53 protein-coding genes (2 of these 53 cut by a window edge) are annotated in these 55,702 nt (G+C 68.5%); 32 read left to right on the top strand and 21 right to left on the bottom strand.

Annotation, left to right across the window (positions count from 1 at the left end; genetic code table 11):
* Positions 1–812, top strand: partial view of an AraC family transcriptional regulator gene (locus PLC66_RS00505; protein WP_324536810.1) — the 3' portion only. 256 nt of this gene lie to the left of the window's left edge; 812 of the gene's 1,068 nt are visible here — the last part of the coding sequence; the start codon falls outside the window, past its left edge; it ends in the stop codon at positions 810–812.
* Positions 813–823: 11 nt separating this feature from the next.
* Here the strand turns inward: PLC66_RS00505 and PLC66_RS00500 are convergent, their stop codons facing one another.
* Entirely contained in the window at positions 824–1,894 is a 1,071-nt protein-coding gene (locus PLC66_RS00500; RefSeq protein ID WP_324536808.1) for a toll/interleukin-1 receptor domain-containing protein, read from the bottom strand.
* A gap of 152 nt (positions 1,895–2,046) precedes the next feature.
* Between PLC66_RS00500 and PLC66_RS00495 the strand changes: the two genes are divergently transcribed.
* Both PLC66_RS00495 and PLC66_RS00490 read left to right on the top strand, forming a co-directional pair.
* Positions 2,047–3,015: a hypothetical protein gene (locus tag PLC66_RS00495; RefSeq protein ID WP_324536807.1), complete on the top strand. Its 969-nt coding sequence runs from the start codon at positions 2,047–2,049 to the stop codon at positions 3,013–3,015.
* Positions 3,016–3,077: 62 nt separating this feature from the next.
* Complete coding sequence (locus PLC66_RS00490; RefSeq protein ID WP_324536805.1) at positions 3,078–3,560, top strand: acyl-CoA thioesterase; 483 nt, start codon at positions 3,078–3,080, stop codon at positions 3,558–3,560.
* A 67-nt stretch (positions 3,561–3,627) separates the two neighbouring features.
* Here the strand turns inward: PLC66_RS00490 and PLC66_RS00485 are convergent, their stop codons facing one another.
* A complete protein-coding gene (locus PLC66_RS00485; RefSeq protein WP_324536803.1) occupies positions 3,628–4,848 on the bottom strand; it encodes an MFS transporter in 1,221 nt (406 codons plus the stop codon).
* Between the two features lie 108 nt (positions 4,849–4,956).
* On the opposite strand from PLC66_RS00485, the gene PLC66_RS00480 reads away from it, so the two are divergent.
* From PLC66_RS00480 to PLC66_RS00470, 3 genes are all read left to right on the top strand, one after another.
* Positions 4,957–5,748, top strand: a complete 792-nt coding sequence (locus PLC66_RS00480) for an AraC family transcriptional regulator (protein WP_324536801.1) — start codon at positions 4,957–4,959, stop codon at positions 5,746–5,748.
* A gap of 88 nt (positions 5,749–5,836) precedes the next feature.
* Positions 5,837–7,480 carry a choice-of-anchor I family protein gene (locus PLC66_RS00475; RefSeq protein ID WP_324536799.1) on the top strand — a complete coding sequence of 548 codons (1,644 nt, stop codon included), beginning with the start codon at positions 5,837–5,839 and terminating at the stop codon, positions 7,478–7,480.
* Positions 7,481–7,640: 160 nt separating this feature from the next.
* On the top strand, positions 7,641–8,192 hold the full coding sequence (locus PLC66_RS00470) for a bactofilin family protein (protein WP_324536797.1): 552 nt from the start codon (positions 7,641–7,643) through the stop codon (positions 8,190–8,192).
* A gap of 37 nt (positions 8,193–8,229) precedes the next feature.
* On the opposite strand, the gene PLC66_RS00465 is transcribed toward PLC66_RS00470, so the two are convergent.
* The 12 genes from PLC66_RS00465 to PLC66_RS00410 form a co-directional block, all read right to left on the bottom strand.
* Complete coding sequence (locus PLC66_RS00465; RefSeq protein ID WP_324536795.1) at positions 8,230–9,165, bottom strand: sulfurtransferase; 936 nt, start codon at positions 9,163–9,165, stop codon at positions 8,230–8,232.
* Positions 9,166–9,367: 202 nt separating this feature from the next.
* Positions 9,368–9,886 carry a TlpA disulfide reductase family protein gene (locus tag PLC66_RS00460; RefSeq protein ID WP_324536793.1) on the bottom strand — a complete coding sequence of 173 codons (519 nt, stop codon included), beginning with the start codon at positions 9,884–9,886 and terminating at the stop codon, positions 9,368–9,370.
* Complete coding sequence (locus PLC66_RS00455; RefSeq protein WP_324536791.1) at positions 9,883–11,223, bottom strand: cytochrome-c peroxidase; 1,341 nt, start codon at positions 11,221–11,223, stop codon at positions 9,883–9,885. Before PLC66_RS00455 ends, PLC66_RS00460 begins: the two co-directional genes overlap by 4 nt.
* 11 nt (positions 11,224–11,234) lie before the next feature.
* Positions 11,235–13,112 carry a cytochrome c peroxidase gene (locus PLC66_RS00450; RefSeq protein ID WP_324536789.1) on the bottom strand — a complete coding sequence of 626 codons (1,878 nt, stop codon included), beginning with the start codon at positions 13,110–13,112 and terminating at the stop codon, positions 11,235–11,237.
* An 81-nt stretch (positions 13,113–13,193) separates the two neighbouring features.
* On the bottom strand, positions 13,194–14,606 hold the full coding sequence (gene mtoX, locus PLC66_RS00445) for a methanethiol oxidase (RefSeq protein ID WP_324536787.1): 1,413 nt from the start codon (positions 14,604–14,606) through the stop codon (positions 13,194–13,196).
* Between the two features lie 231 nt (positions 14,607–14,837).
* A complete protein-coding gene (locus tag PLC66_RS00440) occupies positions 14,838–16,013 on the bottom strand; it encodes a Fic family protein (protein WP_324536785.1) in 1,176 nt (391 codons plus the stop codon).
* 119 nt (positions 16,014–16,132) lie between these two features.
* Entirely contained in the window at positions 16,133–16,363 is a 231-nt protein-coding gene (locus PLC66_RS00435) for a hypothetical protein (protein WP_324536784.1), read from the bottom strand.
* Positions 16,364–16,526: 163 nt separating this feature from the next.
* On the bottom strand, positions 16,527–17,660 hold the full coding sequence (locus PLC66_RS00430; RefSeq protein ID WP_324536782.1) for an acyl-CoA dehydrogenase: 1,134 nt from the start codon (positions 17,658–17,660) through the stop codon (positions 16,527–16,529).
* A gap of 81 nt (positions 17,661–17,741) precedes the next feature.
* Positions 17,742–18,950: an acetyl-CoA C-acetyltransferase gene (locus tag PLC66_RS00425; protein WP_324536780.1), complete on the bottom strand. Its 1,209-nt coding sequence runs from the start codon at positions 18,948–18,950 to the stop codon at positions 17,742–17,744.
* A gap of 36 nt (positions 18,951–18,986) precedes the next feature.
* A complete protein-coding gene (can, locus tag PLC66_RS00420) occupies positions 18,987–20,129 on the bottom strand; it encodes a carbonate dehydratase (protein ID WP_324536778.1) in 1,143 nt (380 codons plus the stop codon).
* A 72-nt stretch (positions 20,130–20,201) separates the two neighbouring features.
* Positions 20,202–20,669, bottom strand: coding sequence for a PaaI family thioesterase (locus PLC66_RS00415; protein ID WP_324536776.1), 468 nt, complete (start codon positions 20,667–20,669; stop codon positions 20,202–20,204).
* 83 nt (positions 20,670–20,752) lie between these two features.
* Complete coding sequence (locus PLC66_RS00410) at positions 20,753–21,196, bottom strand: MerR family transcriptional regulator (protein WP_324536774.1); 444 nt, start codon at positions 21,194–21,196, stop codon at positions 20,753–20,755.
* A gap of 207 nt (positions 21,197–21,403) precedes the next feature.
* Between PLC66_RS00410 and PLC66_RS00405 the strand changes: the two genes are divergently transcribed.
* From PLC66_RS00405 to PLC66_RS00395, 3 genes are all read left to right on the top strand, one after another.
* Positions 21,404–22,444, top strand: a complete 1,041-nt coding sequence (locus tag PLC66_RS00405) for an MBL fold metallo-hydrolase (RefSeq protein ID WP_324536772.1) — start codon at positions 21,404–21,406, stop codon at positions 22,442–22,444.
* Positions 22,445–22,478: 34 nt separating this feature from the next.
* Positions 22,479–24,302, top strand: coding sequence for a class I poly(R)-hydroxyalkanoic acid synthase (phaC, locus tag PLC66_RS00400; RefSeq protein ID WP_324536770.1), 1,824 nt, complete (start codon positions 22,479–22,481; stop codon positions 24,300–24,302).
* 63 nt (positions 24,303–24,365) lie between these two features.
* Positions 24,366–24,839 carry a PIN domain-containing protein gene (locus tag PLC66_RS00395; RefSeq protein WP_324536768.1) on the top strand — a complete coding sequence of 158 codons (474 nt, stop codon included), beginning with the start codon at positions 24,366–24,368 and terminating at the stop codon, positions 24,837–24,839.
* On the opposite strand, the gene PLC66_RS00390 is transcribed toward PLC66_RS00395, so the two are convergent.
* Positions 24,817–25,671: a helical backbone metal receptor gene (locus PLC66_RS00390; RefSeq protein WP_324536766.1), complete on the bottom strand. Its 855-nt coding sequence runs from the start codon at positions 25,669–25,671 to the stop codon at positions 24,817–24,819. The two genes, PLC66_RS00395 and PLC66_RS00390, sit on opposite strands and share 23 nt — an antisense overlap.
* Before the next feature lie 225 nt (positions 25,672–25,896).
* Between PLC66_RS00390 and PLC66_RS00385 the strand changes: the two genes are divergently transcribed.
* Both PLC66_RS00385 and PLC66_RS00380 read left to right on the top strand, forming a co-directional pair.
* On the top strand, positions 25,897–26,865 hold the full coding sequence (locus PLC66_RS00385) for a TAXI family TRAP transporter solute-binding subunit (protein ID WP_324536764.1): 969 nt from the start codon (positions 25,897–25,899) through the stop codon (positions 26,863–26,865).
* 114 nt (positions 26,866–26,979) lie between these two features.
* Complete coding sequence (locus PLC66_RS00380; protein WP_324536762.1) at positions 26,980–29,592, top strand: TRAP transporter permease; 2,613 nt, start codon at positions 26,980–26,982, stop codon at positions 29,590–29,592.
* Positions 29,593–29,661: 69 nt separating this feature from the next.
* Here the strand turns inward: PLC66_RS00380 and PLC66_RS00375 are convergent, their stop codons facing one another.
* From PLC66_RS00375 to argS, 4 genes are all read right to left on the bottom strand, one after another.
* The gene (locus tag PLC66_RS00375; RefSeq protein WP_324536760.1) at positions 29,662–30,120 is read right to left on the bottom strand and encodes a PilZ domain-containing protein; all 459 of its coding nucleotides are present in this window, start codon (positions 30,118–30,120) and stop codon (positions 29,662–29,664) included.
* On the bottom strand, positions 30,117–30,749 hold the full coding sequence (locus PLC66_RS00370; protein WP_324536757.1) for a thiol:disulfide interchange protein DsbA/DsbL: 633 nt from the start codon (positions 30,747–30,749) through the stop codon (positions 30,117–30,119). The genes PLC66_RS00375 and PLC66_RS00370 overlap by 4 nt, the downstream gene beginning before the upstream one ends.
* A gap of 74 nt (positions 30,750–30,823) precedes the next feature.
* A complete protein-coding gene (locus PLC66_RS00365; protein WP_324536755.1) occupies positions 30,824–31,432 on the bottom strand; it encodes an SPOR domain-containing protein in 609 nt (202 codons plus the stop codon).
* 16 nt (positions 31,433–31,448) lie between these two features.
* Entirely contained in the window at positions 31,449–33,212 is a 1,764-nt protein-coding gene (argS, locus tag PLC66_RS00360; protein ID WP_324536753.1) for an arginine--tRNA ligase, read from the bottom strand.
* A 204-nt stretch (positions 33,213–33,416) separates the two neighbouring features.
* Between argS and ubiB the strand changes: the two genes are divergently transcribed.
* From ubiB to PLC66_RS00315, 9 genes are all read left to right on the top strand, one after another.
* Entirely contained in the window at positions 33,417–34,946 is a 1,530-nt protein-coding gene (gene ubiB / locus PLC66_RS00355) for a ubiquinone biosynthesis regulatory protein kinase UbiB (RefSeq protein WP_324536751.1), read from the top strand.
* Between the two features lie 87 nt (positions 34,947–35,033).
* Positions 35,034–37,226, top strand: coding sequence for an ornithine--oxo-acid transaminase (gene rocD, locus PLC66_RS00350; RefSeq protein ID WP_324536749.1), 2,193 nt, complete (start codon positions 35,034–35,036; stop codon positions 37,224–37,226).
* 120 nt (positions 37,227–37,346) lie between these two features.
* Positions 37,347–38,807, top strand: coding sequence for a high affinity choline transporter 1 (locus tag PLC66_RS00345; protein WP_324537081.1), 1,461 nt, complete (start codon positions 37,347–37,349; stop codon positions 38,805–38,807).
* A 148-nt stretch (positions 38,808–38,955) separates the two neighbouring features.
* Positions 38,956–39,972: a ubiquinone anaerobic biosynthesis protein UbiU gene (ubiU, locus tag PLC66_RS00340; RefSeq protein ID WP_324536747.1), complete on the top strand. Its 1,017-nt coding sequence runs from the start codon at positions 38,956–38,958 to the stop codon at positions 39,970–39,972.
* 168 nt (positions 39,973–40,140) lie between these two features.
* On the top strand, positions 40,141–41,052 hold the full coding sequence (locus tag PLC66_RS00335) for a U32 family peptidase (protein WP_324536745.1): 912 nt from the start codon (positions 40,141–40,143) through the stop codon (positions 41,050–41,052).
* 117 nt (positions 41,053–41,169) lie between these two features.
* Positions 41,170–41,703, top strand: a complete 534-nt coding sequence (gene ubiT, locus PLC66_RS00330; protein ID WP_324536743.1) for a ubiquinone anaerobic biosynthesis accessory factor UbiT — start codon at positions 41,170–41,172, stop codon at positions 41,701–41,703.
* A gap of 135 nt (positions 41,704–41,838) precedes the next feature.
* Positions 41,839–42,846: a thiamine-phosphate kinase gene (gene thiL, locus PLC66_RS00325; protein WP_324536741.1), complete on the top strand. Its 1,008-nt coding sequence runs from the start codon at positions 41,839–41,841 to the stop codon at positions 42,844–42,846.
* 46 nt (positions 42,847–42,892) lie between these two features.
* The gene (locus tag PLC66_RS00320) at positions 42,893–43,375 is read left to right on the top strand and encodes a phosphatidylglycerophosphatase A family protein (RefSeq protein WP_324536739.1); all 483 of its coding nucleotides are present in this window, start codon (positions 42,893–42,895) and stop codon (positions 43,373–43,375) included.
* Positions 43,376–43,379: 4 nt separating this feature from the next.
* On the top strand, positions 43,380–43,874 hold the full coding sequence (locus PLC66_RS00315) for a CinA family protein (RefSeq protein WP_324536737.1): 495 nt from the start codon (positions 43,380–43,382) through the stop codon (positions 43,872–43,874).
* A 52-nt stretch (positions 43,875–43,926) separates the two neighbouring features.
* Here the strand turns inward: PLC66_RS00315 and PLC66_RS22855 are convergent, their stop codons facing one another.
* A complete protein-coding gene (locus PLC66_RS22855; RefSeq protein ID WP_503012162.1) occupies positions 43,927–44,049 on the bottom strand; it encodes a hypothetical protein in 123 nt (40 codons plus the stop codon).
* On the opposite strand from PLC66_RS22855, the gene recA reads away from it, so the two are divergent.
* The 8 genes from recA to ilvA all read left to right on the top strand — a co-directional run bounded on the left by recA (position 44,005) and on the right by ilvA (position 51,329).
* On the top strand, positions 44,005–45,039 hold the full coding sequence (gene recA / locus PLC66_RS00310; RefSeq protein WP_324536735.1) for a recombinase RecA: 1,035 nt from the start codon (positions 44,005–44,007) through the stop codon (positions 45,037–45,039). The genes PLC66_RS22855 and recA overlap by 45 nt on opposite strands.
* 19 nt (positions 45,040–45,058) lie before the next feature.
* Entirely contained in the window at positions 45,059–45,508 is a 450-nt protein-coding gene (recX, locus tag PLC66_RS00305; protein ID WP_324536733.1) for a recombination regulator RecX, read from the top strand.
* A complete protein-coding gene (gene lptB / locus PLC66_RS00300) occupies positions 45,495–46,217 on the top strand; it encodes an LPS export ABC transporter ATP-binding protein (RefSeq protein WP_324536731.1) in 723 nt (240 codons plus the stop codon). Before recX ends, lptB begins: the two co-directional genes overlap by 14 nt.
* Before the next feature lie 22 nt (positions 46,218–46,239).
* A complete protein-coding gene (locus tag PLC66_RS00295) occupies positions 46,240–47,721 on the top strand; it encodes an RNA polymerase factor sigma-54 (protein ID WP_324536729.1) in 1,482 nt (493 codons plus the stop codon).
* Between the two features lie 17 nt (positions 47,722–47,738).
* Positions 47,739–48,062 carry a ribosome hibernation-promoting factor, HPF/YfiA family gene (gene hpf, locus PLC66_RS00290; protein ID WP_324536727.1) on the top strand — a complete coding sequence of 108 codons (324 nt, stop codon included), beginning with the start codon at positions 47,739–47,741 and terminating at the stop codon, positions 48,060–48,062.
* 136 nt (positions 48,063–48,198) lie between these two features.
* Entirely contained in the window at positions 48,199–48,684 is a 486-nt protein-coding gene (ptsN, locus tag PLC66_RS00285) for a PTS IIA-like nitrogen regulatory protein PtsN (RefSeq protein ID WP_324536725.1), read from the top strand.
* Positions 48,653–49,612 carry an HPr(Ser) kinase/phosphatase gene (gene hprK / locus PLC66_RS00280; protein ID WP_324536723.1) on the top strand — a complete coding sequence of 320 codons (960 nt, stop codon included), beginning with the start codon at positions 48,653–48,655 and terminating at the stop codon, positions 49,610–49,612. Before ptsN ends, hprK begins: the two co-directional genes overlap by 32 nt.
* Before the next feature lie 91 nt (positions 49,613–49,703).
* On the top strand, positions 49,704–51,329 hold the full coding sequence (gene ilvA / locus PLC66_RS00275; protein WP_324537079.1) for a threonine ammonia-lyase, biosynthetic: 1,626 nt from the start codon (positions 49,704–49,706) through the stop codon (positions 51,327–51,329).
* 11 nt (positions 51,330–51,340) lie between these two features.
* On the opposite strand, the gene PLC66_RS00270 is transcribed toward ilvA, so the two are convergent.
* Positions 51,341–51,946, bottom strand: coding sequence for a 5-formyltetrahydrofolate cyclo-ligase (locus PLC66_RS00270; RefSeq protein ID WP_324536721.1), 606 nt, complete (start codon positions 51,944–51,946; stop codon positions 51,341–51,343).
* 42 nt (positions 51,947–51,988) lie between these two features.
* On the opposite strand from PLC66_RS00270, the gene PLC66_RS00265 reads away from it, so the two are divergent.
* The 4 genes in view from PLC66_RS00265 to PLC66_RS00250 are tightly spaced (at most 55 nt apart) and all read left to right on the top strand, a layout consistent with a single transcriptional unit that may run on beyond the window.
* Entirely contained in the window at positions 51,989–53,941 is a 1,953-nt protein-coding gene (locus tag PLC66_RS00265; RefSeq protein WP_324536719.1) for a lytic transglycosylase domain-containing protein, read from the top strand.
* 55 nt (positions 53,942–53,996) lie between these two features.
* A complete protein-coding gene (locus PLC66_RS00260; protein WP_324536717.1) occupies positions 53,997–54,953 on the top strand; it encodes a complex I NDUFA9 subunit family protein in 957 nt (318 codons plus the stop codon).
* Positions 54,954–54,995: 42 nt separating this feature from the next.
* Positions 54,996–55,640: a glutathione S-transferase family protein gene (locus PLC66_RS00255; protein ID WP_324536715.1), complete on the top strand. Its 645-nt coding sequence runs from the start codon at positions 54,996–54,998 to the stop codon at positions 55,638–55,640.
* On the top strand, positions 55,640–55,702 hold the beginning of the coding sequence (locus PLC66_RS00250) for a multifunctional CCA addition/repair protein (protein ID WP_324536713.1). Its footprint extends 1,167 nt past the window's final position; only the first 63 of its 1,230 coding nucleotides appear in the window; the start codon lies at positions 55,640–55,642; its stop codon lies off the right edge, out of view. Before PLC66_RS00255 ends, PLC66_RS00250 begins: the two co-directional genes overlap by 1 nt.

Raw genomic sequence — 55,702 nt, 5'->3', positions numbered from 1 at the left:
TCCCCTGGGGCAGCTACGGCATGCTGTGCCGGGCATCGCTCACTGCGCCGACGCTGGAGGTGGCACTCAAGCGCTGGTGCCGCCACCACCGCCTGCTCACCGAAGACATCGTCCTCGCGTTCACCCAGCAGCGCGGCACCGCCACCATCCGCATCGCCGAGCACACGCCGCTGGGTGAGCTGCGCGAGTTCTGCCTCGTCTCCACCCTGCGCTACCTGCTCGGCTACCTCTGCTGGCTGGTGGACTCGCGCATCGCGCTGTCCGAGACCACCCTGCCCTTCGCCGCGCCGCCCCACGCCGACGCCTACCGCTACCTGTTCCCCGGCCCGGTCCGCTTCGAGGCCGATGCCGCCGCCCTCGCCTTCGATGCGCGCTACCTCGAGCTGCCGGTGCGCCGAGACGAGAAGGCCCTGCAGACGATGCTGCAGCGGGCACTGCCGCTCACCGTACTGCAATACCGCCGCGACCGCCTGCTGGTGCACAGCGTCGCCCAGATCCTCGCCGCCGACCCGGCCGCGACCCACACCGCCGAGGACATTGCCGCCCAGCTCAACACCTCGGTGCGCACGCTGCACCGGCAATTGAAGGAAGAGGGCGTCTCGCTGCAGCGGCTGAAGAACGAGGCGCGGCGCGAGCGGGCGATCAGGCTGCTGCTGCAGACACGCCGACCGGTGAAACAGATCGCGGCTGCGGTGGGCTTCGACAGCGAGAAGAGCTTTGCGCGGGCGTTCCGGGAGTGGACGGGGGTGGCACCGAGCGCCTACCGGACGGACGCTCTGGCGGAAACGCTGCAGCCTTTGCCGCCGCGCTGATTGCGCCAGGATCAACCCACCGAGCGCCTCAACACCGCTTCGATCGCCCCCACCACAGCCGCGCTCACCGCCTGCCAGTTGGCGTTGTCGATGCGCGGGGTCTGGTAGCGCAGCAAGGGCCTGAGTGGCTGGGGCAAGGCGTCTTCCGGGGGCAGTTGGGCATCGTCCACCAGCAAGGGCATGATCCGCTTCTGCCCTGCAAGCAGGGACTCGAGTTCAAACCGCAACACATCGCCCTCGTCCCACAGTCGCGGCCGGCCCTGCGCGTCACCCGCCATGAAGCCGCGCCCGATCAGCACTACGCCGACCTTGCTGGCTGCGATCGCTGCACCGATCGTCTCGCGCCAGTCCGCGCTCGGGTCGATGCCGTGCAGGTCCATGAACACGCGGCGCGCGCCGAAATGCTCGATGAGGTCGTCGCGCAGGCGACCGGCGGCCATGCCGGCGTCCGCACGACGATAGGAGATGAAGATGTCGGCCTGCCCGGCGAGCGTGCCCAGCAGCAGCCGCGCAAGCGGCCCGGTGCTGTTGATCCAGGGCACGGCCAGGCTCAGGAACTGCGTCTGGCTCAGCCCCGGCACGGGCGCCTCGCCCCAGGTCCGCAGGATCTCGTGGAACACCTCGCGCGACTCGCCGCCCGCGAAGGGAATCGGCAGCACCGGTTTGCCGGCGTCGATGAAGCGTCGCGCAATGACAAGGGAGCCACTCCGCCCGCCGATCATCACTGCGGCGCCGGCACGCCCGATCGCCTGCTCGATCCACTCGTCGTAGTCCGCCAGACGCAAGGTGCACTCGGCCGGCGCGGCAAAGCCCTCGCCCGGCAGGAAATAGCCGCGCTGGAAGTGCGGCAGCCACAGCTGCAGGTAGCCCGTCGCCGGCGCCAGGCCGCGGCGCAGGCATTCCGCCCAGAAGGCACGCGCCGCGACCCTGTCCACCCCCGGCGTGTTGCCGGTGATCAGCCCGAATCCGCTGCGCGCCAGTTCGCGCCCCACCATGTCGGCAAGGCGTCGGAACGGCCGATACCAAGGAAGCGGAACACTGAAGGTGGTGCCAACGACGAGGATGTACGGGTAGGCAGGCATGGAGGGATCACCTTGGTGACGCTCGTGGTATTCAAGCTAAGCATAGACAAGGGCGCGCATCCGGCACCCGCTGTCTCGAGCCGCCTGCCGATCCTGATTGACCCGGCGGCCGTTCCGACTATGTTGAATACGTTGCCAAACGGGAGCCGCACATGACGAGAACTTCAATCGGGGCGGCGATGCTGGCGCTCATTGCCGCCGCGCTGACCTGCGATCCCGCCGCAGCGGCATCCGTGCCGGGCACAGGGGTCGAACTCCAGCCGCCGGAAGGATTCACCCCGTCGCAGCGGTTTCCTGGATTCGAGCACCCGGCGCAGGGCGCTTCGATCGTGGTCAGCGAAATGCCGGCCGGGTACGCCGAGCTGCGCGCCGCATTCAGCCGCGAAGGGCTGGCATCGCGCGGAATGGAGCTGCTCGACGCAAAAGACGTCAGGGCGGCGGGTGCGCAGGCCTACCTCGCACACGTCAGCCAGCATGCAGCAGGGATCGAGTTTCGCAAATGGATGCTGCTTGCGCCGCGCGCGGGCGAAAGCGTGCTGGTCGTCGGCACGTTTCCACGCACGGCGCCCGCGGCATTCGGCGAGGCGGTGCGCGTGGCGGTGCTGAGCACCGCGCTGACGAGGACCGGGCGGGCGGCCCCGACGGCCGACCTGCCCTTCCATGTCGAGGCGGGTTCACGGCTCAAGGTCGCCGGGCGCATGGGGCACATGCTGCTGTTGAACCGCAACGGGTCGATGACGCGCACCTCGGCGGATGAGCCCTTGTATGTCGTCGGTCCGTCCCTGGGCAGGGACGCGATCGACGATCTGCCGCGCTTCGCCGAACAGCGCGCGCACCAGACCGCGGAGATCTCAGGCCTGCGCGGCATCCAGGGCCGCAGCCTGAGAGTGGATGGGCTGGCGGCGTACGGGATCGTCGCCGATGCCAAGGACCAGCGCAGCGGGCTGCCGCTGCGCTTCTACCAGGTCATCGCACCCGACAGCGATGGCTACTTCATCTTCCAGGGGCTGGTTGGCAGCAACCTCGCCACGGAGTACCTCGCGGAGTTCCGCCGCCTCACCGACACCTTCCGCCGCCAGCCAACGCCACCAGCGCCGCGCGGCCCTACGGTGGCAAACTAGCGACGCGCCGGCCGCCATGATCCGCACGCCCCGGCCCCCCTTCATCACCACGAGACCCCGCAATGGACCTGCCCGCCCACCAGCTCACCATGACCGTCCTGATGACGCCCGACACCGCGAACTTCTCGGGCAAGGTTCACGGCGGCGCCATCCTCAAGCTGCTCGACCAGGTGGCCTACGCCTGTGCCAGCCGCTACGCCGGCCACTACGTGGTCACGCTCAGCGTCGACCAGGTGATGTTCCGCCAGCCGATCCAGGTCGGCGAACTGGTCACCTTCCTCGCCTCGGTCAACCACACCGGCAACTCGTCCATGGAAGTGGGCATCAAGGTCGTCGCGGAGGACATCCGCGCCAAGGTCGTGCGCCACGTCAATAGCTGCTTCTTCACCATGATCGCGGTCGATGACGACGGCCGGCCGACCAAGGTGGCGCCGCTCACGCCCCACACTGCGGACGAACGCCGCCGCTTCGCCGAAGCCGAGCTGCGCCGGGCGATGCGGCGTGAGATGGAGCGCAAGTTCGCCGAGGTGCACGGCGGGCAGTGAGCGTCGATGTGCAGGGGCGGCTTGCGCCGCACCCGCCAGCGGAAATCGCGTTGGACCGCCTGTCCGTTCAAGCTGACTGGGCGGCGCGCGCGCAGTCGACCTCATGGATGCGCCGGTCGCGCCCGGCCAGCATGCCGAACACCGCCATCGCCAGCGACAAGGCCACGCACAGCGTCAGGGCCAGACTCCAGCCCTGCGACATGTCGCGCACGCTGCCGATCAGCGGCGGGCCGAAGGCGGCAAGGAGGTAGCCGACGCATTGCGCCATGCCCGACAGCGCCGCCGCCTGGCGCGCATTGTCGGTGCGCAAGCCCATGAACATCAGCGCCAGGATGATGCAGGCGCCCGCTCCGAAGCCGAAGCACGCCACCCACAGGCCGGCCAGCTGCGGCAGCTGCTGCAGGCCGAGCAGGCCGACGGCGACCAGCAAGGACATCGCCAACACCACCAGGCGCTGATCCTTCAGGCGCTGGATCAGGGGCCCCAGCAGCAGGCCGGGCACGGCCGAGGCGAGCTGCATCCAGCCATGCAGCGAACCCGCCTCGATCGGCGAATAGCCGCGACTGGTCAGGATGGCGGGCAGCCAGCCGACCATCACGTAGTAGATGAAGGAGTTCAGCCCCATGAACAGCGTCACCTGCCAGGCCAGCGCGTGACGCCACACGGGACCGCCACGTGGCGCGGAGACGACCGGTGCGGCGGCCGCCGCGCGGCCGAGCTGCGGCCACCACAGCAGCATCGACGCCAACGGCAGCACCAGCATTGCCAGCAATGCGCCCGACCAGCCCAGGCCGAAGCCTGTTGCCAGCGGGAACATCGCCGCCGAGGCGATCGCGGCGGCAACGCCCATCGTCAGCGCATAGGCAGCGGTCACTGCGGCGATGCGGGTCGGGAAGTCGCGCTTGAGCAGACTGGGCAGTAGCACGTTGCCCACTGCGATCCCCGCCCCCAGCGCCGCGGTACCCGCGAACAGGCTCCATGCCAGCCCGGCAGAGCGCAGGACGATGCCGCCTGCGATCAGGGCCAGCGCGCCAAACAAGGCCCGCTCCAGCCCGACACGGCGCGCCAGCCAGGGCGCCAGCGGCGAAACCAGGGCGAAGGCCAGCAGCGGCAGCGTGGTCAGCAGGCCGGCGTGCGCGGTACCGAGCGCAAACGCGTCCTGGATCATGGACAGGACCGGGGCAAGCCCGGTGATCGGCGCGCGCAGGTTGGTGGCGACCAGCAGGATGCCGATCAGCAGCAGCATCGGACGCAGGTCGCGGAGGGCAAGGGAAGGGCTGTGGCTCATGGAGAACATCGATCAAGGCATGCGAGAGCCCCGAGCTTAGGGATTTACCGGCTGGGCGTATCTGGATAGATTGCCAAACAATCTTCAAAACCAGCCATGAACACGCCCATGAACGCCAGTTGGCGCAACTTCGACCCCGACCGCAACACCCGCCCGGCGATCGCCCTGCACGTCGATGTCGCCGAGAACGACAGCGAGGCGCCGGTGCACCAGCATCGCAAGGGCCAACTGGTGCTGGCGCTGCGAGGCGGCGTGGTCTGCGAGGTGCCCAACGCACGCTGGATGGTCCCGCCCAATTGCGCGGTGTGGGTGCCGGGCGACATGCCGCACAGCAATCGCGTAACCCCCAACGCCCGCCTCTGCCTGTTGTTCCTCGAGCCGGGCGCCGCGGCCCTGCCGCAGACCTGCTGCACCCTGGCGATTTCGCCACTGGTGCGCGAGCTGATCCTGCACCTCGCCGGCCAGCCTCACGACTACGCCCCGGATAGCCGCTGCGCCCGCCTCGTCCACGTGCTGCTCGAGACCCTGCCCGACATGCCGGTCGAGCAGCTCCACCTGCCGATCTCCAGCGAAGCGCGCATCCGCCGCATCGCCGATGCGCTCACCGCCAACCCCGCCGACCGCAGCACCCTGCCGGAATGGGCGCGCCGCGTCGCGATGAGCGAGCGCAGCCTGGCCCGCCTGATGCTCAGGGAGACCGGCCTCAGCTTCGGGCGCTGGCGCCAGCAACTGCAGTTGCTGGTGGCCCTGCGCCACCTTGCCGCCGGCGCCACGGTGCAGCAGGTGTCCGCCGAACTGGGCTACGAGTCGGTGACCGCCTTCATCACCATGTTCAAGAAGGCACTCGGCCAGCCGCCGGCGAAGTACCTGGACTCGCTGACGCGGGCACAGCAGGCGTGAGGCGTTACGAGCACGCCGGCCGTCATGCTGACGAAATCTTCCACGGGCACCCTCGGCGGGTTTGCACACCCCCTCCCCGAGGAAAGCCATGAAGATCAACACCCTGTCCACACTGCTCTGCGCCGGCGCCCTTGCCCTTGGCGCCCACGCCCACGCCGCTCCGGCCGCATCGCCCCACCAGGTGACGATCTGGCCACTCGGCAGCTACCAGACCGGCCTCTTCGAGCAGTCGGCCGCCGAGATCGTCGGCCACGACCCGGCCTCGCAGCACCTGTTCGTGGTCAATGCCGCGAGCGGCATGATCGACGTGCTCGACGTCCGTGATCCGGCCTCGCCCACCTTCCTCTTCAACATTTCGCTCGGCGGCACGGTCAACAGCGTCGCGGTGCACAAGGGTCTGATTGCGGCGGCCGTCGAGAACCCGGTCAAGACCGCGCCGGGCCGCGTCGTCTTCCTCACCGCCGAGGGGCGCACGCTGACGGACGTCGAGGTCGGCGCCCTGCCCGACATGCTCACCTTCACCCCGGACGGCAAGCGCGTGCTGGTCGCCAACGAGGGGGAGCCCAACGACGCCTACACCATCGACCCCGAAGGCTCGGTGAGCATCATCGACCTGCCGGCCGACATCTCCCAGCTCGGCCCGCAGCACGTGCGCACCGCCGGCTTCACCCGCTTCAACGAGGTCGCGCTCGACCCCGCCATCCGCGTATTCGGTCCAAAGGGCACGGTGGCACAGAACCTGGAGCCGGAGTACATCACCGTATCCAGGGACTCGCGCACCGCCTGGGTGGCGCTGCAGGAGGCCAACGCCATCGCGATCCTCGACATCGAGGCGGGCGAGTTCAGCGCGATCAAGCCGCTCGGCTTCAAGGACCACATGCTGCCGGGCAACGAGCTCGACGTCAGCGACCGCGACGGCATCCGCATCGGCAACTGGCCGGTGCTCGGCATGTACCAGCCCGACGCGATCGCCAGCTACGAGTACCGCGGCCAAACCTACATCGTCACCGCCAACGAGGGCGATTCGCGCGACTGGTCGGGCTACAGCGAGGTCTCGCGCTTCCGTGCGCTGTCCGAGCGCACGCCGCCCTGCGCCGACTCGCCCCGCTTGCAGGCCTTCCTCGCCGACAATCCCTTCGCCATCAGCAGCCTCGCGCAGCTGCGCGACAACGCCAACCTGGGCCGCCTGAACGTCACCACCGCCACCGGCCTGCGTGCGGACGGCAGCTGCTACGAGGACCTCTACGCATATGGTGCGCGCTCGTTCTCGATCTGGACCGCGGACCTGAAGCAGGTGTTCGACAGTGGTGCCGAGTTCGAACGCCACATCGCCAGCGTCAACCCGGCCCATTTCAACGCCAACCACACCGCCAACGCACCGGACGCGCGCAGCGATGACAAGGGCCCCGAGCCCGAGGCGGTGGCGGTGGCCAGGCTGTTCGGCCGCACCTATGCCTTCATCGGCCTGGAGCGCATCGGTGGCGTGATGATCTACGACATCACCAACCCGTACGCGCCCGGCTTCGTGCAGTACTTCAACCACCGCGACTTCAGCGCCACCCCCAGCACGCCGGCGGCACTCGACCTGGGTCCGGAGGGCATCCACGTGATCGAGCCGCAGGACAGCCCGATCCCCGGTGTGCCCCTGCTCGTGGTCGCCAACGAGGTCAGCGGCACGACCACGGTGTTCCGCATCGATCGCGACAAGCAGGTGGGCAGGGCCACGCGCTGATCGCGCAGGCACAGTGCGGCGGCGCGGCCCCGGTCGCTCCGCCGCATCCTGTTACGAGCGCGAGCTGCCTTCGCACCAGGTCAGCTTCTAGAATTGGCCGTACATCCGGCACATTCCAGCGCCCCTTCGCCAGGGACACCCGCCTCGACAGGAAACCACCATGAAGAAGACGTCCTGCTTCGCCAGCCTCCTCCTTTGCACCGCGCTGCTCGCAGGCCCCGCGCAGGCGGGCGAATTCGACTGCAGCACCCGCATCGGCCGCGCCGCCCTCGACGGCAACCTGCGCGTCCCGTCGGGCGCGCGCTGCACACTCGACGGCACCCGCATCGGCGGCAACATCAAGGTTGGCCGCGGCGCCACCCTGGATGCGAACAACATCAGGGTCGGCGGCAATATCCAGGCCGAAGGCGCGCGCCAGGTCGCGATAATCGGGTCCCGCGTCGGCGGCAACATCCAGGCTGAAAGCGCGCGCCAAGTGGCGGTGATCAGGTCCCGAGTCGGCGGCAATATCCAGCTCAAGCAGGGGGGCGGAGCACGAATCGAGTCTGCCGAGGTCGGCGGCAACATCCAGCTGTTCTCGAACCACAGGGCGATCACGGTGGGCCGCAACCGGGTCAACGGCAACCTGCAGTGCAAGGAGAACCGCCATTCGCCCGCCGGCGGGGAGAATCGCGTGCGTGGAAACAAGGAAGATCAGTGCGCGTGGCTTTAAAGGCAAGCGAGCTGGCCGAGCGCTGCCAGCGCGCGTTCTACGCCTCGCTCACTTCGGCCGGCAGGTCCGGATCGGCGCTCCATTCGGCCCAGGAGCCGTCATACAGACGGACCCGGGGGTAGCCCAGCCGCTTGAGGGCGAGCAGGCCGCAGGCACCGGCGTAGCCGCGACCGCAATAGGTGATGACCTCCTGATCCGGGCTCACGCCGGCCTCGCGGTAGAGCGCTGACAGGATCTCGGGTGGGGCGAAGGTGAGCGCGCGGCCACTCGCCAGCATGCGTTCGCGCTCGGCGGCGGTGACGGCGGCGAGTTCAGGATCGATGTTGGCCATGTAAGGCACGTTCACCGCGCCGGGGATGTGGCCGGGACGCAGCCCCCAGAGGTGGCGCTCGCCGCCGCCGCGGTAGAGTTCGGGCGTCAGGCAGTCGACGATGACGGTGCCCGGTTGGCCAAGCGCCGCGGCGACCTCGTCCCTGCTGGCCTTCCAGCCCTGCCGGACGCGGGGGCGGAACACGGCAGGCGCGGGCGCGGGTACCTCGCAGGACAGCGCGCGGCCCTCCGCCCGCCAGGTGCGCAGGCCGCCGTCGAGCACCCGAACCCGGTCATGCCCGTAATAGGACAGGGCCCACCACAGGCGCGCGGAGCCGAGCGGGAAGCCCATGTTGTCGTAGGCGACCACCAGCGTGTCATCGCCAACGCCCAGGCGCCCCATCACGCGGGCGAACTGCTCGGGCCCGACCAGCATGTCGGGGATGGGGTGCGCCGGATCGGACAGGTCCGCGATCATGCCGGCAAAAACGGCACCCGGAATGTGGCCGGCGAGATAGTCGTCGTGATCATCGAAGCTGATGCCGCGCCCGTTCTCGTAGCGCGAACGCCAGCGTACGTCGATCACGCGTACGTCCGGATCGTTCAGATGCGTCGCCAGCCACGCGGTCGTGACCAGCGGCGAGGAGTCAGGATCACGCGTCATCGTTCGTCTCCCGCCCGTGGGCTCCGCCGCCGTGGCCTGGCCAGCGGCGGAATCCGCGTCTGCACTCGACGGACACTGAAAGCAGTGCGCCGATAGGTCTCTTATAGGCGAAAAATGGGGCCGCAACAGGCTGCTGTCAGGCCGGAGCCGCCCCGCTTCCCCGAGGCCCGGCGGCAGGCTGCCCAGCCCCCCGAGCGCGAGCTCAACGCCCGTCGAGGAGCCCTTCCAGAAAGACCCTTGCCTCGGCGGCATCCCACTCCAGCGCGCCGAGGACAGCATGCGTCCTGCGCCCGCTGCGATCCACCACGACCGTCGTGGGCAAGCCCCGCAGCGGCCAACCCGCGAGGTCGAGGTCGGCATCGACAAGGACGGGGAAGGACAGCGGGACCGCGGCGAGAAAGCTGCGCATCTCCGCGCCCGCGGGCCCGACGTGGACCGCCAGGACCTCGAGACCCTGCCCCCGCAGTTGCTGGTAGAGGCGCTCCAGGGCCGGCATCTCGGTGCGACATGGCACGCACCAGGTCGCCCAGAAATTGACCAGCACCACCTTGCCGCGCAGCTCGCCCAGCCTGCGTTCGCGGCCCTCGGTGTCGGGCAGTGCGAGCTCGGCGGCGGGCGGCGAGCCTTCGAGCGCCTGGATCGACCCGCCAGCGGTGGCCAGGCTCGCGCCGGTGACCAGCACGAAGCCGAGCACCGAGGCGAGCAGCAGGCCCGGCTTCACCTGCCCCCCTCCGGAGCCGGACGCGGGCCGCCGCCGACAGCGCCGACCGGAGCAGCAAAGGCGTCGAGCACGAGGCTGCGGTACTCGCCGGTCAAGGCCTCGAGAAAGGCCACCAGGTCGGCCCTGTCGGCCGCCGACAAGCCAAGCGGCCCGATCAAGGGGCTGAGCTGTGGGTCGGGGGCGCCACCGCGGTCGTAGAACGCCACCACGGCGGCGAGCGTGGGCAGCGACCCGTCATGCATGTAGGGCGCGGTCAGGGCCACGTTGCGCAGCCCGGGCGTACGGAAGCTGCCGCGATCGGCCGGGTTGCGGGTCACACGTTGGCGGCCCGCATCGGGGGCGGGCGGGCGCCCCACCGCGCGGATGAGCTCGGCGCTAACGGTCACGCTGACACCGGGCTGCAGCCACACCCGCGCCGCGTCGGCGCCGGCGCGTTCGGACCGGCGCCAGGCGACGCCGGTGTTGTGAAAGCGTTGATCGGTGAAGAGTGCGTGCTGCGCACCGATGAGGTGGCAGGCGGCGCACCGCGCGCGTCCGGTGAACAGCTCGAAGCCGCGGCGCTCGCGCTCGTCCAGCACCGCGCTGTCGCCGCCGAAGTACCAGCGGTCGAAGCGCGAGCCACCCGACACGAGCAGGCGCTGGTAGGTGGCCAGCGCTTCGGCGACCGTCTCGAGCGCGGGGCCGCGCCCGTCGAAGGCGGCCTCGAACAGGCCGGCGTAGTCGGGCAGCGCCGTGATCAGATCGGCAACGAAGCCGATCGAGGGGCTCGCCATCTCGTTCGGGTGCAGGATCGGCTGCCAGGCCTGCTGCTCGAGCGTCCGCTCGCGTCCATCGTGAAACAGCACCTGCATGAACGCGACGTTGTAGAGCGTGGGCGCATTGCGCCCGACCGAGCGCCCCTCGATGCCGACGGCGATCGCGATCTCGTTGTTGGCGAAGCCTTGCTCCGGGATGTGGCACATCGCGCAGGACTGCGTGCCATTGAGCGACAGGCGACGATCGAAGAACAGCTTGCGGCCAAGCGCCGCGCGTGCGCTCAACACGGCATCGGGTACGGCCAGTTCGAGCGCCGGCAGGCCCAGCTGCCCCCGGCGGGCACGGGCGACGAGGTCGGCCGGCGCACCGGCACGTGCCTCGACGGCAATCGAACGGGTGTGGAAGTGCGCCTCCTCGTAGCCGCGACGGTCGTCGCCCGGCCCGTCCGTGGCCGCACAGGCCAGACTTGGCGCGACCAGCAGCCAAGCCCGCAGCAGCCCTCGCCGCCACCGTCCTGCACCGGCCATGGCACGGAGCCTGCGCGCCTCGCGCCCCGGCAACACCGCGTCCGCCGCCGCCATGGATGAGCCCCCTATCGCTCGGCGCGCGGATCGGCAAACGCCGGATCCGTGAGCGTGCGCAAGAAGGCGACCAGGCTCGCCCGCTCTGCCTCGCTCAGGCCAAGCGGCCGGACCTGCGGCGCCTGCAGCTCGTGCGCCATGCCACCATCATCGTAATGCGCCACCACGCCCTCCAGCGTGGCAATCGAGCCGTCGTGCATGTAGGGGGCGGTGAGCGCCACATTGCGCAGCGAGGGCGTGCGGTACTTCCAGCGGTCTGCCGGATGCTGGGTCACTTCGTAGCGGCCGAGATCGTTGTACGGACGCTCCTCGGTGCCGCGCAGGGCCGCCAGATTGACCCTGAGCGCGCCGTCGTCGCCCACCGGAATGGTGTCACGCCGCGCACGCTTGCCCATGGAGTGTGCGTAGCCGACGCCGGTGTCATGAAAGCCGTCGTCGGCGAACAGGGCGTGGTCCGGGCCGATCGTGTGGCAGGCCGCGCAGCCGGCGCGGCCCGTGAATAGCGCGTATCCGCGCTGCTCCTCGTCGGTCAGCGCGCTGCCGTCGCCGCCGAAGTGCCAGCGATCGAAACGCGAGCCGCCGGAAACCAGCACCGCCAGGTAGGCCGCGAGGCTGTCGGCGAGCGTCTTCATGGTGAGGCCCTCGCGCGGGAAGGCGGCGGCGAAACCCTGCTCGACCGCCGCATCGGCGCGCAGCCTTGCCATCACCTCATCGACCGCGCGGTTGCCGAGGACCGACTCGTCGAGGAGCTTGCTCCACACCAGGGTGTCGAGCCGTGACTCGCGTCCATCCCAGAACAGCCGCGTCCGATAAGCCACATTGAGTACGGATGGTGCGTTGCGCCGCAGGCCGGCGCCCTCGACGCCGATCGAGCGTGCCATCGCGTTGTGGGCGAAGGCCTGCGTCGGGACATGGCAGCTCGCGCAGGAGAGGCTGCCGTTAGCCGACAGCCGGCGGTCGAGGAAGAGGCGCTGGCCGAGCGCGACGCGCTCGGCGCTCAAGCCATCGCGCAGCGCTGCGGGCAGCGCGGGGAGCCCGGGCGGCGGATCAAGGGCGCGCGCCAGGCGTTCGCCGGCCGACGGACTCGCGCCCACGGCGGGCCCCACCCCGCCTTGCGCCCGGGCGTCCGCCTCCATCAGCAGCGTGCGCGCATCGGCCAGCAGGATGTCGGGGTGCAGGAAGGAGACGTTGTAGATGTTCCGCACCTGCCTTGCCTGATCGATCAGGTAGACCCGCAGGATGTGGGCAAGATGGCCGGTGTACCGCCCCGCTTCGTTGTAGATCCGCTCGATGCCCTGGCCATAGGCATCGAGCACGGGCTGGACGGCCTGCATCGACGCCGAGGTGACGAAGGCCCAGTCGTCCGACGCGTCGGCATCGAACAGCCGGGCGTACTCGCGCATCACTTGCGGACTGTCCGTCTCGGGGTCGAAGCTCAGCGATACCAGCCGGACACGGCCGGCCAGGTCCGGACTGCGGCCAAGCTCGCGGTGGATGCGCTGCAACACGAAGCTCGCCAGCGGACAGCCGTCGGGGTCCGGGCACCGCGTGTACATGAAGCTCAGGAAAACCAGGCGGTCGGCCCCGAAGACCTCGTGCAGCCGACTGCGCGCGCCGCTCGCGAGCAGCACCTCGCCGTCGGCAGCGGGTCGGATCGGCGGCAGCCGGTAGGTACCGGGCCGGGGGCTGGCGAAGCCGAGCGGCCCATAGCCCGGCGCCAGGACATCGGGCCCGCGCACCGCGCCGGTCATGGGCGGCGCGCTGGCATCGCCGGGATGCTCATGGCCCTGATGCGCGCTCGCCGCAGCGGCCAGCATCAGCCCGCCCAGCGCGAGGCGGCGCAGACGAGCCGCGAGTCCGGCCACCGTGAGGCAACGCAGCGCGTCCATCGCCGTCCTCCGCCTGTGCCGGGCAAGGCCCGGCGCCTCGCCGGCCGCCCGCACCGACCCGGCCAGCCTTTAATGCCGCGCCTACTGCGCGTTCGTCAGGGTCGCCGAGACGATGGGCGCGTCGCGATCGCCGTCGGGCGCAGACGTGGCGGCGATGTTGCTCGCGAACAGGCGGCTGGAATTGAAGGTGATGAGGTGCGCGCGGCCGAGATTCTCCTTGTAGAAGTCGATCTCGAACGCGAGCTTCAGGGTCTGCGACTGCGCATCCCAGTGGTACTTCTTGAAGAACTGGACGTCCTTGTCGCCCTTCTTGTCCCAGTTGGCGAGCAGGGACGAGCTGAAATACAGGCGCTTGCCGTCCCAGCTCTGGGACACCATGTTGAGCTGCGCGCCGATCTCCTGCTCGGTCACCAGCTTCGCGTTGAAGGGGTCGGAGACGTCGAACAGCCGCACCTTGCCATCCATGAAGGTGTTGACCCACAGGTACTTGTCGTCCGCAGAGATCGAGAACGCGACCGGCAAGGGCACATCCGCGGGGTTGCCGATGGTGCCCACCTCGGCGGCGCTCCAGCCCTTGTCGCGATCCTCGTAGATCAGATAGATCTTGGCGGTCAGTGCCGTGGTGACGAAGCAGTAGTTGTTGCCCCACGCGCAGCGGATCTCCAGCGGCGCCCCGGGCACGTCCAGCACGCGCTTGGGCTGGCGCTCGTGCAGGTTCCAGACGACCACGGTGTTGCCGAAGCGCTTCATGGCTTCCTCGTCCTGCAACATCTTGCCGAAGTCCATCATGTAGTTCGACCAGCCGGTGAACGAGGAGGTGACCATCACGTTCTTGGCCGGCAGGAAGCGGACGTCGTAGCCGTAGCCATCGGCATACCTGCCGCTCTTCTCGGCGCCGCGCAGGTTGTCGTCGGTGGGCATCCAGTGGGTCGCCACATGCTCGCCGTCATTGGTGTATTCGACCAGCGCCGTGCGCCCACCGTGGTCGCTGCTGTTGGACAAGGCGCTGATCATCATCCGCCCCGGCAGGGCGAAGAAGGTGTGCGGACCGACCGCGCCGCCGCTGGCGGCGACGAAGTCGTCGACCGTCCGCGTGAGCTTGGGCCGAGCCGGGTCGGAGTGCACGTCGAAGATGAAGATCTTGCTGGTGTCCAGCCCGCCGGCCCACAGATAGCGGCGGTCGTCGGTGTAGCCGGAGTGATGCGCCTCGTTGCGCCCGCCCACCGCCACGACATGGATGACCTTGCCGTAGGTGGGCGAATCCGGTCGGACATCGACCGTCACCAGCTTGTCCTGCTCGTCCCCCACGCCGGCCTGGCCAAGGGTCCAGACGTAGGCGAATTCTTCCTGGCCGACGATCTTGGGAGAGTATGGCGACACACAGGTCTCGTCCGCCTGCAGCGTCACCGGCAGGTTCGCCGCCAGGGCGAGCATGCCCGCCAGCAAACCCCTGAGCGCAGCGCATGGCCGTGCTCGATTGCGCATTCGGTCCATCGTCGGTCCTCCTCGCGGGTTGGTCTCCAGGGCGGGCGGCCCGACGGCTCATGTCACCGGACCGCGGCGTCAAGAACACGCATGACAATCGTTTTCAATCTAGGCCGTATCCCGGGTTTGTCAATGCGGATCCTGCCGGCGGGCCACGCGCAGCACGTCGCACAGGTTCCAGCGCTTCTTGACGATCTCGTTGTTGCTCATGTTTTGACTTCGGGCCTTGAGTTGCACTTGCTAGACATCGCCCGTCGCCGGCCAATGGATCTGATAGCGGGTCGAGCGACCGCCGCCGGGCAGCTTGTCCAGGCAGCCCTTGGCGACGAGATCGGCCAGATGACGGGTGGCTGTGGCCTTGGAGACCTTGGCGACGGCCTGATATTGCGCGGCGCTGATGCCGCGCTCGAACCCGCCCCGCCCGGGCTGGTCGCCGTCGAGCAGGCGATTGAGCACCTTGACCTGCTCCGGGCTCGCGACCTGCTCGCGGTGGCGATGCCAGAAGCGGCTCTTGGCGAGCACGCGGTCGATCTGCGCCGAGGCCGACTCGATGGCGCGCAGCAGCGTGCCGAGGAACCAGTGCAGCCACGGCGTCAGATCCATCGGCGCAGGCGCTGCATGCATCTTCTGGGCGGTTTCGAGTTGAGCGTAATAGCCCTTGCGGTCCGCAAGGATCGCAGCCGACATGGCGTAGAAACGGATGCTCTGCCGCTCGCCCTGCGCCAGCGCGAGATCGGTGAGCGCGCGGGTGATGCGGCCGTTGCCGTCGTCGAAGGGGTGGAGGGTGACGAACCAGAAATGCGCCAGCGCCGCGCGCAGCAAGGGGTCGAGCGTGACATCGGTCTGGCTGGCGTTGAACCAGGCCACGAACCCGGCGACGCGCGCCTCCAGCCCTTCCCGTGGCGGCGCCTCGAAATGCACGGTGGGGCGATCAATGCGGCCGGACACGACCTGCATGGCGTCGGGTCCGCGCCAGTCGCCAACGCGGATACGGCGGCCGAGAAAGCCTTCGAGCGCGCCATCTTCGCCGGCGAAAAGCCAGGCGTGCCATTGCAGCAGGCGCGATTCGGTCAGCGGCGCATCGAGCTTGGTCGTGGCGTCCAACATGATCTGCGCGAGGCCCTCCGCGCGCGGCTCCGCCGGTGCGCTGTCGCTGCCCGCCAAACCCAGCCGGCGGGCGATGCTGGAGCGCACCGAGCCGACATTGAGCGTTTCGCCTTCGATGGCGCTGGAGTCGATGATGTTCTGCAGCAGCGCATCGAGGGTGAATTCCGCGCGCAGTTCCGGCTCGGAGCCCAGGGCGCGACCGAGCAGCACCCCCTGGGCGAGCGTGACCTGGCGCAGCAGCGGTGCCAGTGCCTCGGTCTGCCAGGTGAAGTGCGGCCAGTCGGGGTGTTGCCAGATCCAGCGCGGCATCAGGGCCTTGCAAAGAATACAGATGAGCCGAATGCTAGCATTATTCGGCTCATTTAATATCGCTTAATGAGCCGAATAAGCAGTCGATTCGGCTCATGCGCGCAGACAAGCGCCGCGCTTCACGCCGCCGACGGCCACAGCGCATCGGCGAAGGTTTCGAGCACGGTCTCCAGCCGGCCGCCGAGGCGGACGCGGGCGGCGAGGTCCTGCGCGATGGCCTCGCCGAGCTGGCGCAGCTTGATCAGGGTGGTGTTGGGGTCGGCGGCGAAGACCTGCTCGGCAGTGGACGCCAGTTGCAGGAAGACCGGATCGTGCTCGGCGAGGAAGGAGAAGTTGCGCGAAATGACCATGCCCCTGGGTGTCGCGCCGCCCGCACGGCGCTTGCATAGCGCATCGGGAGGAATGTAACCGAAAAGCCCTCGGCGATCGACGCCACACCGCAAACGGCGCGGCCGGCCTCCCCTTGCGGGAAAGACCGGCCGCGCTGCACCCGCGACAACTCGCTGCGGAGGATCAGCCCGCCAGTGCCCGCCCGATCACCAGCTTCTGGATGTCGCTCGCGCCTTCGTAGATCTGGCACACGCGCACGTCGCGGTAAATGCGCTCGACCGGGAAGTCGGTGACGTAGCCGTAGCCGCCATGCACCTGGATTGCGTCCGAGCACACGCGCTCGGCCATCTCGGAGGCGAACAGCTTGGCCATCGAGGCTTCCTTGAGGCAGGGACGGCCGGCGTCCTTGAGGCTGGCGGCGTGCCACACGAGCTGGCGCGCGGCTTCGAGCTGAGTCGCCATGTCGGCGAGGCGGAAGTTCACCGCCTGGTGCTCGAAGATCGGCTTGCCGAAACTCTCGCGCTCCTGCGCGTACTTGACCGCCGCTTCCAGCGCGGCACGCGCCATGCCCAGGCACTGCGCGGCGATGCCGATGCGGCCGGCCTCGAGGTTCGACAGCGCGATCTTGTAGCCCTCGCCTTCCTTGCCGACCACCGAGTCGGCCGGGATGCGGCAGTCCTCGAACAGGATCTGGGTGGTGTCGGAAGCCTTCTGGCCCATCTTCTCCTCGATGCGGCCGACCTGGTAGCCGGGCGCGCTCGCAGGCACCAGGAAGCAGGTGATGCCCTTCTTGCCGGCGGCCTTGTCGGTCACCGCGAACACGATGGCGACGTCGGCATGCTTGCCGGTGGTGATGAACTGCTTGACGCCGTTGAGCACCCATTCCTCACCGTCGCGGACCGCGGTGGTGCGGATCGCGGCGGCGTCCGAGCCCACGTGCGGCTCGGTGAGGCAGAAGCAGCCGAGCTTCTCGCCGCGCGCGAGCGGCTTCAGCCAGGCTTCCTTCTGCGCGTCGCTGCCGAAGCGGTTGAGGATGCCGCAGGGCAGCGAGTTCTGCACGCTGACGATGGTCGAGGTGGCGCCGTCGCCGGCGGCGATTTCTTCCAGCGTCAGCACCAGGCTCATGTAGTCCATGCCGGCGCCGCCCCACTCTTCGGGCACCACCATGCCGAGCGCGCCGAGTTCGGCGAGTTCGTTCAGCGCTTCGCGCGGGAAGGTGTGGTTGCGGTCCCATTCGGCGGCGAAGGGGGCCAGGCGCTCCTGCGCGAAGGCGCGCATCGAGTCGCGGATGAGTTCCTGTTCCTGGGTCAGAATCATTGCACTGCTGTCCTTGTAGAAGTCCTTGCTGAGGGCATGACGGGGCCGCCTCGTGAGCGGCCCCGAAGCTTTCGATCAGATTCAGCCGCAGGCCACCGAGGAATCGACCTCGATCGCCATCGCCGTGGCCTCGCCGCCACCGATACACAGGCTGGCCACGCCACGCTTGAGGCCGCGCTTGCGCAGCGCGCCGATCAGCGTGACCAGGATGCGCGCGCCCGAGGCGCCGATCGGGTGGCCGAGCGCGCAGGCGCCGCCATTGACGTTGACCTTGTCGTGCGGCAGCTTCATCTCGTGCATCGCCGCCATGGTGACGACCGCGAAGGCCTCGTTGATCTCCCACAGGTCGACGTCGTCGGTGGTCCAGCCGGCCTTGGCCAGCAGCTTCTGCATCGCGCCCACCGGGGCGGTGGTGAACAGCGCCGGCTCCTGCGCGTGGGTGGCGTGACCGACGATGGTGGCGACAGGCTTGAGGCCGAGCTTGTCGGCGGTGGACTTGCGCATCAGCACCAGCGCGGCGGCGCCATCCGAAATGGAGCTCGAATTGGCCGGGGTGACGGTGCCGTCCTTGCGGAACGCGGGCTTGAGCGAGGCGATCTTGTCGATCTGCGCCTTCAGCGGCTGTTCATCCTTGTCGACGACCACATCGCCCTTGCGGCCCGACACGGTGACCGGGGTCACTTCCCAGGTGAAGTCGCCGTTGTTGATCGCGGCCTGCGCGCGGGTGGTCGAGGCGATCGCGAACTCGTCCTGCGCGCTGCGGGTGAAGTTGAAGTGGCCGGCGCAGTCCTCGGCGAAGGTGCCCATCAGGCGGCCCTTGTTCTCCTTCGAGTAGCTGTCTTCCAGGCCGTCGAGGAACATGTGGTCGAACATCTGGCCGTGGCCGAGGCGGTAGCCGGCGCGCGCCTTGGGCAGCAGGTAGGGCGCGTTGGACATCGACTCCATGCCGCCGGCGACCATGATCTCGTTGCTGCCGGCCAGCAGCAGGTCGTGCGCCAGCATGGTGGCCTTCATGCCCGAACCGCACACCTTGTTGATCGTGGTGCAGCCGGCCGACAGCGGCAGGCCGGCGCCGAGCGCGGCCTGGCGTGCGGGCGCCTGGCCGAGGCCGGCGGGCAGCACGCAGCCCATGATGACTTCTTCGACCTGCTCGGGCTTAAGGCGCGCGCGCTCCACCGCCGACCTGATGGCGATGGCGCCGAGTTGCGGCGTGGTGAGGCTGGACAGATCGCCCTGGAAGCCGCCCAGCGGCGTGCGGGCGACGGAAACGATGACGATGGGATCGGACATGCGGTTCTCCTGTTGAATCGGTGTTGTTGGCTGCGCTCAGGGCCCGAGCGCTTCAAGCGCCGCGGCATAGCGCGGCATGAGGTCTTCACTGCGGCTGACGTTCACTCCCAGGTCGCGGATCAGGCCATCCTTCAGGCCATAGATCCAGCCATGCACGGTGAGCGGCTGACCGCGTCGCCAGGCGTCCTGCACGACCACGGTCTGGGCCACGTTGGCCACCTGTTCGATGACGTTGAGCTCGCACAGGCGGTCGTGGCGCAGCTCGGGCGGCAGCGTATCGACCGCCTGCAGGTGGCGCACATGCACGTCCTGCACGTGGCGCAGCCACAGATCGACGAGGCCGACGCGGGCACGCTCAAGCGCCGCCTTGACGCCGCCGCAGCCGTAGTGGCCGACGACCATGATGTGCTTGACCTTGAGCACATCCACCGCGTACTGGACGACGGCGAGGCAGTTGAGGTCGGTGTGCACCACCACGTTGGCCACGTTGCGATGCACGAAGACCTCGCCCGGCAGCAGGCCGACGATCTGGTTGGCCGGCACGCGCGAATCGGAGCAGCCGATCCACAGGTACTCCGGACTCTGCAGGTGCGACAGCTTCTCGAAGAAGCCGGGGTCGATCTGCTGCATCTGGCGCGACCACGCCTGGTTGTAGTCGAACAGGTGGAACAGGTTCTCGTTGCTGACCGCCTCCTCCGACCACTGCGACAAGTCGAGGGTGAGGAACATCGTGCCCTCGACCGGGCTCGGGTAATACGCCGGCGCCTCGGTGAAGCCGAGCTCGCGGTACAGCTTCACCGCAATGCGCATCGCAGGCAGGGTGTCGAGCAGGATGCGGCGGTAGCCGAGCTGCTGCGCGGCTCTGATCGCGGCCAGCGCGAGCTGTCGCCCCAGGCCGTGCCCGCGCGCATCGGGGTCGACGTAGAGCCGCTTCATCTCGCACACGCCTTCCGAAAAGCGGCGGATTCCCACGCAACCAGCCGGGCGGCCCTCGTATTCGGCATAGAACAGCCGGCCATCGGCTTCGCCGTAAGCGCCGGGCAAGTTGGCCACTTCGTCGGCGAAGCCCTGGTAGCTGAGGTCCACCCCGAGCCAGGCCGCATAGTGGCGGAAGAACTGACGCACGTGGCTGAGTTCTGCCACGTCGTCGGCACCGAGCGTACGCAATCGGATCGTCATGTCACACCTCGCGGCAATGGCGGACGGCGCGGACAACGGCCAGCCCACCCCGAACTCGTTGGGCGCGCGGCATCAGCCCGCGCGTTCCTTGCGGCCCTGCATGGCCATGATGGTCTGCTGCATCAGCGCGCACAAGGTCCATTTTTCGTCGCGAATGGCAAACACCTCGGCCCTGGTGATGATCAGCGTGCGTCCCGGCTTGACCACCTCGCCGCGCGCCACCAGGCGGTCGCCATCGGCCGGCGCGACCAGGTTCATCTTGTATTCCACGGTGAGCACGCTGGTGTCCGCGGGCGTCAGGGTGTTGGCCGCGTAACCGGCCGCCGAGTCGGCGATCATGCCGACCACGCCGCCGTGGATGAAGCCGTGCTGCTGGGTGATGCCGGGCTTGTTGGCGAGGTGGATCTCGGTGTAGCCGGGCTCGACCACGGCCAGCTCGGCACCGATCAGTTGCATTGCCTGCTGCAGGCCAAAGCTGGCCCGCACGCGCTCGGCGTAGGCGGGGTCCTTGGGCTGGAATTGCGGCATCTCCGGGCGCATGCGTCTCTCTCCTTGCCTTATATTTTGCGTTATTTTACGTTAACGTCAACGTAAGTCGAGAACCAAAAATGAGCGTGAGCCCTTCAGCTCACGCTGGCGCGGTCGATACGGCGGGCCAGCTCGGCGCGCGCTGCGGCCGCCCCCTCGGCGTTGTCGCCAAGCAGGGCCTGGCACTGCTGCTCGAGCATGTCGATCTCGTCAAGCACCGCCTCGATGTCCTTGCGCTGCTGCTCCATCGCCGCACGACGCACCGCAAGCACCTTGAGAAAACGCTGCAACTGGGTCGCGGAGTTGCGCACGCCGCCGTACATGTCGAGCAGCTCGCGGATCTCGGCCAGTGACAGGCCGAGGCGCTTGCCGCGCAGCGTGAGCTTGAGGCGCGTGCGGTCGGCCTTGGTGTACACCCGCGCACGTCCCGCACGGGCCGGGGTCAGCAAGCCCTGGTCCTCGTAGAAGCGGATCGCGCGCGCGGTGATGTCGAACTCGCGGGCAAGTTCGGTAATGGTGTAGGTTTCGTCGTCAACCATGGTCATTTAAGCGGGACGAAGCGCAAGAATGCGCGACGTTCGCCCCTGAAGCAGTGCTTTGTCAGCCTGTTGCACAAAATTTGAGCAAAAGTTAAGCAGATTTCAGGCCTTTCTTCAACGCGGACACCGCGCTGCGATCCGGCCATCCGCCCCTCTTCCCCAATCCTTCTCGCCAACCCCGCCCATCGATACCGCACGGACGCCCCCATGACACAGATCCCAGCCGCGTCGCCCGCACTGCACTACCCCTTCGAGCACCTTCCCGCCGCTGGCGAATACCTCGAGATTGCCCCCGGCATCCGCTGGCTGCGCATGAGCCTGCCCTTCGCCCTCGACCACATCAACCTGTGGCTGCTCGAGGATGGCGACCGCCTGGTAGCGGTCGACTGCGGTTACGGCGTGGCCGATACGCGTGAGGCCTGGCAGGCCGTGCTCGATGCCGATGGCCGGCCGCTGCGGCGCGTCATCGTCACCCACCACCACCCCGACCACATCGGCCTCGCCACCTGGCTCGCAGCGCGCGATGGTGCCACGATCCACATGACGCAGGGGGAATTCCTCGCCGCGCAGGCCATCTGGCACCAGTTGCCGGGCTATTGCGTGGCCGACATGGTCGCCCAGTTCGCCCGCCACGGCCTGGACCCCGCCCCGCTCGAATCCCTGCGCACGCGCGGCAATGCCTATCGCCGTGGCGCGCCGGAACTGCCCGCGGCCTTCCATCGCCTGTTCGCCGGCGATGAGCAGGACATCGGCGGCCGGCGCTGGCGCGTCATCGTGGGCTATGGCCACGCGCCCGAGCATGCCAGCCTGTACTGCGCCGAGCTGGGCATCCTGATCTCGGGCGACATGCTGCTGCCGCGCATTTCCACCAACATCAGCGCCTATGCGGCCACGCCCGATGACGACCCTTTGGGCTGGTTTCTCGACTCGTTGCGGGCACTCTGCGCATTACCGGAAGACACGCTCGTGCTACCATCGCACGGTAAACCTTTCAAGGGTATCCGGGCGAGAGTGGATCAACTCGTCGAGCATCACCGCGAACGCAGTGCCGCCTTGCTTGCCGCATGCGACACGCCCAAGAGCGCGGGAGATCTGCTTGCGACCTTGTTCCCACGCGAGCTCGATACCCATCAGGTCATGTTCGCCATGGGGGAGGCCATCGCCCACCTCAACCATCTCGAAAGGCAGGGAGCGCTTTCGAGAGAGGTCGATGCGAACGGACAGATCCGTTTCACCCCTTGCCGCTAAAGCCTGCCCCGTCGAAATCAGGAGCCCAAACAACATGGCTGCACCCAGTACCGAGACCCCCAACGCCGACCTGCCCGACCCGCAGGAAGTCGCCAAGACCTATGCCGAAGTTGCGCGCCGCGCGTCGCATCTGATCAGCGACCACGTCCAGCGCCAGCTCAAGAAGGGCGTGTCGACCCCGGCCGACGAACTCGGCATCGCCCAGGCCTTCATGGACATGATGGCCAAACTGCTCGCCAACCCCTACAAGCTCGCCCAGGCGCAGATGAACCTGGTGTGGGACTACTTCTCGCTGTGGCAGCACTCGATGATGCGCTTCGCCGGCCTCAACGCCGCGCCGATCGCCGCGCCCGAAAAGTCCGACAAGCGCTTCAAGGACGAGGAATGGGAGCAGCACTTCCTGTTCGACTTCATCAAGCAGTCCTACCTCATCGCCGCGCGTCACATCCATGACACCGTGTGCTGTGTCGACGGCCTCGACGAGCAGACGCAAAAGAAGGTCAACTTCTACACCCGCCAGTACATCGACGCGCTGTCGCCGTCCAACTTCGCGATGACCAACCCCGAGGTCTTCCGCGAGACGGTCAAGAGCCACGGCCAGAACCTGCTCAAAGGCCTCAACAACCTGCTGCGCGACGTCGAGGACGGCGGCGGCAACCTGCGCGTCAAGATGACCGACACCACGGCCTTCGAGCTTGGCAAGAACGTCGCCACCACGCCGGGCAAGGTCGTGTTCCAGACCGACATGATGCAGCTGCTGCAGTACACGCCCAGCACCGACACGGTGCTGAAAAAGCCGCTGCTGATCGTGCCGCCGTGGATCAACAAGTTCTACATCCTCGACCTGCGCGAGAAGAACTCCTACATCAAGTGGGCGGTGGACCAGGGTCACACCGTGTTCGTGATCTCCTGGGTCAACCCCGACGAGAAACTCGCCGAGAAGAGCTTCGACGCCTACGTCAAGGATGGGGTGGTCGCCGCGCTCGACGCCATCGAGAAGCAGACCGGCGAGAAGGAAGTCAACGCCGCCGGCTACTGTCTGGGCGGCACCCTGCTCGCCACCACGCTGGCCTACCTCGCCGCCAAGCGCCAGAAGCGCATCGCCTCGGCCACCTTCTTCACCACCATGACCGACTTCACCGACCCGGGTGAGCTCGGCGTGTTCATCGACGAGGGCCAGGTCACCAGCCTCGAGAAGAAGATGTTCGAGCGCGGCTTCCTCGAAGGCTCGGAGATGGCCGGTACCTTCAATATGTTGCGCGCCAACGACCTCATCTGGTCCTTCGTGGTGAACAACTACCTGATGGGCAAGGATCCGTTCCCGTTCGACCTGCTGTACTGGAACTCCGACTCGACGCGCATGCCGGCCAAGATGCACAGCTTCTACCTGCGCACCATGTACATGGAGAACCGCCTCATCGAGCCGGGCGGCATCGAGATCGACGGCACGCCGATCGACCTCGGCAAGATCAAGGTGCCGTGCTACTTCATCTCCACGATCGAAGACCACATCGCGCCGTGGAAGAGCACCTACATGGGCGCCCGCCGCTTCGGCGGCCCGGTGCGTTTCGTGCTCGGCGGCTCCGGCCATATCGCCGGCATCGTCAACCCGCCGGCGGCCAACAAGTACGGCTACTGGCTCAACCCCGCCGCCAAGCTCGCCGACACCGCCGACGCCTGGCTCGAGGGCTCGCAGCAGCACGCAGGCTCGTGGTGGACCGACTGGCAGGCCTGGGTCACCGCCCACGACAGCGAGCAGACCGAAGCCCGCGACCCCGTCAAGGGCAAGCTCAAGGTGCTGGACGACGCACCGGGCAGCTTCGTCAAACTGCGCATCGACGCCAAACAAGCGGCCTGAGCCACTGAGCGCTGAGCAGGGGGAGGGGGAACCCTCCCCTTTTTCGTTCACCCGCGTCCGACAATGAAAAACACTGCCCCTGACTCGAGCCGGGCGGAGGCAAATTCCCCCCTGCACCTGGTGCTGGACACCAACACCGTGCTTGCGCTGTGGATGTTCCGCGATCCTGTACTCGACGGCCTGCGGAGATGGATCGAGTCGACACGGCCAAGCCTGTTCGCCCGTGAGGACACCCTCGCCGAGCTTGCCGCAGTGCTGGGCTACGCACACTTCGGCCAAACCGGGTCCGCGCAGGCAGCGCTGCTGGCCGATTACCGCGACCGCGTGCACTGCCTGCCCACCAGCGCGACCGAGGTCGCGCTGCCAGCATGCAAGGACCCGGACGATCAGAAGTTCCTCGAGCTCGCTTGGCAGGCGAACGCCAGCCACCTGCTGACGCGTGACCGGGCACTGTTGGCCATGGCTCGCAAGCGCGAGATCCGCGACCGCTTCCGCATCCTCAGCCCGGAATCCTTCAGCGCACTGCACGCCCTGTGAGCTGACGACGCAGCGCGCACAGCCAGCGCAGCCCCGTCGCGGCCCGGCTGCCGTACCACGACACCATCTCGCCATCGACAAGCAGCGCGGGGCGCGCGGCGAGGCGGCCGACCTCGTCCACATGGGACTCGCGGAAGGGGTAAGGCTCGGTCGATAGCAGCACACGATCCACGCTCGCCAGCCAGGGTGCATCCCAGTCGAACGCGGGATAGCGCGCCGCGCCGGTCTCGCCGCCTTCCACTGCCGGCAGGGTGCGCCAGCCGACGGCTTCGAGCGTGGCGGCGATGTAGGTGTCGCGGGCGATGGTCATCCACGGCTCGCGCCAGATCAGGTAGAGCACGCGTTCGTCGGCCAGGGTCGCGCGCAGCGCGGCCGCCTCGGCGAGCGCGGCGCGCAGGTCGTCGGCCAGCCGGGCCGCTGCGCCCTCGGCGCCGAACACGCCGCCGAGCAGCGCGAACAGGTCGAGGTTGTCCTGCGGCGTGTTGGGATGGGTGACGACGATGTGGGGCACGAAGGCGGCCAGTTCATCGACCGTCTCGCGCCGGTTCTCGTCCATGTTGACCAGCACGTGGGTGGGGGCGAGTTCACGGATGCGGTCGAGCTTCACGTCCTTGGTGCCGCCGACCTTGGGCACGATGCGCAGGGCCTCGCGCGGATGGACGCAGAAGCCGGTGCGCCCGACCACACGATCGCCCACACCGAGATCGAAGAGGAGTTCCGTCAGCGAGGGCACCAGCGAGACGATGCGCACTTGGCCGTCGGCGGCGGCGTGACGCTTCCCGCCGGCATCGATCCAGCCCGTGGGCTGATCCTCACTCGAATTTGCTTGCATGCAGCCTCATCCAGAACATTCAGCCTGAATTCTAACGCGCCCCAAAGCACGCATGGATGCGGCTTGCGGGGAAACCCGAGTAGCGGCTACGGCGTGCTTGTGCAAAGCTCGGGGTCCTGATGGAATGTCGAGGCGCATCGAGCTTGCCGCCCACAAGGCGGGATGCCTTCGGACTCACGCTGCGCCAATCCCCTACCCCTATTGATCCGATCCCAGGAGGATTTCATGAAGAAACTGACCGCAGTCGCCGCCGCTTTCGCCCTCGTCGGTACCCTCGGCGCCGCGCCGGCGCAGGCCCAGCAGAAGTTCGTCACGATCGGCACCGGAGGCGTCACCGGCGTGTATTACGCGGCAGGCGGCGCGATCTGCCGGCTGATCAACAAGGACCGCGCCCAGCATGGCCTGCGCTGTTCGGTCGAGAGCACCGGTGGCTCGGTGTACAACGTCAATACCATCAAGGGCGGCGAGCTCGACTTCGGCGTGGCCCAGTCCGACGTCCAGTTCAATGCAATCAAGGGTCAGGCCCAGTTCGCCGATGGCGGCCCGGTGGCGGACCTGCGTTCGGTGTTCTCGCTCCACCCCGAGCCACTGACCATCCTTGCGCGCAAGGATGCCAACATCACCAAGATGGAAGACTTCAAGGGCAAGCGCTTCAACGTCGGCAACCCGGGGTCCGGCCAGCGCGCGACCATGGACATGCTGCTGCCGGCGCTCGGCATGTCGACCTCCGACTTCTCGCTCGTCTCCGAGCTGCGCCCCGACGAGCACAGCGCGGCGCTGTGCGACAACAAGATCGACGGCTTCGCCTATGTCGTCGGCCACCCGGCGGCGAACATCCAGGATCCGACCACCACCTGCGGCGCGCAACTGGTGCCGGTGACCGGTGCGGCGGCGGACAAGCTGGTCGCGGACCATCCCTACTTCGCCAAGGTCGAGATCCCCGGCGGCATGTATGCGGGTAACCCCAACCCCACCGAGACCTTCGGCGTGGTCGCCAGCTTCGTGACCTCGGCCAAGGTGCCCGACGAAACCGTCTATACGCTGGTCAAGGCGGTATTCGAGAACTTCGAGGACTTCAAGAAGCTGCACCCGGCCTTCGCCAATCTCGACCCGGCGCACATGATCAAGGATGGCCTCACGGCCCCCTTGCATGAGGGCGCGGTGAAGTACTACAAGGAAAAGGGCTGGATGTAATCCGCTGGCCGGCGCCCACGGGAAGGATGCCGGTGCTCCTGTCTTCGAAAGCGGCGGCGGGCCATCAGCCCCCCGCCGTTTTCGTCTGCGTTCCGACCTTGAGAGGCGCTGCTCATGACCCGCGCGAATGAAAAGAAAGACAGCTTCGAGCTGTCGGACGAGGAACTCCAGAAGATCGTCGCCGAGGCCGACACCGGCGGACGCAAGCCCACCGGGCTGACGGCGCAGGTGCTGCTGATCGTCGCACTCGCGTGGTCGCTGTTCCAGCTCTGGATCGCCTCACCGCTCCCCTTCTCGCTCGGCATGTTCGTGTTCAACGACACCGAGGCGCGTTCGATCCACCTCGCCTTCGCGGTCTTCCTCGCCTTCGCCGCCTACCCGGCACTCAAGCGCTCGCCACACGACTACGTGCCGATCCAGGACTGGGTGCTGGCGGCAGTGGCGGCCTTCTGCGCCGCCTATCTGTTCCTGTTCTACGCCGAGTTGTCCACCCGCCCGGGCCTGCCCACCGACACCGACCTGGCGGTCGCCGTCGTCGGCCTCACCCTGCTGCTGGAAGCCGCGCGCCGCGCGCTAGGCCTGCCGATGGTGATCCTGGCGGTGGTGTTCCTGATCTACATCTTCTTCGGCCCCTACATGCCGGAGGTCATCGCCCACCGCGGCGCCTCGCTGTCGAAGGGCATGAGCCACATGTGGCTGACCACCGAAGGCGTGTTCGGCGTCGCCGTCGGCGTCTCGACCAGCTTCATCTTCCTGTTCGTGCTGTTCGGCGCCCTGCTCGAGACCGCCGGCGCCGGCGCCTACTTCATCAAGTCCGCGATCGCCCTGCTGGGCCACATGCGCGGCGGCCCGGCCAAGGCGGCGGTGGTGGCGTCGGCCAGCACCGGCCTCATCTCGGGCTCGTCGATCGCCAACGTGGTCACCACCGGCACCTTCACCATCCCGCTGATGAAGAGCGTGGGCTACCGCGCCGACAAGGCCGCCTCGGTCGAGGTGGCCTCCTCGGTCAACGGCCAGATCATGCCGCCGGTGATGGGCGCGGCCGCCTTCCTGATGGTCGAATACGTTGGGATCACCTACGTCCAGGTGATGAAGCACGCCATCCTGCCGGCGCTGATCTCCTACATCGCGCTGTTCTACATCGTCCACCTCGAGGCGCTGAAGATGGACCTGCAGGGCCTGCCGCGGCGCGAACCGCTGCCCTGGCAGAAGGCAGTGATCACCACGCTGATGACCTTCTCCGGCCTGGTGATCCTGTCTGCCATCGTTTATTGGGGCTTCGGCTGGATCAAGGACCTCTTCGGCGGCGCGGCCTTCATCGTGGTCGGCGTGCTGATGCTGATCGCCTACATCCTGATCGTCCGCCATGGCGCGAAGTACCCCGAGCTTCACCTCGAAAAGCCGGGCGAGAAGATGGAGTACCTGCCCGAGATCGGTCCCACGCTGAAATCCGGCCTGCACTTCCTGCTGCCGGTGGCGGCGCTGATCTGGAACCTGATGGTCGAGCAACTGTCTCCGGCGCTGTCGGCCTTCTGGGCGACGCTGTTCCTGATGTTCATCCTTGTCACCCAGCGCCCGCTGTTCGCCCTGTTCCGCGGCACCGGCGAGTTCGGCGCCGCGACCCGCCTCGGCTTCCACGACCTGTTCTCGGGGCTGGTGACCGGCGCGCGCAACATGATCGGCATCGCCATCGCCACCGCAACGGCCGGCGTCATCGTCGGCACGGTGACGCTGACCGGCATCGGCCTGGCCATGACCGAGCTGGTCGAGACCCTGTCCGGCGGCAACCTGATGATCATGCTGGTGCTGGTGGCGGTGATCTGCCTCGTGCTGGGCATGGGCCTGCCGACCACGGCGAACTACATCGTGGTGTCGACCCTGATGGCGCCGGTGATCGTCGAGCTGGGTGCGCAGTCCGGGCTGCTGGTGCCGCTGATCGCGGTGCACATGTTCGTGTTCTATTTCGGCCTGATGGCGGACGTCACGCCACCGGTGGGCCTCGCATCCTACGCGGCAGCGGGCATCGCCAAGAGCGATCCGATGCGTACCGGCCTCACCGCCTTCGGCTACAGCATGCGCACCGCCGTGCTGCCCTTCATGTTCATCTTCAACACCCAGCTGCTGCTGATCGGCATCACCTCGGCCTTCCAGCTCATCCTGACGATCGTCACCGCGACGGTGGCGAGCATGATGTTCGCGGCGGCGACCCAGGGCTTCTTCATCGCCCGCAATCGCATCCACGAGACCCTGCTGCTGCTGCTGGTCACCTTCACCTTGTTCCGTCCGGGCTTCTGGATGGACTTGCTGTATCCGCCGTATGAGGAGATTCCGCCGACCGAGCTCACACGCCTGGTCGAGGAGGCGCCGCGCAACGCCAACCTGCGGGTATGGGTCGAGGGCCTGAGCCTGGAGGGCCGGGATATCTCCAAGGGCGTCTTGCTGCCACTGGGTGAACGCGCCGACAACGCCCGCGAACGCTTGGCGGCGATGGGGCTCACGGTGATGGCGCTGGGCGACGACGTGCAGATCGCCGCGGTGCGCTTCGGCAGCCAGGCCGCGCGGCTGGGCCTTGAGCAAGGCTTCACCATCACCGCCATCGAGCTGCCTTCCGGCGAACGGCCGCCGAAGGAGTGGATGTTCGTCCCGGCCTTCGTGCTGCTCGGCCTGGTCTATTCAATGCAGAAGCCGCGCCAGCGCAAGAAGGAGGCCGAGCGCATCAAGGCCTGAGCCTGCCCACACGCGGCAAGGCCGTCCTCCCCCCATGGGCGAGGACGGCCATTTGTTTGCTGCGCGTACTCAGATCAGCGAGGGGCCCGCCACGATAGCCGCGGCATCCTTCTCGTTGATGCGCACGCTCGCATTCATGATCACCAGCGCGATCAGCCAGTCGCGCAGTCGCTCGGCGCCATCGGCCTCCAGCGCGAGAAAACGGCAGCCCGCCTGGGCTGCCGACGCGATGTAGTTCACCGCCCGCGCCCGACCACGGATCTGGTCCGGCACCCCCTCGCGGTGCATGACGAAGTCGAAGGGCTCGCCATCGCCCGGCAGGCCCTCCAGACCGATCGAGAAGCCCTCGACCGAAATGTCACGCAACGGAAGACGCGCCCCGCCGTCGATCACCACCCAGAAGCAGGGCTCGCCCCGGCGCAAGGCGAGGAAGCGCTGGATGCGACGACGCTCGGCACTGTCCTGCGCCGTCGGCTCGGCGGCATCGGGCGACGGCGGCACGAGACGATCGGGCAGGTCGTCACTCATTTGGCGCCGCGCTCCTGACGGGCGCGCGCGATCAGCTCGTCGGCAACCTTGAGCGTGTTCTGATGGCTGCCGCTGAGCGAGGCCGAGGTGACGTACTTGCCGTCGATGACGACCGTGGGCACGCCCTGGATCTTCATCGCCCGCGCGAGCTGGTCGGCCCGCTGCAGCATCGAGTTGACGCCGAAGGACTTGTAAGCGTCCATGAACTTGGCGGGGTCCGCGACCTTGCCGCTGACCCAGTCGCGCACCTGCTCTTCGGTGAACAGCGGGCGCTTCTCGTCCTGCACCGCCACGAACACGGCCGCGTGGATGGCATCGAGCTGCTCCGACACCTCGGTGGCGTAGTACAGGCGGGCGAGGCCGGTAAGCTGGGCGTTGTTCCAGATGGCGGGCACGGCGCGGAAGGCCACGTCGGCCGGCAGCTTCTTCTTCCAGTCGCTGATCAGCGGATCGAAATCGCGGCAATGCGGGCAGCCGTAGTGGAAGAACTCGATGACCTCGATCTTGCCCGGATCGTCGCCGGGTTGCGGCGGATTGAGCACCGTGTAAGAGGTCTGCGCACGGGCGAGCGATGCGGCAGGCAGGGTGAGGGCCAGGGTGGCCAGTTTGAGGGCATCACGACGTTTCATGCTGTGCTCCATGGGCAATCGGTTTCATCAGACGCGGCACGGCAGCGGGCGTTCCCGCCCGCTGCATCCCGGGATCACGGCGTGGCGCGGCTCACCGAAGCATTGAAGCCGGCGTCGGCAAGGCGCGCACGCACCGGATTCATGTCCTCGGGACGGGCGAAGGGGCCGATCCGTACCCGGTGCACGACGCGACCATCGCTGAGCTGCGTGCGCTGCGCGCTGGCCTGGATGCCGGACAGCGCGAGGCGGGCCTTGAGGTTGTCGGCCTCGCTCGGGTTCTCGAACGAGCCTACCTGCAGGTAGAGGCGCTCGACCGGACGCGGCGCAGCCTCCACCACCGGCACGGGCGGCTGCACGGCGGCGACGGGCGGCTGCGCCTGCGGCGTCACCTGGGCCGGCACGTTCTCGCCCTGCGGCAGGATGCGGTAGAACTCGAAGTCCTGCTTCACCACCGGGCGATCGCCGGGCTTGCCGGGCAGCGCGGCCGGCCCGTTCTCCGGCGCCTGTACGCGCGGGGCGACCGGCGCCGGCTGGAAGGGGTTGGCGCGCGTGAAGTACCACGCCGCACCCGCGGCGATCAGGGCACCGAACACCAGACCGATGAAGATGCCGATCAGCGTGCCGCCGGCGCTCTTCGCCGGCGCACGTGCGGGCTTGCGGGTCGCCTTGCGATCTCGACTCAACTCGCCACCTCCTGCATCACATCGACTCGGGCGCGGACACGCCCAGCATCTTGAGGCCGGTCACCAGCACCTGACGCACCGCCGCCGCCAGCGCGAGGCGGGCGAGCCTGAGTGCTTCGTCCTCGACCAGCATGCGCTCGGCGTTGTACCAGCTATGGAAGTCGGCGGCGACATCCTTCAAGTAGAACGCGATCTGGTGCGGCGCGTAGTCCGCAGCGGCGTTCTGCACCAGCTCGGGGAAGCTCGCCAGACGCGCACACAGTGCGAGTTCACGCTCGTTCTGCAGCAGGCCGAGGTCGGCCCCTGCCAGCTCCGACGCCTCGCCCCCCCACTGGTTCAATACCGAGCACACGCGGGCGTGGGCGTACTGCACGTAGTAGACCGGGTTCTCGTTGCTCTGGCTCTTGGCGAGGTCGAGGTCGAAGTCCAGGTGCTGGTCGGACTTGCGCAGCACGTAGAAGAAGCGGCAGGCGTCGTTGCCGACCTCGCGGCGCAGCTCGCGCAGGGTGACGAATTCGCCCGAGCGGGTCGACATCGAGGTCTTCTGGCCGTTGCGGTAGAGCACCGCGAACTGCACCAGCGCCACCTCGAGCTTTTCCGGCGGCAGGCCGAGCGCAGCGATGGCGCCCTTCACGCGCGGGATGTAGCCGTGGTGGTCGGCACCCCAGATGTCGATGATGCGATCAAAGCCACGCTCGTACTTGTTGAGGTGGTAGGCGATGTCGGAGGCGAAGTAGGTGTACAGCCCGTTCTCGCGCTGAACGACGCGATCCTTCTCGTCACCGAACGCGGTCGAGCGGAACCACCTGGCGCCGTCCTGCAGGTAGATGTGGCCGTTCTTCTCGAGCTGGGCAACCGCGCGCTCGACCAGGCCGGTGTCGAACAGGCTCTGCTCCGAGAACCATTTGTCGAAGCGCACGCCGAATTCCTGCAGGTCGTCGCGGCCGTCGCCGAGCTGCTCGTTGAGCGCGAAGCCATGCACCCAGGGGTAGTCCTCGCCGAGCAGCTTCTTCGCCTTGGCGATCAGCGCATCGAGGTGCGCCTCGCGCTGCTGCCTGGCCTCGTCGTCCTTGCGATCAGAAGGCGGCAGTCCCGGCGTGCCGGCGAGGATATCCTCCGCGCTAACCCTGGCGAAGCGATCCTGATGGGCATCGCGCATCTCGCGCCCCATGTCGATCACGTAGTCGCCCTGATAGGCGTTGGGCGGGAAGGGAATCTCGATGCCGAAGAAGGCGAGATAGCGCAGCCAGGTCGACAGCGCCAGGATGTCCATCTGGCGGCCGGCGTCATTGACGTAGTACTCGCGGGTCACGTCGTAACCCGCGAAGGCGAGCACGTCCGACAGCGAGGCGCCGTAGGCCGCGCCGCGGCCGTGGCCGACGTGCAGCGGGCCGGTGGGGTTGGCGGAGACGAACTCCACCTGCACCTTGACGCCCTTGGCCGCCCCGCGGCCGAAGTCCGCCCCCTTCGCTAGCACCTCGCGCACGACCGCGGTCTTGGCGTCGGCAGCCAGGGTGAAGTTGATGAAGCCCGCGCCGGCGACGTCGGCCTTGGCGACCAGCTTCGAGGCCGGCAGCTCGGCCAGCAGCAGGCCGGCAAGGTCGCGCGGGTTGCGCTTGAGCGGCTTGGCCAGCTGCAGCGCGAGGTTGGTGGCGAAATCGCCGTGGCTGGCCTGCTTCGGGCGCTCGAGCAGGATGGGGGTATCGGCATGATCCGGCGCAACGCTCTTCAGCGCGGCTTGCAGCAGCTCGGTCAGCAGGACTTTCGGGTCGGCGCTCATGGCACTCGGCTGGAAATTCAAACCCGCGATTATAGCGGATCGCGCGAGCCGGCCCTGCCGAGGATGTGAGCGCAGATTGCACACGTCACGCCCGCGTGCACAAATCCCCGCCGCGGCCGCGCGACGCGCCCGCGCGCAAGCCAACATTCCACGCGCCGCGCTTTCCGGCTAAAGTCCGGCCTTTGCGTCTGCCCGGCTTTCAACGTGCGCCTCCTTCGTCTCGCCAAGATCGTCTCCGTCGGCCTGCGCTTCGGCCTTGACCGCATGGTGCTCGATGCCGACGCCAGCGGCCGCCTGGCACGCGTTTGGCATGCGGTGTTCTTCTGGCGACGCTTTTCCCAGCCGCGCGGGGTGCGACTGCGTCGTGCGCTCGAATCACTCGGGCCAATCTTCGTCAAGTTCGGCCAGATGCTGTCGACCCGGCGCGACCTGCTGCCGCCCGACCTCGCCGACGAGCTCGCGCTGCTGCAGGACCGCGTGCCGCCCTTCCCCACCGAGCAGGCGCTGGCCGTGCTCGAAGGCTTCTACGGTCGCCCGATCGACGCCGTGTTCGACGATTTCGAACGCACCCCGGTGGCCTCGGCCTCGGTGGCCCAGGTCCATTTCGCCCGCCTGCCCGACGGCACCGAGGTGGCGGTCAAGGTGCTGCGCCCCGGCATCGAGCGCGTCATCGAGCACGACCTGGCGCTGCTCGAGGTCGCCGCGCTGCTGCTCGAGAAAATCTGGCCCGAAGGGCGCCGGCTCAAACCGCGCGAGGTCGTCGCCGAGTTCAGCAAGTACCTGCACGACGAGCTCGACCTGATGCGCGAGGCCTCCAACTGCTCGCAGTTGCGGCGCAACTTCAAGGACTCGTCGCTGCTGATCGTGCCCGAGGTGTATTGGGACTGGTGCGGCAGCAAGGTCATGGTGATGGAGCGCATGCACGGCGTGCCGATCTCGCAGACGCCAGCCCTGCTCGCCCAGGGCACCGACCTGTCGGCGCTGTCGCGCGCGGGGGTGGAGATCTTCTTCACCCAGGTCTTCCGTGACGGCTTCTTCCATGCCGATATGCATCCCGGCAACATCTTCGTGCACCGCGACGGACGCTACATCGCGCTGGACTTCGGCATCATGGGCACGCTCAACGAGGTCGACAAGAACTACCTCGCGCAGAACTTCCTCGCCTTCTTCAAGCGCGACTACCACCGCGTCGCGCTCGCCCACATCGAGGCCGGCTGGGTGCCGGCGAAGACACGGGTGGATGAATTCGAAGCCGCAATCCGCACCGTGTGCGAGCCGATCTTCGACAAGCCGCTGAAGGACATCTCCTTCGGCAAGACGCTGTTGCGGCTGTTCCAGACCGCACGCCGCTTCGAGATGGAAGTGCAGCCCCAGCTCGTGCTGCTGCAGAAGACGTTGCTCAACATCGAGGGCCTAGGCCGCCAGCTCGATCCCGAGCTCGACCTGTGGAAGACGGCCAAGCCCTTCCTGCAGCGCTGGATGGACGAGCGCATGGGCGTGCGCGCGCTGGCGCGCGGCATCAAGGAAGAAGCGCCCAGCTGGGCCGGCACGCTGCCGCAACTGCCGCGCCTGGTGCACCACGCGCTCAGCGAGTCGCCCAGGCAGCATGCGGCCCAGCAGCAGCGCTTCGACGAGCTCGCCGCCAACCAGCGCCGCCAGGGCCGGCTGCTGCTGCTGATCGGCGCCCTCGCCGCCGCCCTGCTCGGTCTCGAGCTCCACCGCCTGCTGGGCTGAACGCCTGCGGCGGCTGAACGAATCGCCGCCGCCACCCCTCCAAACGGCATACTGCGGACGACCGCAAGCCGCACGGAGGGGGCGGGGATGAAGACACAGTTCGGCACACGGTTCGGGGGCGGCTCGGGAACCCGGGCGCCCCACTCCACGATCAAGATCATCGGCGCCGCCAGCGCGCTCGGCGCACCGCATGCAGGCACCGCAGCGGGCCCGTCGGCGCTGCAGGCGGGCCCGCTCGCCAGCCACCTGCGCGCCCTCGGCCTGGCGGTCGAATGGCTGGCGACGCTGAGCCCGCTGGCGACCGACACGGCAGCGGGAGCCGACCAGGCGGACATGACGACGCGCATCGCCGCCAATGCCGCCTTCGCCGCCCGCCTCGCCGACCACCTTGGCGCGCTGCCGCCGGCCCACTTCCCGCTCGTGATCGGTGGCGACCATGCGGTCGCGGCCGGTACCTGGCGCGGCATCGGCCGTCGCCGCGGGCGGGCGCCGGGCCTGATCTGGATCGACGCCCACCTCGACAGCCACACCGACGCCAGCACCCACTCAGGCAACATCCACGGCATGCCGCTGGCGGCCCTGCTCGGCGCCGGCCACCCGGCGCTGTGCGCCATTCCCGGGCCCGACCTCGACCCGGCGCGCACCTGCATCATCGGCGCGCGCGCCTGGGAGCCCGAGGAGCAGGCGCTGCTCGCGCGCTTCGGCGTACGCGTGTTCGACATGGCCGAGGTGAATGCCCGCGGCCTGCCGACGGTGTTCTGCGAGGCCATGACGATCGCGCGCGCCGACCCCGACGCCGGCTTCGGCCTGAGCCTGGACCTGGATGCGATCGACCCGCAGGGCCTGCCCGCGGTGACCTGCCCCGAGGCGGCCGGCATCGATCCGCGCGCGTTGGCCGACTGCCTGCTGGGGCTGCGCGCCTGCGCCGACCTGGTCGGCCTCGAGATCGTCGAGTACCGCCCCGACCTCGACGCCGACGGCCGCAGCGCGCGCTGGGTGGTCGAGTTCGCGGCTGCGGCACTCGGCCCCTCGAGCGCCTGGCTGCGCGACAAGGAGTCACGCTACGGTGCTGCCAACTACGCGCCCCTGCCTGCGGTGTTCCAGCGCGGCGAGGGGGTGTGGCTGTGGGACACCGAGGGCCGGCGCTACCTGGACATGATGAGCGCCTACTCGGCGGTGAGCTTCGGCCACAGTCACCCGCGCCTGGTGGGCGCCCTGATCGACCAGGCCCAACGCCTCGCCCTGACCTCGCGCGCGTTCTCCAGCGACCGCCTGCCGGTGTTCCTCGAGCGCCTGTGCGCCACCTTCGGCTACGCGCGCGCGCTGCCCGTCAATACCGGCCTGGAGGCGGTCGAGACCGCGCTCAAGGCGGCGCGCAAGTGGGGCTATCAGGTCAAGGGCATCGCCCCCGAGCGCGTGCGCATCATCGCCTGCGACGGCAATTTCCACGGACGCTCGATCGCCATCGTCGGGCTGTCGTCGAACCCGCACTACCGCGACGGTTTCGGCCCCTTCCCGCCCGGCCTGGAGCGGGTGCCCTTCGGCGACACCGATGCGCTCGAGGCGGCCATCACGCCCGATACCGCCGCCTTTCTGGTCGAGCCGATCCAGGGCGAAGGCGGCATCGTCGTGCCCCCGGCCGGCTACCTGTCGCGTTGCGCCGAGATCTGCCGCCGCCACGGCGTGCTGCTGATCGCCGACGAGGTGCAGACCGGGCTCGGCCGCTGCGGACGACTGCTCGCCTGCGACCATGAGGGCGTGCGCCCGGACGGGCTGATCCTGGGCAAGGCGCTCGGCGGCGGCCTGCTGCCGGTGTCGGCCTTCCTGGCCGATCGTGCGTTGATGGACGTGTTCCGGCCCGGCGACCATGGCTCGACCTTCGGAGGTAATCCGCTGGCCGCGGCGGTCGGCACCGAAGTGCTCGCCCTGCTCGAGGACACCCGTCCTTGGGAGCGCGCCGAGCGCCTCGGCACGCGCCTGATGGACGCGTTGCGCGCCGCCGCGCTGCCCGGCGTGGTCGACATCCGCGGTCGCGGACTGCTGGTCGGCCTGGCCTTCGATCCCGCCCTGGCCGACGCCGGGGAGCTCGCCGAGCGCCTGCTCGCGCGCGGCATCGCCACCCGCGACACCAATGGCAACGTCATCCGCCTGGCGCCGCCGCTGATCATCGACGAGGACACGCTGGAGGCGGCGATCGAAGGCATCGTGACCACGCTGCGGCAGTCCGTCGCCGAGCGCGGCGCGGCCGGCCCCACCGGTGCCGTTGCAAATCTGCAATAAAGCGGTGCCGGCCGCCCGCACAACGACAAAACTCCGCCCCCATTGCGCTGCAGCATATTGCTAAACTCGCGCCTGATCTTACAACCGCGCACCTGAAGCGCATTCACGAAGGGCCTCATGATGCTGCTCTGGCTTGTCGTCGCCTATCTGGTCGTCTCCATCGGCATCGGTCTGTATGCCGCCACCCGGGTGCACAACGCGCGCGACTACATCACCGCAGGCCGCAACCTGCCGATGTTCATCGTGCTGGCGATGGTGTTCGCGACGTGGTTCGGCGCCGAGACCGTGCTCGGCATCTCCGCCACCTTCCTCGAGGAAGGCTTTCGCGGCCTGATCTCCGACCCGCTCGGCGCCTCGGTGTGCCTGGTCCTGTTCGGCCTCGTCTTCGCCCGCCCGCTGTACCGCATGAACCTGCTCACCCTGGGCGACTTCTTCCGCATGCGCTACAACCGCACGACCGAGCTGGTGCTGTCGATCTGCATCGTACTGTCCTACCTGGGCTGGGTGGCGGCGCAGATCACCGCGCTCGGCCTGGTGTTCAACGTGCTGTCGAACGACATCGTGAGCATGAACCAGGGCATGCTCATCGGTGCCGGCGTGGTACTGGTCTATACGCTGTTCGGCGGCATGTGGTCGGTCGCGCTCACCACCTTCGTGCAGATGATCGTGATCGTCATCGGCCTGGTGTGGGTGACCTGGTTGGCCGGCGACATGGCGGGCGGCTTCGAACTCGTCATCGCCAAGGCCGCCGCCGAGGGCAAGTTCGAATGGCTGCCCACGCTCGACATGATCGACATGATCGCCTGGATCGCCGCCTTCGCCACCATGGCGCTGGGCTCCATTCCGCAGCAGGACGTGTTCCAGCGCGTAAACTCGTCCAAGAACGAGCGTGTCGCGGTGTGGGGCACGACCCTGGGCGGCGTCAGCTACTTCTTCTTCGCCGCGGTGCCGCTGTTCCTCGCCTACACCGCCAACATCATCGATCCAGCCATGGTCGAGCGCCTGATGGAGCAGGACTCGCAGCTCATCCTGCCGACGCTGATCCTGCAGTACATGCCCTTCTACGCCCAGGTGATCTTCTTCGGCGCGCTGCTGTCGGTGATCATGAGCACGGCCTCTGGCACCCTGCTCGCCCCCTCGGTGACCTTCTCCGAGAACGTGCTGCGCGGCTTCATCCCGGACATGACCGACCGCGCCCTGCTGCTCAGCACGCGGGTGACGGTCGTCGTGTTCACGATCCTCGTCACCTGGTACGCCACCACCACCGAGGCCACCATCCACCATATGGTCGAGAGCGCCTACCGCGTGACCCTGGCCGGCGCCTTCGTGCCGCTCGCCGCCGGCCTGTTCTGGAAGCGCGCCAACAACCTGGGGGCGGCGCTGGCCATCATCCTCGGCCTGTCGACCTGGCTGCTGCTGGAGATCTTCGTCACCGAAGGCGATGTCGAACCTCAGCTCTACGGCCTGGCGGCCAGCGCGCTGGGCATGCTGGTGGGCGGCCTGCTCGGCCCGAAGCCGCACCATCGCCCTCACATCGGCGGCCATCACGCTGCGGCAGGCACCTACCACACGACGCGCTGACCTCATCGCGACCGACGCGCCGCCGTCGGCGCAGACAGGCAGGCGGGGCCGGGCTTCAATGCCGGCACCGCCTGCGTTTGATACCGATCAACGCAGGCGCGCGGCCCCTCGTCTATGGTTGCGGCGTTTTTCCCATCCGCCCGCCACCATGACCGTGCCCACCCCGATCGAGCTCGTCTGCCCCGCCGGCAGCCTGCCGGCCCTCAAGACCGCCGTCGACCACGGCGCCGACTGCGTCTATCTCGGCTTCAAGGACGCCACCAACGCGCGCAATTTCAGCGGCCTCAACTTCGACCCGGCGCAGATGCGCGAGGGCATCGCCTACGCCCACACCCGTGGCCGAAAGGTGCTGCTCGCCCTCAACACCTACCCGCAGACCGGCAACTGGCCGAGCTGGACGCAAGCCATCGACCGCGCCGCCGAATTCGGCCTCGACGCGCTGATCCTCGCCGACCCCGGCCTGATGGCGTACGCCACGAAGACTCATCCGCAACTGCGCCTGCACCTGTCGGTGCAGGGTTCGGCCACCAGCTACGAGGCCATCAATTACTACCACGAGCGCTTCGGCATCCAGCGCGCGGTGCTGCCGCGCGTGCTGTCGATGGCGCAGGTGGAGAGTGTCATCGCCCACACGCCGGTCGAGATCGAGGTCTTCGGCTTCGGCGGTCTGTGCGTGATGGTCGAGGGCCGCTGCGCGCTGTCGGCCTATGCCACCGGCGAGTCACCCAACTGCAACGGCGCCTGCTCGCCGGGCAAGCACGTGCGCTGGGAAGACACCCCGCGCGGCATGGAGACGCGCCTCAACGGAATCCTCATCGACCGCTTCGCCGAGGGCGAGCGCGCCGGCTACCCGACGCTGTGCAAGGGCCGCTTCGAGGTCAACGACGAGACCTATTACGCGCTCGAGGAGCCGACCAGCCTCAACACCCTGGAGCTGCTGCCCGAACTCGCCCGCATCGGCATCCGCGCGATCAAGATCGAGGGCCGCCAGCGCAGCCCGGCCTACGTCGCCCAGGTCACCAAGGTGTGGCGCGCCGCGCTCGACAAGCTCAAGGCCGGTGGCCCGGAGGGCTTTGCCGTGCTGCCGGCGTGGATGACCGAGCTCAACAAGGTCTCCGAAGGCCAGAGCCACACGCTGGGGGCGTATTACCGCCCCTGGAAGTGAGCCCCTTCGACCCCCATCGCGACGCCATGACGCGCGCCGCTCCGGGGTTACGCACCGCCCGTGCACAGCCCCGCCCGGCGCTTCCACCCCCACCGCCGCTGCACCCGCCCGCCCCGACGCCGGCCGGAGGCCGCCGCGGCGCCATCCAGTCCGAATGAGAACCGCCCCATGAAACTTGCCCTCGGCCCCCTGCTCTACTACTGGCCGCACCAGAGCGTGCTCGATTTCTACGCCGACATGGCCGAAGCGCCACTCGACAGCGTCTATCTCGGCGAGACCGTGTGCTCGCGCCGCCACGAACTGCGCCTCGAAGACTGGCTCGAGGTCGGCAAGGTGTTGGCCGGCGCCGGCAAGGAAGTGGTGATCAGCACCCAGGGCCTGATCGAGTCCGAATCCGACCTCAAGGTGCTGCGCCGCATCGTGCGCCAGACCACCGAGGGCGAGACCGGCTTTCGCGTCGAGGCCAACGACATGGGCGCGGTGCGCATGCTGGCCGAAGCCGGCGTGCGCAACTGGGTCGCCGGCCCCACGCTCAACCTCTTCAATCCCGCCACCCTGCAGCTGATGCTCGACGCCGGCGCCACGCGCTGGGCGGTCGCGCCGGAGATGTCGGGCGCGGCGCTCGCCGAGGTGCGCGCTGCGCTGGCCGCACCGGTCGAGACCGAGGTCTTCGCCTACGGCCGCCTGCCGCTGGCCCACTCGGCGCGCTGCTTCACCGCCCGCCACTTCAACCTGCAGAAGGACACCTGCGAGTTCCGCTGCCTGTCGATCATGGACGGCATCACCTTGCGCACGCGCGAGGGCGAACCCTTCCTGACGCTGAACGGCGTGCAGACCCAGTCGGCGCGGGTGCACAACCTGCTCGGCGACCTGGCTGCGGTGCGCCAGAGCGCCGAGCTGCTGCGCATCAGCCCCCAGGGCGCGCACACCCGCCAGATCATCGAGCACTTCCGCACCGCCCTCGATGGCGCGCAGACGCCCTCCGCCGCGCTCGCCGCCAGCCGCGAACTGATGGTCGAGGCGCCCTGCAACGGCTTCTGGCACGCCCGCGCCGGCGTGGAGCAGTACGTCGCTGCCTGAACCGTGGGAGCGAGCTTGCCCAAAAATGGCGCGCTCGGGCGTCGCTAATTCGCCGCCAAGCCTGCTCCCACATGACTGATTTCGCTGTCTTCCCTGCCCCGCTTCCGGAGTCCTGCAATGCCCGCCCTGCCTTCGCTCCCCCGTCCGCCCCTGCCCGCCGAGCTACTGCCCGGCAGCCTGCGCCAGCGCATCGGCGAACGCCTGGAGGCCTTCCGCGTCCCCGACTTCACCGTGCCCGCGGCGCTGGCCAGGCTGGTCGCGCGCCTGCCGCAGCAAGCGCCCACCCACGTGCTGACGCTCGCGCTCAACCTCGCGCTCGGGCGCATCCTGCCGCGCGACACGCTCGTACCGCTCACCGGCCGCCACCTGCAGCTGCGCGTGCTCGACGCCGGCCTGACGCTCGACTTCAGCCTCGGCGACAAGGGCTTCCGCCGTGCCGCGCCGGCCGCGGAAGCCAAGCCCGACCTCGTCATCTCGGCCACCGCGCGCGACTTCATCGCGCTCGCGCTGCGCGAGGAGGATCCCGACACCCTGTTCTTCAGCCGCCGCCTGCGCATGGAAGGCGACACCGATCTCGGCCTGCTGGTGAAGAACACGCTCGACGCGGTGGAATGGGAGGCCTTGAAGTCCCGCCTCAGCGGCCGACGCTGAACGCCTACCCGCTGCCGCCTGCCCTGCAGGCGCGCCCGCCACCCCGATCGCCGCGCGCGATCCGGGTGGCATCTGCGGTAATCTAGCGGCCCCGTTCTGACCGTGGCGCCCCGAACGCGCCGCACAAGCCGCGCCATGTCCTTCGCCAAGCCCCCTGCAGCGACGCCCTCCGCGCCATCGGCAGCCCCGTCCGAGTTCGACCTGATCCGGCGCCATTTCAGCCGCCCGACCCGGCACACCGACCTCGCCGGCGGCGACGATGCAGCCCTGCTGCGCGCGCGACCCGGGATGCAGTTGGCCGTCTCCACCGACATGCTGGTCGCCGGCACGCACTTCTTCGCCGACACCGACGCCGAGGACCTGGGCTGGAAGACGCTGGCGGTCAACGTGTCCGACCTCGCCGCGATGGGCGCGAGCCCGCGCTGGGCCTTTCTCGCCTTGGCGCTGCCAGCTGCGGACGAAGCCTGGATCGCCGCCTTCGCGCGCGGCCTGTTCGCCTGCGCCGATGCCCACGGCGTGGATCTCGCCGGCGGCGACACCACGCGCGGACCGCTCACGCTGTCGGTGACCATCATCGGCGAGCTGCCCCACGGCGCAGCGATCACCCGCGCCGGGGGTCGCGCCGGCGACGAGCTGTGGGTGTCCGGCCAGCCCGGCCTGGCTGGCCTCGGCCTCGCGGCGCTGCGTGGCGAGGCGCGGCTGGCGGCCGCTGGCCGCACCGCCTGCCTCGCCGCGCTGCAGCGGCCGCAGCCGCGCGTGGCCCTCGGCCTCGCGCTGCGCGGCATCGCGAGCGCCATGCTCGACGTCTCCGACGGGCTGCTCGGCGACCTCGGCCACCTCCTCGAGTGTTCCGCCACCGGCGCGATCATCGACGTCGGCGCCCTGCCGCTCGCGCCGCTGCTCGCGACCGGCGCCGATGAGGCGCTGGCGCGACGCTGCCTGCTCGGTGGCGGTGACGACTACGAGCTGCTCTTTGCCGCCCCCGCCGCGAGGCGCGCCGAGCTCCAGGTCCTGTCCGCCCAGCTCGGGCTTGCGCTGCACCGCATCGGCGAACTCACCGCCGAGCCCGGCGCGCTCTGGCTGCGCGAGCGCGATGGCCGGCTGGTCCGCGGCACGCCCGCGGGCTACGATCACTTCGGCTGACGGGCCCGCCCGCCAGCGCCCCCTCCCAACCCCACCAAGCCCGCCCATGCGCCCGACCGCCCGCCTGATGATGAGTCACCCCGCCCACTTCATCTCCCTGGGCTTCGGCGCCGGCCTGTCGCCGTGGGCGCCCGGCACCATGGGCACGTTGCTGGCCTGGGCCTTGTATCCGCTGATCCGCACGCCACTGTCCGAATTCGTCTTTCTCGCCCTGCTCGCCAGCCTGTTCGTTGCCGGGATACTGGCGGCCGAGCGCACCGGGCGCGCGCTGGGCGTGCCCGACCACGGCGGCATCGTGTGGGACGAGATGGTCGCGACCTGGCTGGTGCTGATGTTCACCCCCGCCACGCTGCTCTGGCAGGCGGTCGCGGTGGCGCTGTTCCGCTTCTTCGACATCGTCAAGCCGCCTCCGGTGCGCTGGGCGGACCGCAGTTTCAAGGGCGGCTTCGGCGTCATGCTCGACGACCTCGTCGCCGCCGGCTACACCTTGCTCGTGCTCGCCATCCTCGTCACCCTGTTCGGTAGCTGAAGCCATGACCGACATCGAACTCGACGCCCTCGCCCAGCGCGTCGGCCGGACCCTTGCCGCACACGGCTGGCGACTGGCGACCGCGGAATCCTGTACCGGTGGCTGGGTCGCCGAGGCGGTGACTGCGATCAGCGGCAGCTCGGCCTGGTTCGACCGCGGCTTCGTCACCTACTCCAACGAGGCCAAGATGGACATGCTCGGCGTGTCGGCGCGCACCCTCGGCGAACACGGCGCGGTCAGCGAAGCGACCGTCGTCGAGATGGCGGCGGGCGCGCTCAGCCGCAGCCTCGCCGACGTCGCCGTGGCCGTCTCGGGCGTGGCCGGCCCCAGCGGCGGCACGGCGGCCAAGCCGGTGGGCATGGTGTGCCTGGCCTGGGCCGCGCGCGACGGCGTCTCGCGCGTGCTCACCGCGCACTTCGACGGCGAGCGCGAGGCCGTGCGTCGGCAAGCCGTCATCCATGCCCTCGAGGGCGTCATCGCCGTCACGGCCGAGGCTTGAGCCGCGTTCGCCGGCAAGCGCGGATTTGCTGTATGCCCGTACAGCTCTTACACTAGCAGCACTGGCCGTGCGCTACCGCACGCATGCAATCTTTGTGCCATAATCCAGCAACCAGACAGGGAAGACTTCCATGGACGACAACAAGGCCAAGGCCCTCGCTGCCGCGCTTTCGCAGATTGAAAAGCAGTTCGGCAAGGGCTCGATCATGCGCATGGGCGACGGCAACGTCGAACGCGACATCCAGACCGTGTCCACCGGCTCGCTCGGGCTCGACATCGCGCTCGGCCTCGGCGGCCTGCCGCGTGGCCGCGTGGTCGAGATCTATGGCCCGGAATCATCCGGCAAGACCACGCTGACCCTGCAGGTCATCGCCGAGATGCAGAAGCTGGGCGGCACTGCAGCCTTCATCGACGCCGAACACGCGCTCGACGTCGGCTACGCCGAGAAGCTCGGCGTCAATATCGAGGACCTGCTGATCTCGCAGCCCGACACCGGCGAGCAGGCGCTCGAGATCGCCGACATGCTGGTGCGCTCGGGCGGGGTCGATATCGTCGTCATCGACTCGGTCGCCGCGCTCACGCCGAAGGCCGAGATCGAGGGCGAGATGGGCGACCAGCTCCCCGGCCTTCAGGCGCGCCTGATGTCGCAGGCGCTACGCAAGCTCACCGCCAACATCAAGCGCACCAACACGCTGGTGATCTTCATCAACCAGATCCGCATGAAGATCGGCGTCATGTTCGGCAGCCCGGAAACCACCACCGGCGGCAATGCGCTCAAGTTCTATGCCTCGGTGCGGATGGACATCCGCCGCACCGGCACGATCAAGAAGGGCGACGAGGTGGTCGGCTCCGAGACCCGCGTCAAGGTGGTCAAGAACAAGGTGTCGCCGCCGTTCAAGGAAGCGCACTTCGACATCCTCTATGGCGAAGGCATTTCGCGCGAGGGCGAGATCATCGACCTCGGCGTCACGCACAAGATCGTCGACAAGTCCGGTGCCTGGTACGCCTACCAGGGCGACAAGATCGGCCAGGGCAAGGACAACTCGCGCGAGTTCCTGCGCAACAACCCGGCGCTGGCGCGTGAGATCGAGAACAAGGTGCGCGCTGCGGTCGGCCTGCCCGCAATGGCGGTGACGACCGCCGCAGCGGCAGCCGCCGAGGCCTGAGCGGGGCCAAGGTCCGGCCATGGCCGTCCCCAGCCTGCGTGAGCGCGCGCTCCGCCACCTGGCGCGGCGCGACCATTCGCGCGCCGAGCTGGCGCGCAAGCTCGCCGCCCATGGTGAGTCGGACGAGGTCGACGCCGTGATCACGCGCATGGGCGAACTCGGCCTGCAGTCCGACAGCCGCTACGCCGAGGCCTTCGTGCGTGGCAAGGCAGCGCGCTTCGGCAGCAGCCGGCTGCGCAGCGAGCTGGCGCGGCGCGGCATCGAGCGTGACCTGATCGAGCAGGCGATCGCGAGCGAATGCGTAGAATCGGAGCTGGAACGCGCACGCCAGGTGCTGCGCAGCCGCTTCAGCTGTGCGCCGGCCGACCCGCGCGAATGGGCGCGCCAGGCGCGCTTCCTGCAAACCCGCGGCTTCGCCCCCGAACTGATCCGCAAGCTGCTGAAAGAGCCCTTCGATGAGTCTGCTTAAGGTCGCCGGCCTGCAAAAGCGCTACAAGGCGCGCACCGTGGTGCACGATGTCGGCTTCGAGGTCGACCCCGGCGAGGTGGTCGGCCTGCTCGGCCCCAACGGCGCGGGCAAGACCACCTGCTTCTACATGATCGTCGGCCTGGTGCGTGCCGACGGCGGTCAGATCACGCTCGATGGCACCGATCTCACCCACCTGCCCATCCACGCCCGCGCCCGCCTCGGCCTGTCCTACCTGCCGCAGGAGATGAGCGTGTTCCGCAAGCTCAGCGTGGCCGAGAACATCCGCGCGGTGCTCGAGCTGCGGGGGCTGGAGACGCGGCAGATCAACGCCCGCCTGGACGAGCTGCTGCTCGAGCTGGGCATCAACCACCTGCGCAACAACACCGCGGTGTCGCTGTCCGGCGGCGAGCGCCGGCGCTGCGAGATCGCCCGCGCACTGGCGACCGACCCGCGCCTGATCCTGCTCGACGAGCCCTTCGCCGGCGTCGACCCGATCGCGGTCATCGACATCCAGAAGATCATCCGCTTCCTCAAGGAGCGCGGCATCGGCGTACTGATCACTGACCACAACGTGCGCGAGACCCTGGGGATCTGCGACCGCGCCTACATCATCAGCGAAGGCCGGGTACTGGCCAGCGGCAAGCCGACCGAGATCATCGACAACGAGCGCGTGCGCCAGGTCTACCTCGGCGAGCATTTCCGCCTGTGAGTGCGCACGCACACCGACCACGATGAAACCCAGCCTCCAGCTCAAGCTCTCCCAGCACCTCACGCTGACGCCGCAACTGCAGCAGTCGATCAAGCTGCTGCAGCTGTCGACCATCGAGCTCAACCAGGAAATCGAGCGCTTCCTGCTCGAGAACCCGATGCTCGAACGCGCCGACAGCGATGGCGTGGAGTTCATGCCCCCTGCCGCGCCGGGCAGCCCGCCCGAGCACGAACTGCAGCAACAGCAGCGCCAGGACGAGGCGCGCGAGGCGGCGCCCGACAGCGCCGGAGCCGAGGCCGGCGAGCCCAGGGAAGGCGGCGAGGGCAGCAGCGAGGACGAGGGCATCGACTGGTCGAACGTCGGCAGCGGCGCCTCGAGCCGCGGCGAGGACGATGACGACGTCGATTACCAGGACCTGCAGGCGGCCGGCGTGTCGCTGCGCGAGCACCTCGACCAGCAGGTCTCGCTGTCGCCACTGTCGGACCGCGACCGCGCCCTGGTGCGCCTGGTGATCGAGGCGCTCGACGATGACGGCTACCTGCACCAGCCGCTCGAGGAACTGCTGGAACTGCTGCCCGAGGAGTCCGAGGTCGAGCTCGACGAGCTCAGCATCGCCCTGCGCCATGTGCAGAACCTCGAGCCGGCGGGGATCGGCGCGCGCAGCCCGCAGGAATGCCTGTCGCTGCAATTGCGCACGCTGCCCGAGAGCGATACCCGGGCGCTCGCGCTCGAGATCGTCGACAAGCATCTCGAGCTCCTCGCCGAGCGCAACTTCGTCAAGCTCAAGAAGCTCACCGGCTGCGACGACGACGGCCTGCGCGCCGCCCATGCCCTGATCTGCAGCCTCGACCCGCACCCGGGCTCGCGCTACTCGAGCGCCGAGACGCGCTACGTGCTGCCCGACGTCGTCGTTCGCAAGCTGCGCGGGCGCTGGGTCGTCACCCTCAACCAGGAGGCGATGCCGCGCCTGCGCATCAACCGCCTGTATGCCAGCCTGCTGCAGCAGAACCGCGGCCAGGGGGGCGGACTCGGCGGCCAGTTGCAGGAAGCACGCTGGCTGATCAAGAACGTCCAGCAGCGCTTCGACACCATCCTGCGGGTGTCTCAGGCCATCGTTGACCAGCAGCGGCAGTTCTTCGATCATGGGGAGGTGGCGATGCGGCCACTCACTCTCCGGGAGATCGCAGACCAGCTCGAGCTGCACGAATCCACCGTCTCGCGCGTCACCACGCAGAAGTACATGGCGAGCCCGCGCGGTGTGTTCGAACTCAAGTATTTCTTCGGCAGTCACGTCGCCACCGATACCGGTGGAGCGGCATCCTCGACGGCGATTCGCGCGCTGATTCGCCAGCTGGTGGATGCAGAAGACAGCAAGAAGCCGCTGTCCGACGCCAAGATTGCGGAAGTCCTTGGCCAGCAGGGTATCGTGGTCGCACGGCGCACGATCGCCAAGTACCGTGAATCCCTCAATATCCCGCCGGTCAGTCTGCGCAAATCCATCTGACAACAACAGGAGTAAACATGAATCTCAACATCACCGGGCGCCATGTCGAAGTCACCCCGGCCATTCGCGACTACGTGACTTCCAAGCTCGATCGCGTCATCCGTCACTTCGACAACGTCACCAGTGTCGCGGTGATCCTCTCGGTCGAGAAACTCAAGCAAAAGGCTGAAGTCACGCTGCACGTGCGCGGCAAGGACATCTTCGTCGAGAGCGACGACGCCGACCTGTATGCCGCGATCGACGCGATGAGCGACAAGCTCGACCGTCAGGTTCAGAAGTACAAGCAGAAGCAGGCCGACCACAACCACGAAACGATCAAGCACCAGGCCCCCGAAGTCTGACGCTTTCGTTACCGCCCCGCGTCCGGGGTGTGGTTATAATGCGCGCGTTTTCACGACGCGAGCCCCACTCGCCCCGGACCGTCCAATCGCAGTTCCCGACCTAGGCGGTTCAGCCATTGCGCAAGCCTTCCAGCGAATGAGCCTGATATCTCAACTCCTGCCACTTTCCAACGTGGTGGTCGATCTCGACGCCAGCAGCAAGAAGCGCGTCTTCGAGCAGGCGGGCCTGTTGTTCGAGAACAACCAGGGCATCGGCCGCAGCACCGTGTTCGACAGCCTGTTCACCCGCGAACGACTCGGCTCCACCGGGCTCGGTCAAGGCATCGCGATTCCGCACGGCCGCATCAAGGGCCTGAAGGACGCCGCCGGCGCCTTCCTGCGCCTGGGCACGCCGGTGCAGTTCGACGCCCCGGACGGGCGGCCGGTGAACATGCTGTTCGTCCTCCTCGTTCCGGAGCAGGCGAACGAAACCCACCTGCAACTGCTGTCCGAGCTCGCGCAGATGTTCAGCGATCGCGACTTCCGCGAAGCCCTGCTCAATGCGCCGGACGCGGCCCACATCCATCAGATCTTCATGAACTGGGGCGCCGATGCGGCAGACCAGCGTCGCGCGGCTGTATGAGGCGTACCGTGACAGCCTGAAGCTGTGCCACCTGAGCGGGCGCCTTGACGCGCGCATCGCGGTGGCCGAAGAACGCATCTGGCCCGCCGATCTGGTGGGCCACCTCAACCTGATCCACCCGACCCGTCTGCAGATCCTCGGAGCCGCCGAGCTCGCCTGGGCACGTCGCCAGTCGAACGAGAAGGTCGCGCATCACCTCAACGAGATCCTCTCCGCGCGTCCGCCGGCCATCATCGTCGCCGACGGCTGCGAGGTGCCCAACATCGTGCACGGCATCTGCGCCGCCCACGACGTCGCCCTGCTCACGACAGAGCATCCAGCGGCCAGCGTGATCGACCAGCTTCGCCTCTACCTGTCGCGCGAGCTGGCCGAGAAGGCTTCGCTGCACGGCGTGTTCATGGACGTGCTCGGCCTGGGCGTGCTGATCACCGGCGACTCGGGCGCAGGCAAGTCCGAACTCGCACTCGAACTGATCTCGCGCGGCCACGGCCTGGTGGCGGACGATGTCGTCGAGCTGTCGCGCATCGCGCCCACCGTGCTCGAGGGACGCTGCCCCGAACTGCTGCAGGACTTCATCGAGGTCCGCGGCCTGGGCATCATCAACATCCGCACGATCTTTGGCGAGACGGCGTGCCGGCGCAAGATGCGCCTGCGCCTGATCTGCCATCTCGAGCGCCGCCAGCCCGGCCCGGGCGATCCGACCCGCCTGCCGGTGCAGCAGGAGACGCAGGACATCCTCGGCGTCAAGATCTCGCGCGTGGTGCTGCCGGTGGCTGCCGGGCGCAACCTCGCGGTGCTGCTCGAGGCGGCGGTGCGCTCGACCATTCTTCAACTGCGCGGCATCGACTCGACGCAGGAGTTCATCGATCGCCAGATGCAGGCGATGAGCCCGGGAGGCGATCGCGACGAGGACGGCGTCCGGCCATGAGCCGCACGGTCCGCATCTGGCTGATGCGCGACCTGCTGATCCTCATCGTCGCTGCCGTCTTGCTGCTCGCCAGCCTGCGCGAGTTGCTGAGCTGAGCCGCGCGCCCGCCCCCCGAACGACGCGCACTTGCCGCCCTGCGCATGCGGCTGTTACCCTCAGCCGCTTTGCAGCAGCGCACGCGCCGGCCATGACCACCCCCACGGATTACCTCGAACGCATCCTCAACGCGCAGGTGTACGACGTCGCCGTCGAGACCCCGCTCGACCTCGCCAGCAACCTGTCGGCGCGCACCCACAACCGCATCTTCCTCAAGCGCGAGGACATGCAGCCGGTGTTCAGTTTCAAGATCCGCGGCGCCTACAACAAGATGGCCAAGCTCTCGCCGCAGGCCCTGAAGCGCGGCGTGATCTGCGCCTCGGCGGGCAACCACGCCCAGGGCGTGGCACTGTCGGCGGCCAGGCTCGGCGTGCGCGCGGTGATCGTGATGCCGAGCACCACGCCGGCAATCAAGATCGACGCGGTGAAGGCGCGCGGCGGCGAGGTCGTGCTCGCCGGCGAATCCTATTCCGATGCCTATGCCCACGCCCTGGAGCTGGAGAAGGCCGAGAAGCTGACCTTCGTGCACCCCTTCGACGACCCCGACGTCATCGCCGGCCAGGGTACGGTGGGGATGGAGATCCTGCGCGCGCATCCGAAGCCGATCCACGCCGTGTTCTGCTGTGTCGGCGGCGGCGGCCTGATCGCCGGCGTGGCGGCCTACATCAAGCGCCTGCGCCCGGAGACGAAGATCATCGGTGTCGAGGCGGTCGACGCCGACGCGATGACGCAGTCGCTCGCGGCCGGCCAGCGCATCGCCCTCGAGCAGGTCGGCATCTTCGCCGATGGCGCCGCGGTGAAGGAGGTGGGCGCCGAGACCTTCCGCCTGTGCCAGCAGTACGTGGACGAGATGATCGTGGTCGACAACGACGCCATCTGCGCCGCGATCAAGGACGTGTTCGAGGACACCCGTTCCATCCTCGAGCCCGCCGGCGCGCTCGCCGTGGCCGGCGCCAAGGAATACGTGCGCCGCAACAAGCTGCGCGACAAGAACCTGGTGGCGGTGGCCTCGGGCGCGAACATGAACTTCGACCGCCTGCGCTTCGTCGCCGAGCGCGCCGAACTCGGCGAGCAGCGCGAGGCCGTGCTGGCGGTGTCAATCCCCGAGAAACCGGGCTCGTTCAAGAAGTTCATCAGCGTGCTCGGCAACCGCAACATCACCGAGTTCAACTACCGCTACGCCGACCCGCAGCAGGCCCACATCTTCGTCGGCGTCACCGTGCACAACCGCAACGAGGTCGGCCGCCTGGTCGAGATGCTCGAGCGCCACGAATTGCCCGCGCTCGACCTCACCGACGACGAACTGGCCAAGACCCACGTGCGCTACATGGTCGGTGGCCGCGCGCCGCAGGCCGAGAATGAAGTGGTGTACCGCTTCATCTTCCCCGAGCGCCCCGGCGCCCTGATGAATTTCCTCTCCAACCTGCGCTCGGACTGGAACATCTCGCTGTTCCACTACCGCAACCACGGCTCGGACTTTGGCCGCGTGCTGGTCGGCATGCAGGTGCCGCCGCAGGACAAGGCAGCGTTCGACGACTTCCTGCAGCGTCTGGGCTACGACTACGTGGCCGAGAACGACAACCCGGCCTACCGCCTGTTCCTGTCCTCCAGCGCCGGCTGAGCCCGACCGCCTTAGCGCTGCGCCGGCGCCGCGCCGGCCTCGGTGACGATCCAGGCCATGGGCTTGTCATGGCCCTGCGGCAAGGTGCTCGGCACACGGCCGATCTCGAAGCCGACGCCGACCGCCACCGTGTCCATGCCGGCCAGGGTGCGGTCGAAATAGCCGCCGCCATAGCCGAGCCGGTAGCCACGCGCGTCGAAGGCGTTGAGCGGCACCAGCACCACATCCGGCACCAGCGCCTCGCCCTGCGCGGGGTGCGGAATGCCATGGCGGTCGAGCGGCATCGGCTCGCCCGGTGTCCACGCGCGGAACACCATCGCGGCGTTGCGCTCCAACACCACCGGCAGCGCTGCCACCCGGCCCGGATGAGCGCCCAGCCAGTGCGTGACCCACGCGCGCAGGTCGGGCTCGGCCCGATAGGGCCAGCAGAATCCCAGCCGCAGGGGCTGCAAGGCCTCCATCAGCTCGTCCAGGTGCGCGCTCATGCGTCCGGTGAGGGTCTCGCGCAGTGCCGCCGGCATCGCCTGGCGAGCCCGCAACGCGGCCTCGCGCAGCCGCTTCCGCTCTGCAGCAAAATCGGGCTCGACAAGCGCATCAAGGGCAGGAAGCGGTTTCATGACTGTGATATGGTAGGCCTTGAACAGGAGGCATCGTAGGGTATGAGAAAAGCATTCTGGGCAAGCTTGTTCGCCGCAGCATTCCTGCTGCCCGGAAAAGCCAGCACACAGCCCGCCAACACCATGGCGGCGGTCTCGGGGGCGGACCGTATCGTCGCCGCACGCGAGGCCCTGCGCAAGGGGGATCGTGCCCGCCTGGAGGCACTCGCGGCGGTCCGCGAGCCGCATGTGCTGGACATCTACCCGCGCTACTGGCTGCTGATGAACCAGCTTGCGCGCAGCGAACCGCCACCGGCGCGCGCCCTGCGCGACTTCATCGACGCCGAGGACGGCAGCAATCTCGCCGAGCGCCTGCGCGCCGACTGGCTGCGGCGCATGGCCAGGGACGGTGACTGGACCGGCTTCGTCGCCCTGTTCCCGGAGCTGCAGAATCCGGATGCGGAATTGCGCTGCTCGGCGTGGACCGCCCGCCTGCTCACCGGCGACGCCAGCGCCCTCGCCGAGGTGGCGGCGCAATGGGACGCGCTGCAGTCGGCCCCGGCGAGCTGCGACATGCCGCTGAGTGCCGCCGTCGAGCGCGGCAGCGTGAGCGAGGATCGCGTGTGGTGGCGCATCCGCCGCCAGATCGACACCCGCAGCCCGAACGATGCCCTCGCCAGCCTGGCCCTGCTGCCGCCAGAGGTGGCGCCGGCGCGCGTCGACCTCGACCAGGCGATCCGCTCGCCAGGCCCCTGGCTGGATCGCCTGCCGGCCAACTTCGCCGTCACCCGCGCCGGGCGTGAGCTCGCGCTGGCCGCGCTGGTCCGCCTCACCCGCGAGGACTGGCCCGCGGCCCAGCTCCGGCTGCTGCGCATCCAGGACCGCCTGAGCGCCGAGGAGCGCAACTACGCGAACCTGGTGATGGCCATGCACGCCGCGATCGGCCGCCGTCCCGAGGCCATGGGGCTGTATGCCGCCGCCGGCAGCATCGACACCACCCCGATGCAGCGCGCCTGGCGGGTGCGCGCCGCGCTGCGCGCGCAGGACTGGCGTGCGGTGCGCAGCGCGATCGAGGCCCTGCCGGCCGAGGAACGTGACAGCCCCGACTGGCTCTACTGGCTCGGGCGCGCCCACGCCGCCAGCGGCAACCGCGACGAGGCCGAGTCCCTCTACCTGCGCATCGCCGGCGAGCCGCATTTCTACGGCATGCTCGCCGCCGAGGAGTTCGGTCAGCTCTTCATGCCCCCGCCGTCGACCGCGCCGCTGCCACGGGCCAAGCTCGACGAAGCCGAACGCGACCCGAGCCTGCGCCGCGCGCTCGCGCTGTATCAGCTCGACATGCGCACCGAGGCCCTCCGCGAATGGGTATGGGGCGTGCGCAACCGCGACGAACAATTCCGCCTGGCCGCGGCCCACCTCGCGCTGCGCCACGAACTCTACGATCGCGCGATCAACACCGCCGAGCTTGCCAACCCGCGCAGCAATTTCGAGCTGCGCTTCCTCACCCCTTATCGCGACCTCATCGAACCTCAGGTGCGCGCGCAGGGCCTGGACCTGGGCTGGGTGTACGGCCTGATGCGCCAGGAGAGCCGCTTCGTCATCCCGGCGCACTCGAGCGCCGGCGCCCAGGGCCTGATGCAGGTCATGCCGGACACCGGCAAGTGGGTCGCCAACCGCATCGGCCTTTCGAACTACCACCCGCGCCTGCTCACCGACCCCAATACCAACGTGCTGCTCGGCACCAGCTACATGCGCCTGATCATGGAAGGGCTGGACGACCACCCGGTGCTCGCCAGCGCCGGCTACAACGCCGGCCCGGGGCGCGCACGGCGCTGGCGTGATGCACAACCGCTGGAAGGCGCGATCTATGCCGAGACCATCCCCTTCGACGAAACCCGCGACTACGTCAAGAAGGTGCTGGCCAATGCCGTCGTCTATGCGGCCATGCTCGAAGGGCAGCCGCAATCGCTGAAGGCGCGCCTTGGCACGATCGCCCCGGGCGCGGCCAGCGAGTAAGCTTCGGCCCTGCGATGCCCTCTCACCCCGATAACAACACTGATCGAGTCGAACCATGAATCCGAAACGCGTCGTCCTCGTCGGCGGCTCCGGCTTTATCGGCAGCGCCGTCGCCAATCGACTGTCCGCCGCGGACATCAGAGTGCTGATCCCCACCCGCCGCCGTAGCCGCGCCGGCCATGTGCTGCTGCTGCCCAAGGTCGATGTGGTCGAGGCCGACGTCCATGACCCCGCCACCCTGGCCCGCCTGTTCGCCGGCGCCGACGCCGTCGTCAGTCTGGTCGGTGTGCTGCATTCGCGCCCCGGCACGCCCTTCGGCCCGGCCTTCGCCCGCAACCACGTCGAGCTGCCGCAGAAAATCGTCGCCGCCTGCCGCGCCGCCGGCGTCACCCGCCTGGTGCACATCAGCGCACTGGGCGCGAGCAGCGACGGCCCCTCGGAATACCAGCGCTCGAAGGCCGCCGGCGAGACCGCGATCCGCACCGCCGGCCCCGACATCGCCTGGACCATCCTGCGCCCATCGGTGGTGTTCGGCCGTGGCGACAGCTTTCTCAACCTGTTCGCCCGGCTCGCGGCCCTGTTCCCGGTGCTGCCCCTGGCGGGCGCCCACGCGCGCTTCCAGCCGGTGTACGTGGAGGACGTGGCCGAGGTCGTGTGGCAGAGCCTGGTGCGCCCCGAGGCGGTGGGCCAGACCTATGAACTGGCCGGCCCGAGCGTGTACACCCTGCGCCAGCTCGTCGAATACGTCTCGGCCCTGACTGGCAAGCCGCGTCCGATCGTGCCCCTGCCCGAGGGCCTGGCGATGCTGCAGGCGCGCATGATGGAACTCGCGCCGCAGCCGCTGATGAGCCGCGACAATGTGCGCTCGATGCGGGCGGACAACGTCGCCAGCGGTCCGCCGCTGCCCTTCGGCCTGCAGCCGACCGCACTCGAGGCGGTCGCGCCGGCCTGGCTGGGCGACGAAGCGACGCGCGCCCACTACTATCCCTTCCGCCGCCAGGCGCGGCGCTGACGGCCTCATTCCGATCCTTTCCACCGTGACCCGGAGTCCACGATGAAGCTCATCATCGGCAACAAGAACTACTCGTCCTGGTCCCTGCGCGCCTGGCTCGCCGCGCGCGAAGGCGGCTTCACCTTCGAGGAGATCCGCATCCCGCTGTTCATCCCCGGCAGCCGCGAGCGCATCCTGTCGCACTCGCCCTCGGGCAAGGTGCCCTGCCTGATCGACCATGGCTTCACCGTGTGGGATTCGCTGGCGATCGGCGAATACCTCGCCGAAAAGGCCCCTGCGCTGCTTCCCGCCGACCCTGCCGCGCGGGCGATCGCGCGCGCGGCCACCGCCGAGATGCACGCCGGCTTCCAGAACCTGCGCAGCCGCATGCCGATGAACATCCGCAAGGACTACGCCGGCTTCGGCCACAGCCCCGAGGTGGACGCCGACATCGCGCGCATCGTGGCGCTGTGGACCGACTGCCGCGGCCGCTTCGGTGGCGGCGGTCCCTACCTGTTCGGCCACTTCACGCTCGCCGACGCGGCCTTCGCGCCGGTCGCCTTCCGCTTCCAGACCTATGGCGTGAAGCCCGAGGGCGTGGCCGGCGAGTATGCCGCCACCCTGCTCGCCAACGCGCACATGCAGGAATGGGCGGCGGCCGCGCGCGCCGAGACCGAAGCCATCCCGGAAGAGGACCTCTACGGCTGATGCAGGCCTATGAGGTGGGTGGGGCGGTGCGTGACGCCCTGCTCGGATTGCCGGTCAAGGAC

Origin of the sequence: Thauera sp. (genome assembly GCF_035444905.1) — a bacterium.
GTDB lineage: Bacteria > Pseudomonadota > Gammaproteobacteria > Burkholderiales > Rhodocyclaceae > Thauera.
The sequence above is the reverse complement of the archived record's forward strand: the minus strand, read 5'-3'. Positions and strand labels throughout refer to the sequence as shown.

Coding starts and splice junctions, on each gene's coding strand:
- hprK (WP_324536723.1), top strand. CDS start 48,653: ATGCGGCAGACCAGCGTCGCGCGGCTGTATGAGGCGTACCGTGACAGC.
- PLC66_RS00450 (WP_324536789.1), bottom strand. CDS start 13,112: ATGGACGCGCTGCGTTGCCTCACGGTGGCCGGACTCGCGGCTCGTCTG.
- PLC66_RS00410 (WP_324536774.1), bottom strand. CDS start 21,196: ATGGTTGACGACGAAACCTACACCATTACCGAACTTGCCCGCGAGTTC.
- PLC66_RS00435 (WP_324536784.1), bottom strand. CDS start 16,363: ATGGTCATTTCGCGCAACTTCTCCTTCCTCGCCGAGCACGATCCGGTC.
- ubiU (WP_324536747.1), top strand. CDS start 38,956: ATGACCGTGCCCACCCCGATCGAGCTCGTCTGCCCCGCCGGCAGCCTG.
- argS (WP_324536753.1), bottom strand. CDS start 33,212: ATGAGCGCCGACCCGAAAGTCCTGCTGACCGAGCTGCTGCAAGCCGCG.
- PLC66_RS00470 (WP_324536797.1), top strand. CDS start 7,641: ATGAAGAAGACGTCCTGCTTCGCCAGCCTCCTCCTTTGCACCGCGCTG.
- PLC66_RS00455 (WP_324536791.1), bottom strand. CDS start 11,223: ATGGCGGCGGCGGACGCGGTGTTGCCGGGGCGCGAGGCGCGCAGGCTC.
- PLC66_RS00390 (WP_324536766.1), bottom strand. CDS start 25,671: ATGCAAGCAAATTCGAGTGAGGATCAGCCCACGGGCTGGATCGATGCC.
- PLC66_RS00270 (WP_324536721.1), bottom strand. CDS start 51,946: ATGAAACCGCTTCCTGCCCTTGATGCGCTTGTCGAGCCCGATTTTGCT.
- PLC66_RS00375 (WP_324536760.1), bottom strand. CDS start 30,120: ATGAGTGACGACCTGCCCGATCGTCTCGTGCCGCCGTCGCCCGATGCC.
- PLC66_RS00335 (WP_324536745.1), top strand. CDS start 40,141: ATGAAACTTGCCCTCGGCCCCCTGCTCTACTACTGGCCGCACCAGAGC.
- PLC66_RS00255 (WP_324536715.1), top strand. CDS start 54,996: ATGAAGCTCATCATCGGCAACAAGAACTACTCGTCCTGGTCCCTGCGC.
- rocD (WP_324536749.1), top strand. CDS start 35,034: ATGAAGACACAGTTCGGCACACGGTTCGGGGGCGGCTCGGGAACCCGG.
- PLC66_RS00440 (WP_324536785.1), bottom strand. CDS start 16,013: ATGCCGCGCTGGATCTGGCAACACCCCGACTGGCCGCACTTCACCTGG.
- can (WP_324536778.1), bottom strand. CDS start 20,129: ATGACGATCCGATTGCGTACGCTCGGTGCCGACGACGTGGCAGAACTC.
- ptsN (WP_324536725.1), top strand. CDS start 48,199: ATGAGCCTGATATCTCAACTCCTGCCACTTTCCAACGTGGTGGTCGAT.
- recX (WP_324536733.1), top strand. CDS start 45,059: ATGGCCGTCCCCAGCCTGCGTGAGCGCGCGCTCCGCCACCTGGCGCGG.
- lptB (WP_324536731.1), top strand. CDS start 45,495: ATGAGTCTGCTTAAGGTCGCCGGCCTGCAAAAGCGCTACAAGGCGCGC.
- PLC66_RS00295 (WP_324536729.1), top strand. CDS start 46,240: ATGAAACCCAGCCTCCAGCTCAAGCTCTCCCAGCACCTCACGCTGACG.
- PLC66_RS00500 (WP_324536808.1), bottom strand. CDS start 1,894: ATGCCTGCCTACCCGTACATCCTCGTCGTTGGCACCACCTTCAGTGTT.
- PLC66_RS00465 (WP_324536795.1), bottom strand. CDS start 9,165: ATGACGCGTGATCCTGACTCCTCGCCGCTGGTCACGACCGCGTGGCTG.
- phaC (WP_324536770.1), top strand. CDS start 22,479: ATGGCTGCACCCAGTACCGAGACCCCCAACGCCGACCTGCCCGACCCG.
- PLC66_RS00490 (WP_324536805.1), top strand. CDS start 3,078: ATGGACCTGCCCGCCCACCAGCTCACCATGACCGTCCTGATGACGCCC.
- ubiT (WP_324536743.1), top strand. CDS start 41,170: ATGCCCGCCCTGCCTTCGCTCCCCCGTCCGCCCCTGCCCGCCGAGCTA.
- PLC66_RS00430 (WP_324536782.1), bottom strand. CDS start 17,660: ATGATTCTGACCCAGGAACAGGAACTCATCCGCGACTCGATGCGCGCC.
- PLC66_RS00320 (WP_324536739.1), top strand. CDS start 42,893: ATGCGCCCGACCGCCCGCCTGATGATGAGTCACCCCGCCCACTTCATC.
- PLC66_RS00315 (WP_324536737.1), top strand. CDS start 43,380: ATGACCGACATCGAACTCGACGCCCTCGCCCAGCGCGTCGGCCGGACC.
- PLC66_RS00345 (WP_324537081.1), top strand. CDS start 37,347: ATGCTGCTCTGGCTTGTCGTCGCCTATCTGGTCGTCTCCATCGGCATC.
- PLC66_RS00260 (WP_324536717.1), top strand. CDS start 53,997: ATGAATCCGAAACGCGTCGTCCTCGTCGGCGGCTCCGGCTTTATCGGC.
- PLC66_RS00370 (WP_324536757.1), bottom strand. CDS start 30,749: ATGAAACGTCGTGATGCCCTCAAACTGGCCACCCTGGCCCTCACCCTG.
- hpf (WP_324536727.1), top strand. CDS start 47,739: ATGAATCTCAACATCACCGGGCGCCATGTCGAAGTCACCCCGGCCATT.
- recA (WP_324536735.1), top strand. CDS start 44,005: ATGGACGACAACAAGGCCAAGGCCCTCGCTGCCGCGCTTTCGCAGATT.
- PLC66_RS00405 (WP_324536772.1), top strand. CDS start 21,404: ATGACACAGATCCCAGCCGCGTCGCCCGCACTGCACTACCCCTTCGAG.
- PLC66_RS00265 (WP_324536719.1), top strand. CDS start 51,989: ATGAGAAAAGCATTCTGGGCAAGCTTGTTCGCCGCAGCATTCCTGCTG.
- PLC66_RS00415 (WP_324536776.1), bottom strand. CDS start 20,669: ATGCGCCCGGAGATGCCGCAATTCCAGCCCAAGGACCCCGCCTACGCC.
- PLC66_RS00385 (WP_324536764.1), top strand. CDS start 25,897: ATGAAGAAACTGACCGCAGTCGCCGCCGCTTTCGCCCTCGTCGGTACC.
- PLC66_RS00380 (WP_324536762.1), top strand. CDS start 26,980: ATGACCCGCGCGAATGAAAAGAAAGACAGCTTCGAGCTGTCGGACGAG.
- thiL (WP_324536741.1), top strand. CDS start 41,839: ATGTCCTTCGCCAAGCCCCCTGCAGCGACGCCCTCCGCGCCATCGGCA.
- PLC66_RS00485 (WP_324536803.1), bottom strand. CDS start 4,848: ATGAGCCACAGCCCTTCCCTTGCCCTCCGCGACCTGCGTCCGATGCTG.
- PLC66_RS00395 (WP_324536768.1), top strand. CDS start 24,366: ATGAAAAACACTGCCCCTGACTCGAGCCGGGCGGAGGCAAATTCCCCC.
- mtoX (WP_324536787.1), bottom strand. CDS start 14,606: ATGGACCGAATGCGCAATCGAGCACGGCCATGCGCTGCGCTCAGGGGT.
- PLC66_RS00425 (WP_324536780.1), bottom strand. CDS start 18,950: ATGTCCGATCCCATCGTCATCGTTTCCGTCGCCCGCACGCCGCTGGGC.
- PLC66_RS00475 (WP_324536799.1), top strand. CDS start 5,837: ATGAAGATCAACACCCTGTCCACACTGCTCTGCGCCGGCGCCCTTGCC.
- PLC66_RS00480 (WP_324536801.1), top strand. CDS start 4,957: ATGAACGCCAGTTGGCGCAACTTCGACCCCGACCGCAACACCCGCCCG.
- PLC66_RS00495 (WP_324536807.1), top strand. CDS start 2,047: ATGACGAGAACTTCAATCGGGGCGGCGATGCTGGCGCTCATTGCCGCC.